The organism is Streptomyces sp. NPDC006335, from assembly GCF_040612795.1.
GTDB lineage: Bacteria > Actinomycetota > Actinomycetes > Streptomycetales > Streptomycetaceae > Streptomyces.
Window position 1 is genome coordinate 355,024 of record NZ_JBEXQX010000007.1, and the last position, 57,051, is coordinate 412,074.

The 57,051-nt window shown below is 71.6% G+C and carries 49 protein-coding genes and 1 pseudogene (2 of these 50 cut by a window edge); 25 read left to right on the forward strand and 25 right to left on the reverse strand.

Annotation, left to right across the window (positions count from 1 at the left end; all coding sequences use genetic code 11):
* Together ABZ098_RS22260 and ABZ098_RS22265 are read right to left on the reverse strand one after the other, a co-directional pair.
* Window positions 1–1,026, reverse strand: partial view of an RICIN domain-containing protein gene (locus ABZ098_RS22260; protein ID WP_356593658.1) — the 5' portion only. It extends 483 nt beyond the left edge of the window; 1,026 of the gene's 1,509 nt are visible here — the first part of the coding sequence; the start codon lies at window positions 1,024–1,026; its stop codon lies beyond the left edge, outside the window.
* Window positions 1,027–1,192: 166 nt separating this feature from the next.
* Window positions 1,193–2,095: an RNA polymerase sigma factor SigF gene (locus tag ABZ098_RS22265; RefSeq protein ID WP_356593660.1), complete on the reverse strand. Its 903-nt coding sequence runs from the start codon at window positions 2,093–2,095 to the stop codon at window positions 1,193–1,195.
* Window positions 2,096–2,345: 250 nt separating this feature from the next.
* Between ABZ098_RS22265 and ABZ098_RS22270 the strand changes: the two genes are divergently transcribed.
* The 5 genes from ABZ098_RS22270 to ABZ098_RS22290 all read left to right on the forward strand — a co-directional run bounded on the left by ABZ098_RS22270 (window position 2,346) and on the right by ABZ098_RS22290 (window position 7,054).
* Window positions 2,346–2,726, forward strand: a complete 381-nt coding sequence (locus ABZ098_RS22270; RefSeq protein ID WP_037711225.1) for an STAS domain-containing protein — start codon at window positions 2,346–2,348, stop codon at window positions 2,724–2,726.
* Between the two features lie 225 nt (window positions 2,727–2,951).
* Window positions 2,952–3,446 (forward strand): ATP-binding protein, encoded by a 495-nt coding sequence (locus tag ABZ098_RS22275; protein ID WP_356593662.1) that lies wholly within the window; start codon window positions 2,952–2,954, stop codon window positions 3,444–3,446.
* 148 nt (window positions 3,447–3,594) lie between these two features.
* Complete coding sequence (locus ABZ098_RS22280) at window positions 3,595–4,302, forward strand: LPXTG cell wall anchor domain-containing protein (protein WP_356593664.1); 708 nt, start codon at window positions 3,595–3,597, stop codon at window positions 4,300–4,302.
* A gap of 359 nt (window positions 4,303–4,661) precedes the next feature.
* The gene (locus ABZ098_RS22285) at window positions 4,662–5,753 is read left to right on the forward strand and encodes a hypothetical protein (protein ID WP_356593666.1); all 1,092 of its coding nucleotides are present in this window, start codon (window positions 4,662–4,664) and stop codon (window positions 5,751–5,753) included.
* A gap of 2 nt (window positions 5,754–5,755) precedes the next feature.
* Window positions 5,756–7,054, forward strand: a complete 1,299-nt coding sequence (locus ABZ098_RS22290; protein ID WP_356593668.1) for a hypothetical protein — start codon at window positions 5,756–5,758, stop codon at window positions 7,052–7,054.
* Between the two features lie 96 nt (window positions 7,055–7,150).
* Here ABZ098_RS22290 and ABZ098_RS22295 read toward each other — a convergent pair whose 3' ends face one another.
* Window positions 7,151–8,695, reverse strand: coding sequence for an oligopeptide:H+ symporter (locus tag ABZ098_RS22295; protein WP_356593670.1), 1,545 nt, complete (start codon window positions 8,693–8,695; stop codon window positions 7,151–7,153).
* A gap of 296 nt (window positions 8,696–8,991) precedes the next feature.
* Here ABZ098_RS22295 and ABZ098_RS22300 point away from each other — a divergent pair, with 296 nt between their 5' ends.
* Window positions 8,992–9,669 (forward strand): response regulator transcription factor, encoded by a 678-nt coding sequence (locus ABZ098_RS22300; protein ID WP_007382513.1) that lies wholly within the window; start codon window positions 8,992–8,994, stop codon window positions 9,667–9,669.
* 44 nt (window positions 9,670–9,713) lie between these two features.
* Window positions 9,714–10,988 carry an ATP-binding protein gene (locus tag ABZ098_RS22305; protein ID WP_356593672.1) on the forward strand — a complete coding sequence of 425 codons (1,275 nt, stop codon included), beginning with the start codon at window positions 9,714–9,716 and terminating at the stop codon, window positions 10,986–10,988.
* Window positions 10,989–11,440: 452 nt separating this feature from the next.
* Here ABZ098_RS22305 and ABZ098_RS22310 read toward each other — a convergent pair whose 3' ends face one another.
* Window positions 11,441–11,956 carry a GtrA family protein gene (locus tag ABZ098_RS22310; RefSeq protein ID WP_329264627.1) on the reverse strand — a complete coding sequence of 172 codons (516 nt, stop codon included), beginning with the start codon at window positions 11,954–11,956 and terminating at the stop codon, window positions 11,441–11,443.
* Window positions 11,957–12,134: 178 nt separating this feature from the next.
* Between ABZ098_RS22310 and ABZ098_RS22315 the strand changes: the two genes are divergently transcribed.
* The 4 genes from ABZ098_RS22315 (at window position 12,135) to ABZ098_RS22330 (ending at window position 16,240) form a co-directional block, all read left to right on the forward strand.
* On the forward strand, window positions 12,135–13,274 hold the full coding sequence (locus ABZ098_RS22315; RefSeq protein WP_356593674.1) for a 5-(carboxyamino)imidazole ribonucleotide synthase: 1,140 nt from the start codon (window positions 12,135–12,137) through the stop codon (window positions 13,272–13,274).
* Between the two features lie 20 nt (window positions 13,275–13,294).
* Window positions 13,295–13,792 carry a 5-(carboxyamino)imidazole ribonucleotide mutase gene (purE, locus tag ABZ098_RS22320; protein ID WP_037900329.1) on the forward strand — a complete coding sequence of 166 codons (498 nt, stop codon included), beginning with the start codon at window positions 13,295–13,297 and terminating at the stop codon, window positions 13,790–13,792.
* Window positions 13,789–14,976 carry a dipeptidase gene (locus ABZ098_RS22325; protein WP_356593676.1) on the forward strand — a complete coding sequence of 396 codons (1,188 nt, stop codon included), beginning with the start codon at window positions 13,789–13,791 and terminating at the stop codon, window positions 14,974–14,976. The genes purE and ABZ098_RS22325 overlap by 4 nt, the downstream gene beginning before the upstream one ends.
* Window positions 14,977–15,127: 151 nt before the next feature.
* Window positions 15,128–16,240 carry a dipeptidase gene (locus ABZ098_RS22330; RefSeq protein WP_356593678.1) on the forward strand — a complete coding sequence of 371 codons (1,113 nt, stop codon included), beginning with the start codon at window positions 15,128–15,130 and terminating at the stop codon, window positions 16,238–16,240.
* A gap of 31 nt (window positions 16,241–16,271) precedes the next feature.
* On the opposite strand, the gene ABZ098_RS22335 is transcribed toward ABZ098_RS22330, so the two are convergent.
* Together ABZ098_RS22335 and ABZ098_RS22340 are read right to left on the reverse strand one after the other, a co-directional pair.
* A complete protein-coding gene (locus ABZ098_RS22335) occupies window positions 16,272–16,655 on the reverse strand; it encodes a VOC family protein (protein WP_356593680.1) in 384 nt (127 codons plus the stop codon).
* Window positions 16,656–16,680: 25 nt separating this feature from the next.
* Window positions 16,681–17,040 carry a VOC family protein gene (locus ABZ098_RS22340; RefSeq protein WP_356593682.1) on the reverse strand — a complete coding sequence of 120 codons (360 nt, stop codon included), beginning with the start codon at window positions 17,038–17,040 and terminating at the stop codon, window positions 16,681–16,683.
* 117 nt (window positions 17,041–17,157) lie between these two features.
* Here ABZ098_RS22340 and ABZ098_RS22345 point away from each other — a divergent pair, with 117 nt between their 5' ends.
* Window positions 17,158–17,661, forward strand: a complete 504-nt coding sequence (locus tag ABZ098_RS22345) for a CGNR zinc finger domain-containing protein (protein ID WP_356593684.1) — start codon at window positions 17,158–17,160, stop codon at window positions 17,659–17,661.
* 33 nt (window positions 17,662–17,694) lie between these two features.
* On the opposite strand, the gene ABZ098_RS22350 is transcribed toward ABZ098_RS22345, so the two are convergent.
* From ABZ098_RS22350 to ABZ098_RS22375, 6 genes are all read right to left on the reverse strand, one after another.
* A complete protein-coding gene (locus ABZ098_RS22350) occupies window positions 17,695–18,387 on the reverse strand; it encodes a cupredoxin family copper-binding protein (protein WP_356593686.1) in 693 nt (230 codons plus the stop codon).
* Complete coding sequence (locus ABZ098_RS22355; protein ID WP_356593688.1) at window positions 18,384–18,842, reverse strand: hypothetical protein; 459 nt, start codon at window positions 18,840–18,842, stop codon at window positions 18,384–18,386. The genes ABZ098_RS22350 and ABZ098_RS22355 overlap by 4 nt, the downstream gene beginning before the upstream one ends.
* 109 nt (window positions 18,843–18,951) lie before the next feature.
* The gene (locus ABZ098_RS22360) at window positions 18,952–19,968 is read right to left on the reverse strand and encodes a cupredoxin family copper-binding protein (RefSeq protein ID WP_356593690.1); all 1,017 of its coding nucleotides are present in this window, start codon (window positions 19,966–19,968) and stop codon (window positions 18,952–18,954) included.
* A 27-nt stretch (window positions 19,969–19,995) separates the two neighbouring features.
* Window positions 19,996–21,306 carry a copper resistance protein CopC gene (locus ABZ098_RS22365; protein WP_356593692.1) on the reverse strand — a complete coding sequence of 437 codons (1,311 nt, stop codon included), beginning with the start codon at window positions 21,304–21,306 and terminating at the stop codon, window positions 19,996–19,998.
* The gene (locus tag ABZ098_RS22370; protein ID WP_356593694.1) at window positions 21,303–21,968 is read right to left on the reverse strand and encodes a hypothetical protein; all 666 of its coding nucleotides are present in this window, start codon (window positions 21,966–21,968) and stop codon (window positions 21,303–21,305) included. The genes ABZ098_RS22365 and ABZ098_RS22370 overlap by 4 nt, the downstream gene beginning before the upstream one ends.
* A gap of 723 nt (window positions 21,969–22,691) precedes the next feature.
* The gene (locus ABZ098_RS22375) at window positions 22,692–24,035 is read right to left on the reverse strand and encodes a UDP-glucose/GDP-mannose dehydrogenase family protein (RefSeq protein WP_356593696.1); all 1,344 of its coding nucleotides are present in this window, start codon (window positions 24,033–24,035) and stop codon (window positions 22,692–22,694) included.
* A 168-nt stretch (window positions 24,036–24,203) separates the two neighbouring features.
* Here ABZ098_RS22375 and ABZ098_RS22380 point away from each other — a divergent pair, with 168 nt between their 5' ends.
* The 3 genes from ABZ098_RS22380 (at window position 24,204) to ABZ098_RS22390 (ending at window position 26,804) form a co-directional block, all read left to right on the forward strand.
* Entirely contained in the window at window positions 24,204–25,370 is a 1,167-nt protein-coding gene (locus tag ABZ098_RS22380) for an acyl-CoA dehydrogenase (RefSeq protein ID WP_356593698.1), read from the forward strand.
* A 178-nt stretch (window positions 25,371–25,548) separates the two neighbouring features.
* Window positions 25,549–25,911 (forward strand): four-helix bundle copper-binding protein, encoded by a 363-nt coding sequence (locus ABZ098_RS22385; protein ID WP_356593700.1) that lies wholly within the window; start codon window positions 25,549–25,551, stop codon window positions 25,909–25,911.
* Between the two features lie 71 nt (window positions 25,912–25,982).
* Window positions 25,983–26,804 (forward strand): class I SAM-dependent methyltransferase, encoded by an 822-nt coding sequence (locus tag ABZ098_RS22390; RefSeq protein WP_356593702.1) that lies wholly within the window; start codon window positions 25,983–25,985, stop codon window positions 26,802–26,804.
* An 11-nt stretch (window positions 26,805–26,815) separates the two neighbouring features.
* On the opposite strand, the gene ABZ098_RS22395 is transcribed toward ABZ098_RS22390, so the two are convergent.
* A complete protein-coding gene (locus ABZ098_RS22395; protein WP_356593704.1) occupies window positions 26,816–28,084 on the reverse strand; it encodes an LCP family protein in 1,269 nt (422 codons plus the stop codon).
* A 117-nt stretch (window positions 28,085–28,201) separates the two neighbouring features.
* Here ABZ098_RS22395 and ABZ098_RS22400 point away from each other — a divergent pair, with 117 nt between their 5' ends.
* A complete protein-coding gene (locus ABZ098_RS22400; RefSeq protein ID WP_280851117.1) occupies window positions 28,202–28,759 on the forward strand; it encodes an acyl-CoA thioesterase in 558 nt (185 codons plus the stop codon).
* Window positions 28,760–28,872: 113 nt separating this feature from the next.
* Here the strand turns inward: ABZ098_RS22400 and ABZ098_RS22405 are convergent, their stop codons facing one another.
* Window positions 28,873–30,333: an LCP family protein gene (locus tag ABZ098_RS22405; RefSeq protein WP_356593706.1), complete on the reverse strand. Its 1,461-nt coding sequence runs from the start codon at window positions 30,331–30,333 to the stop codon at window positions 28,873–28,875.
* 132 nt (window positions 30,334–30,465) lie between these two features.
* On the opposite strand from ABZ098_RS22405, the gene ABZ098_RS22410 reads away from it, so the two are divergent.
* Window positions 30,466–31,494 (forward strand): glycosyltransferase family 2 protein, encoded by a 1,029-nt coding sequence (locus tag ABZ098_RS22410; protein ID WP_356593708.1) that lies wholly within the window; start codon window positions 30,466–30,468, stop codon window positions 31,492–31,494.
* Between the two features lie 33 nt (window positions 31,495–31,527).
* Here ABZ098_RS22410 and ABZ098_RS22415 read toward each other — a convergent pair whose 3' ends face one another.
* The 6 genes from ABZ098_RS22415 to ABZ098_RS22440 form a co-directional block, all read right to left on the reverse strand.
* Window positions 31,528–33,069: an LCP family protein gene (locus tag ABZ098_RS22415; RefSeq protein WP_356593798.1), complete on the reverse strand. Its 1,542-nt coding sequence runs from the start codon at window positions 33,067–33,069 to the stop codon at window positions 31,528–31,530.
* Window positions 33,070–33,230: 161 nt separating this feature from the next.
* Window positions 33,231–34,961, reverse strand: a complete 1,731-nt coding sequence (locus ABZ098_RS22420; protein WP_356593710.1) for an LCP family protein — start codon at window positions 34,959–34,961, stop codon at window positions 33,231–33,233.
* 140 nt (window positions 34,962–35,101) lie between these two features.
* On the reverse strand, window positions 35,102–36,742 hold the full coding sequence (locus ABZ098_RS22425) for an LCP family protein (protein WP_356593712.1): 1,641 nt from the start codon (window positions 36,740–36,742) through the stop codon (window positions 35,102–35,104).
* A gap of 100 nt (window positions 36,743–36,842) precedes the next feature.
* Complete coding sequence (locus ABZ098_RS22430) at window positions 36,843–38,588, reverse strand: LCP family protein (RefSeq protein WP_356593714.1); 1,746 nt, start codon at window positions 38,586–38,588, stop codon at window positions 36,843–36,845.
* Window positions 38,589–38,741: 153 nt separating this feature from the next.
* A complete protein-coding gene (locus ABZ098_RS22435; RefSeq protein WP_356593716.1) occupies window positions 38,742–39,923 on the reverse strand; it encodes an LCP family protein in 1,182 nt (393 codons plus the stop codon).
* 165 nt (window positions 39,924–40,088) lie between these two features.
* On the reverse strand, window positions 40,089–40,823 hold the full coding sequence (locus ABZ098_RS22440) for a TIGR03089 family protein (protein ID WP_356593718.1): 735 nt from the start codon (window positions 40,821–40,823) through the stop codon (window positions 40,089–40,091).
* Between the two features lie 129 nt (window positions 40,824–40,952).
* Between ABZ098_RS22440 and ABZ098_RS22445 the strand changes: the two genes are divergently transcribed.
* Both ABZ098_RS22445 and ABZ098_RS22450 read left to right on the forward strand, forming a co-directional pair.
* A complete protein-coding gene (locus tag ABZ098_RS22445) occupies window positions 40,953–42,374 on the forward strand; it encodes a peptidoglycan recognition protein (protein ID WP_356593720.1) in 1,422 nt (473 codons plus the stop codon).
* A 174-nt stretch (window positions 42,375–42,548) separates the two neighbouring features.
* Window positions 42,549–43,631: an NDP-sugar synthase gene (locus ABZ098_RS22450; RefSeq protein ID WP_356593722.1), complete on the forward strand. Its 1,083-nt coding sequence runs from the start codon at window positions 42,549–42,551 to the stop codon at window positions 43,629–43,631.
* Window positions 43,632–43,787: 156 nt separating this feature from the next.
* Here the strand turns inward: ABZ098_RS22450 and ABZ098_RS22455 are convergent, their stop codons facing one another.
* The 4 genes from ABZ098_RS22455 to ABZ098_RS22470 all read right to left on the reverse strand — a co-directional run bounded on the left by ABZ098_RS22455 (window position 43,788) and on the right by ABZ098_RS22470 (window position 47,703).
* Window positions 43,788–44,795 (reverse strand): DNA-3-methyladenine glycosylase 2 family protein, encoded by a 1,008-nt coding sequence (locus ABZ098_RS22455; protein ID WP_356593724.1) that lies wholly within the window; start codon window positions 44,793–44,795, stop codon window positions 43,788–43,790.
* 97 nt (window positions 44,796–44,892) lie between these two features.
* Window positions 44,893–46,203, reverse strand: a complete 1,311-nt coding sequence (locus tag ABZ098_RS22460) for a coenzyme F420-0:L-glutamate ligase (protein WP_356593726.1) — start codon at window positions 46,201–46,203, stop codon at window positions 44,893–44,895.
* On the reverse strand, window positions 46,200–47,159 hold the full coding sequence (cofD, locus tag ABZ098_RS22465; RefSeq protein ID WP_356593728.1) for a 2-phospho-L-lactate transferase: 960 nt from the start codon (window positions 47,157–47,159) through the stop codon (window positions 46,200–46,202). The genes ABZ098_RS22460 and cofD overlap by 4 nt, the downstream gene beginning before the upstream one ends.
* Before the next feature lie 34 nt (window positions 47,160–47,193).
* Complete coding sequence (locus tag ABZ098_RS22470; RefSeq protein WP_356593730.1) at window positions 47,194–47,703, reverse strand: cysteine dioxygenase family protein; 510 nt, start codon at window positions 47,701–47,703, stop codon at window positions 47,194–47,196.
* Window positions 47,704–48,418: 715 nt separating this feature from the next.
* Between ABZ098_RS22470 and ABZ098_RS22475 the strand changes: the two genes are divergently transcribed.
* The 3 genes from ABZ098_RS22475 (at window position 48,419) to ABZ098_RS22485 (ending at window position 54,015) form a co-directional block, all read left to right on the forward strand.
* Window positions 48,419–48,682: a WhiB family transcriptional regulator gene (locus tag ABZ098_RS22475; RefSeq protein WP_003990679.1), complete on the forward strand. Its 264-nt coding sequence runs from the start codon at window positions 48,419–48,421 to the stop codon at window positions 48,680–48,682.
* A 183-nt stretch (window positions 48,683–48,865) separates the two neighbouring features.
* Entirely contained in the window at window positions 48,866–52,528 is a 3,663-nt protein-coding gene (locus tag ABZ098_RS22480) for a glycosyltransferase (protein WP_356593732.1), read from the forward strand.
* Window positions 52,525–54,015 (forward strand): DUF5719 family protein, encoded by a 1,491-nt coding sequence (locus tag ABZ098_RS22485; RefSeq protein WP_356593734.1) that lies wholly within the window; start codon window positions 52,525–52,527, stop codon window positions 54,013–54,015. The genes ABZ098_RS22480 and ABZ098_RS22485 overlap by 4 nt, the downstream gene beginning before the upstream one ends.
* A 33-nt stretch (window positions 54,016–54,048) precedes the next feature.
* Here ABZ098_RS22485 and ABZ098_RS22490 read toward each other — a convergent pair whose 3' ends face one another.
* Entirely contained in the window at window positions 54,049–54,492 is a 444-nt protein-coding gene (locus tag ABZ098_RS22490) for a metallopeptidase family protein (protein ID WP_356593800.1), read from the reverse strand.
* A 356-nt stretch (window positions 54,493–54,848) separates the two neighbouring features.
* On the opposite strand from ABZ098_RS22490, the gene ABZ098_RS22495 reads away from it, so the two are divergent.
* From ABZ098_RS22495 to ABZ098_RS22505, 3 genes and pseudogenes are all read left to right on the forward strand, one after another.
* The gene (locus ABZ098_RS22495) at window positions 54,849–55,220 is read left to right on the forward strand and encodes a DUF3499 domain-containing protein (RefSeq protein WP_020120748.1); all 372 of its coding nucleotides are present in this window, start codon (window positions 54,849–54,851) and stop codon (window positions 55,218–55,220) included.
* 87 nt (window positions 55,221–55,307) lie between these two features.
* Window positions 55,308–56,113, forward strand: a pseudogene (locus ABZ098_RS22500) (L-lactate permease).
* A gap of 94 nt (window positions 56,114–56,207) precedes the next feature.
* Window positions 56,208–57,051, forward strand: the 5' portion of a protein-coding gene (locus ABZ098_RS22505) for a phosphomannomutase/phosphoglucomutase (protein WP_356593736.1). 524 nt of this gene lie beyond the right edge of the window; the window shows 844 of its 1,368 coding nt (coding positions 1–844); it begins with the start codon at window positions 56,208–56,210; the stop codon falls past the right edge of the window.

The window sequence follows — 57,051 nt, forward strand, 5'->3', positions numbered from 1 at the left end:
CGCGGAGGGGGAGGGGGAGGGCGAGACCGTCGCGGTCACCGTCACCCGCGGTGGGCCGGGCAGCGCCCCGCCCACTGAGGCCGGGGCCGAGGTCGGGGCCGACGCGCCCGTCTGAGGGGCGTCCTCCCGGGACACCAGGAGCAGCAGCAGCGGCACCACGGCCACCCCCAGCGCGGCCGAGGCGAGGACCATTCGACGCGGTCGCGGCCACGTGCCGGACGCCGTACCGGACCCCGCCCGGGGCCGTGCCTCCGGCTCGGCCGCGCTCCGCCTCGCGTAGGCCGTCCCGCCCCACGGCAGCAGTCCCTCCGCCAGTGCCGCGCGCGGAGTGTCCCGCAGGGCGCACAGTTCCTCGTGGGCGGCCGCGCAGTGCGGGCAGCGGGCCATGTGGGCGTGCAGATCGGTGCTGGCGCGGGGGCTGTCCGGTCGTACGGACTCCTCGATGAGACGGCGGAAGTCCGCGCAGTGGGGGTCGTCCGAGGCGGCGAGGCGGAAGGTCAGACACGCCCGGGCCAGGGCTTGCAGGGCCCCTTCCGTGCCGTGGACCACGTCCTCGCGGGTGAGGCCGAGGTGGCCGGCGGTGCGGGACTCCGGCTCGCCCTCGACCAGGCCGTACCAGACGAGGCCCTGGGTGCGGGCCGGCAGGGACGTGAAGGCGGCGAGCATGGGTGGCACCGGGCCGCCGGGCCCCGCCGTGTTCAGGAGCAGCAGGACGCTCGGGTCCAGGCCCGCCGCCCGGTCGTCCCCGGCCCACGCCGCCGCCGATCGGGCCGTCAGCAGCAGGAGCCGGTGACGCCACGGGACACCCGGGTCGACCCCGCGGGCCGTCTCCCGGGCGGCGAGGGTGAAGGTCTGCGCGGCCAGCTGCCGGGCCGCGGACTCACCGGCCGTGCAGAGGCGGGCATAGGCCAGCACCGCGGGCCGGTGGCGGGCGCGGAGCTCCAGCAGGGCCGTGTACGCCGTGGCGGTGTCGGCGCGCAGCAGCTCCGTGAGCCGGGCGTCGGACGCCCCGTCGGGGCGAGTCATGCGCACCCTCCTCCTGACGTACCGGCCAGTCTGTGAGGGTCCATAGTGAGGGAAGCGAACCCTTGGGGAAAGGGTTTCGCCGGGTAATCAGGAGGGGCCGGGGACGCACGGTGCCCGGTGTCCCACAGGACACCGGGCACACGCGCAGGTCAGTGGCGCCAACCCGTCACTCCTCGACGGTCAGGCCCTTCCGCAGCTGCACGAGAGTCCGCGACAGCAGCCGCGAGACGTGCATCTGGGAGATTCCGAGCTCGTCGCCGATCTCCGACTGGGTCATGCCCGCGACGAAGCGCAGCGAGAGGATCTGACGGTCCCGGGAGGGCAGTTCGGCGATCAGCGGCTTCAGGGACTCGACGTACTCGATGCCCTCGAGCCCATGGTCCTCGTAACCGATCCGGTCGGCCAGCGCGCCCTCGGAGTCGTCCTCCTCGGGCTGGGCGTCCAGCGAGGCGGCGGTGTACGCGTTGGACGCCGCCATGCCTTCGACGACCTCCTCCTTCGACAGCCCGAGGCGTTCGGCGAGCTCGGCCACGGTGGGGGCGCGGTCGAGCTTCTGGGCCAGTTCGTCGCCGGCCTTGGCCAGGTCGAGCCGGAGCTCCTGGAGGCGGCGCGGCACCCGCACCGACCAGGACGTGTCGCGGAAGAAGCGCTTGATCTCACCCACGATGGTTGGCATCGCGAAGGTGGGGAACTCCACACCCCGGCTGAGTTCGAAGCGGTCGATCGCCTTGATCAGGCCGATGGTGCCGACCTGGATGATGTCCTCCATCGGCTCACTGCGGGAGCGGAAGCGGGAGGCGGCGAACTTGACGAGGGCGAGGTTCAGTTCGACGAGCGTGTTGCGGACGTACGAATACTCGTGCGTGCCCTCCTCCAGCGACTCCAGCCGCGCGAAGAGGGTCTTGGAGAGCGCTCGCGCGTCCACAGCTCCCACCTCTTCGAAGGGCGGGATCTCCGGAAGCCCGGCGAGCACATCGCCTTCGCTGTCCTGCTCGATGGGATTCAGATGTTCCGGGGGGGATGTCGACGTCGCCTGAGGGGTATGCGAGGCGTCGAGCCGGGGTGACATGATGTCCTCCATCGTTCTCGGCATAAGGCTGCCGAAGCCAGTTCGTGCACTGCGGTGTGCGGCGCCTCCAAAGCCGGCCGTGTCGAGTACGTGTCTCTACTAGCCCTACCCGGTTTCCCGACACGACCGCAAGTGTGTTCTGTGCGGTTATGTCCGTTTGTGGGTGATTGTTCGGGTGTCGGAGGGTGTGGAGAAGGCGTAGTGTTCGAGGGCGTCATCAGCAGCCACGACGTCGGGAGAGAGAGACGGCATGGACCGCGGGACGGTCGGCAGCGCACAGTCTGGCCGGCTTCTGGTTGAGGTGCGGCAAGAGGGCTCCAGCGCCGTCGTGACTCCAGCAGGTGAGTTGGATCACCACACGGCCGATTTGTTGCGTGAGCCACTCGAGGAGTGCCTGGCCAAGGGAAAGAGCCGACTGGTCGTCGACTGCACACGGCTGGAGTTCTGTGACTCCACCGGACTGAATGTGCTGCTGGGGGCACGGCTGAAGGCCGAGGCGGCGGGGGGTGGCGTCCACCTTGCGGGCATGCTGCCCGTCGTGGCACGGGTCTTCGAGATCACGGGGGCCGACGCGGTCTTCAGCGTGCACGACACGCTGGAGGAGGCCCTGGCCGGCGAGTCCGGCGACTGAGGCGGCGGTTCGGGTGGCGGCCCCCGTGGCCCCGTTCGAGTCCCGTTCGTCTCCTCCGGCCGGTGGCCACCGGGTGTCACACCCCTCGAAGTGGACATACGTCCCGAATGGAGGGGTGTTCTACCGGTCCGCTCGGGCAGGAGACATCCGTACTGACTGTTCGGTGAGCGACCATGCAGTGACGTTGTGAATCGTGAACCGGTGAATCGGTGAGGTGAAGCGCTGATGAGCACCACCCGGCCCTACTCGCCGGGCGACCGTGACCCGGAGCCCGGCGTGGAGCCTGGCGGCGATGCCGAGGTGCCGACGGGACGGCAGGTCCGTCGGCTGAGCTTCGCGGGGGAGAGCGGGGTCGTCCCGCTCGCGCGCGACTTCACCCGGCAGGCGTTGCAGGCGTGGGGGTGGTTGCCGGCGGCGTCCGCGGACCGACGGGCCGTGACGGAGGACGTGCTCCTCGTCGTCTCCGAGCTGGTGACGAACGCGTGTCTCCACGCGGAGGGCCCCGACCAGATGCGGATCTCCAGTGACAACAAGGTGATCCGGGTCGAGGTCTCGGACCGCGGGACCGGACAGCCGGCGCCGCGCACCCCGCACCGGGCGGGGCGGCCCGGCGGGCACGGCATGTTCATCGTGCAGCGGCTCTGCCTGGACTGGGGTGTCGTCAGAGCTCCCGGAGTGGCCGGCAAGACCGTGTGGGCGGAGCTCGGCGCACCCGCCTAGCCTCCGTCCGTCCGGCGCTCCTCCCGCGTGTGTCCCGGGGTGTCCCCACAGTTCCGACACTTACCTTTCTCTTCCTTCCTCCGGTGCCCCGGCGTACCTTGACGGCCGATCTGATGTGCCGTCAGGAACGAGTAAGGGGAGCGGAACCGTGTCGTACCCGAAACGAACCGCCGCGCTCGCGTCCGTCGCGGCTCTGGCCGGCTCGGCGGTGCTCATGGCCGCCCCCGCTGCCCGCGCCGAGGTCGTGAACGTCAACTACCAGTGCAAGACGCCCATCGGTGACAAGAGCGCCGTCTCGCCCATCGACATCAAGGGCGTCCCGAGCGGCGGCGGCTACAAGATCACCATGTCCTGGCAGAAGGGCGTCTCCTCCAGCCCGGTCGACCTCGGCAAGGGTGCGATGAACCCGAGCGCCACCATCGAGCTGGGCGGCGCGGACAGCGGGACGATGAGCGTGACCGGCCCCGCCAACCAGGCGACCGTCCCCGCCAACACCCCCATCAAGATCAACGACCTGACCGGGACGTACACCCCGAAGAAGAACGGCAAGGTCACCTTCACCGCGGGCGTGCTCACCATCAAGGCGCTCGGTACGACGACCACCTGCACGCCGACCAACAGCCCCGGCGCCTCGCTGACCCTCGACGTCACCGCCGCCTCGGGCTCCTCGGGCGGCGGCACCCGCAGCGACAGCGGCAGTGACTCCGACAATGACTCCGGAGCCGCCCTCCCGCAGACCGGCCCCGAGGACTCGGCGATCGCCCTCGGCACCCTAGGCGGCACGGTGCTGCTCGCGGGCGCGGCGGGCGCGCTGTGGCTGACCCGGCGAGGCCAGGCGGCCCGCGTACGCCGCTGAGCGACCCGGTTCGCTCTCGTACGACCGCTGGAGCCGCCCATGCCGCCGTTGCCGCCCGTGCCGTCTATGACGCCCGTGCCGTCCATGCCGGCCACGATGCCCTTGCCGTCCATGACGTTCTCGCCGCCTGTGCCGTCCACCGCCCGTTTTCCACCCCCGCCGATCCATCCGGAGGCCGCCCCGCCGGCTCGTGTCGCGACGGGGGTCCGGCCCGCCCCGACGGTTCGGTGGCGGGCGGCGGGCGGTCTCGGGTACGGCGTCCAGGGGGTCGTACGGCGTCGTACGGGCGCCCGGCGTCGTACGGGCCAAGCCTGGTCCGAATCGCCGTGTACGGAAGCCGAGTTGACGGGAGCGACGACGTGAGTCCGAGCGGCAAGGTGCGATGGGCGGCGCTGGTGGCGGTGCTCGCGCTGCTGCTAGCGCCCCTGGCGGGGACGGCGGCCGCGGCGGACGGGCCGAGCGTGAGGCTGTCCAAGTCCCAGGCGGGGACCGGTGGTTCGATCACCGTGAGCGGCAGCGGCTGGCGTGCGCGGGCGCTGCTGATGATCCTGGTCTGCGGACAGGCGGTGCCCTCGCGCGGGGTGCCGGGCGGGACCAACTCCTGTGCCAACGCGGACGGCCGGGCCGTCACCACGGACGCCGAGGGGCGCTTCAGCAAGCGACTGCCCGTCGCCGAGCCGCCGGTGCCGTGCCCCTGTGTGGTGCACGTGGCCACGGTGACCGGGGCGAAGGCCGAGGCCGACGCGATCTTCCAGGTGGCCGGGCACGCCGTGGAGCCGCTGCCCGCCCGGACGGACGGCGGACGTTTGTCCGTCCTCACCGACACCCGGCTCGACGGCTCCGGAGGCCTGCTGACCTGGTTCGGGGCGCCCCCCGCCCGCACCCTCGTCCTCACCGTCGGAAACGTCGGCACCTCCGCCGTGAAGAACCCCGTCTTCCAAGTCGGCACCGCACACGGCGTGTTCGCCCCGCAGTGGGAGGAACAGCAGTGGCGCGGCACGATCGAGCCCGGCGGGAAGGCGCGGATCGAACTGCCCGTGGAGCTCACCGGCGGCGCGCACGGCGCGTACACGGTGTCCCTGAAGTACGGCGGCAAGGTGCTGGCCGAGCAGCCCTGGGGCGTGGGCCGGCCCTGGGGCGTGACCCTGTTCTGGGTCCTGGTCTGCCTGGTCGTGCCGGCCGCCCTGTTCCGCATCGGCATGGCGGTGGTGGACCGGGTACGTCCACGGCCCGCCGGAGGCGTCCGGCACCGCGGCCTGCGGCTGCCCGAACTCGCCCTGCGCCTGCCGGGGTTCAAGCCCTCCACGGCCGCGCACGCGGCCCCTCCGACGTCCACTCTGCCGTGGTTCACCCCGGACGCCGATCCGGGCGCGGCCGGTGGCCGGCTCTCCGCACCGCACGACGACAGCCCGACGAGTCCCACGACTCCCACCAGAGAGGGTTCCACGTGAGCATGCGAAGGAGAGTCACACCGGCCGGCGGGCCCGGCAGAGCGGCCGCGGCCGGGGCGGCGCTGGTGCTGGCCGGGGCGGGCGTGGTGCTGGGCCTCGCGGCCGGGCCCGCCCAGGCCGCGGAGGTGTCGTTCGCGACCCGGTGCGTGCCGCCCGCCGGCGTCGGGCTCGACCCCGTCGACGGCACCACCAAGGTCGAGATCACCGCGCCGGCCACGGCGAAGGTCGGCGACGAGATCGACGTGGTGTGGAAGTTCACCCAGGCCGCGTCGAAGAACCCCGACATCATCGATCTGCCCGCGAATTCGGTCCAGCCGACGGGCACGCTGAAGGCGGCCGGAGCGCAGAGCGCCGACATCGCGATGACGGGCCCGCGCGAGAACCCCGCCATCCCCAAGGGCGGCGCCATGGTGCTCTCCGACATGACGGGCACGCTGAAACTCACGGCGGCCGGCCGGCTCACGCTGACACCGGGCCCGTACACGGTGAACGCGATGGGCACGAACACGGTGTGCACGCCGACGGGGACGGTGCCGGAGGCGGGGACGATCGACGTGGCGCAGGGGGACGGCACGTCGACACCGACGCCGACCCCGGACCCCACGGACAGTGCCACCCCGGACCCGACCGGGACGGCGAGTTCGACGCCGAGCCCGACCAAGTCCTCGGACGGCGGCCAGACGGACTTCACCGGCAAGGCGGTCGCCATCCCCTACACCTGCCAGTCACCCCTCGGCGAGAAGAAGGCGACCTCCGAGATCCAGATCAACGCCAAGAAGGACGGCGGCAGTTACGGAATCACCGTGCAGTTCAAGAACTCGCCCATGGACAGCCCCGCCGACATCCCCGCGGACTCGGTGAAGCCCTCCATGGAGGTCACCCTGGGCGGCGCCGACACCGGCTCGGTCCATGTCGAGGGGCCCACCAACCCCACTCCCATCAAGTCCGGCGACCCGATCGCGATCCCCGACATGACGGGCACGTACAAGCCCGGGGCGACGGGGGAGTCGACGCTGTCGCCGGGTGTCCTGACGATCAAGGCCCTGGGTACGACGACCACCTGCAAGCCGGACAGGACGGAGGCCTCCCTCACCCTCACCACGGAGGAACAGGAGGGCGGCGCCTCGGGCGGCACGTCGACCTCCGGCGGTTCTTCGTCGGGCGGGTCGACCAGCGGCGGCCTGGCGGCGACGGGCGCCGACGACCACGCGGCCCTGAAGGCACTGGGCCTGGTGGCGGGAACGGCGGTGCTCTTGGGGGCGGCCGTGTTCACGTTCATGCCCGGGAGAAGGGCACGCTGACCCACTCAGGGGCGCGGGGAACCGCGCACGGCACGTGAAACGACGGGGCCGCCGGAACCCCCTGGATTCCAACGGCCCCGTCGGCCCAGACCCGCGTCAGCGCACGTCCCCCATGAGGGACTTCACCTTGCGCCGGTACATCCACACCGCGAACCCGGCGAGAACCGCCAGCGCCGCCTCCCCGAACACCGCGGCGGTGCCGCTGAGATCGACCCCGGCGATCGCCGGGTTGGACAGCAGGCTGGTGATCGAGTCGCCCGCGGTGACCGCGAGGAACCACACGCCCATCATCTGCGAGGCGTACTTCGCGGGAGCCATCTTCGTCGTCACCGACAGGCCCACCGGGGACAGGCACAGCTCACCCACGGTCTGGATGAAGTAGATGCCGACCAGCCACATCGGGCTGACCGCGGTGCCGTTGGCCGCCATCGCGATCGGAATCAGGAAGAAGAAGAACGAGACGCCGACCAGGACCAGGCCCATCGCGAACTTCACGATGGTGCTGGGCTCCTTGCCCTTGCGGTTCAGCCACACCCACAGCCAGGCGAAGACCGGGGCCAGCGCCATGATGAACAGCGGGTTCAGCGACTGGTACCAGGAGGTCGGGAAGTCGAAGCCGAGCAGCGAGTCGGCCGTCTTCTGGTCGTTGGAGCCGAACGCCTGGACCGTGGACGCGCCCTGGTCGTAGATCATCCAGAACACGGCGGCCGCGACGAAGAACCAGATGTAGCCGGACATCTTCGACTGCTCGCCGGCCGTCAGCTCCTTGTCCCGCTTGATGCGCAGCAGCACACCCGCCGGGACGACCAGGCCGATGACGGTGAGCGGGATCATCGCCCAGTTCAGGGTGAAGTGGCCGGTGAAGCCGACGACGCCGTAGAAGACGGTCGCGGCGATCACCCAGAACAGGCCCTTGCGCAGCCAGGCCGCGCGCTCCTCGGCCGCCAGCGGCTTGGGCACGAGGTTGCTCTGCGGGCTCAGGTTGCGGGTGCCGAGCAGGAAGGCGGCCAGGCCGATCGCCATGCCGACCGCGGCCATGCCGAAGCCGAGGTGCCAGTTGACCTCCTGGCCGACAGTGCCGATGGCCAGCGGGGCGAAGAAGGCACCGGCGTTGATGCCCATGTAGAAGATCGTGAAGCCGCCGTCGCGGCGCGGGTCGTCCGGGCCGTCGTAGAGGTGGCCGACCATCGTGGAGATGTTGGCCTTGAGCAGGCCGGAACCGGCCGCGACGAGCGCGAGACCGGCGAAGAACGGCGCCTGGCCGCCGGGCAGCGCCAGGGTGAGGTGGCCGGCCATGATCGTGACGGCGGCGATGGCCACCGTTTTACGGGGCCCCCAGACGCGGTCGCCGAGCCAGCCGCCGGGCATGGCGAGCAGATAGACCATCGCCGAGTAGACGGAGACGATCACGGTGGTGGTCGCCAGGTCCATCGCGAGGCCGCCGCCCATGCTGCCCTTGCCGGCGTCGGGGCCGCCGGAGAGCAGATAGACGGTGAGCAGGGCCTTCATCCCGTAGTAGGAGAACCTCTCCCACATCTCGGTCATGAAGAGTGTGGCCAGTCCGCGGGGGTGGCCGAAGAAGGCTTTGTCGGAACCGGGGGTGCCCGGAGTCACCGAGTCCTTCGTCAGGCTGGACGCCATGGTCGTTCCTTGCTGGTGGGGATTACCGCACACAAAAGAGACCTTCAGCGACTTATACGCGCCAAAGGTCCCCACGATGCGACAGGCATTGATTCACCATACGACAGGATACTGACGGAAATGAAAGGACTTGAGATGTGAATCACAGGTGGTCGAGGAACCCTACACCTGGTTTCTAAGGTCCTTACAGGATTGGCACCCCATAGTCACAGGTTCACACCAGACTCATGAAAGGTAAGAACGACTGGGTTTGGATCACACCCCAGCATCTGTCAAGAGCGGTCTACCATCAGCTCATGACCCGTGTACTGCTCGCCGAGGACGATGCGTCCATTTCGGAGCCGCTGGCCCGCGCCCTGCGCCGGGAAGGGTACGAGGTCGAGGTGCGTGAGGACGGTCCCACCGCACTCGACGCCGGAATGCAGGGCGGCATCGACCTGGTCGTCCTCGACCTGGGTCTGCCCGGCATGGACGGCCTCGAGGTGGCCCGCCGACTGCGCGCCGAGGGCCACGCCGTACCGATCCTCATCCTTACCGCCCGCGCCGACGAGGTGGACACCGTCGTCGGTCTCGACGCGGGCGCCGACGACTACGTCACCAAGCCCTTCCGGCTCGCCGAGCTGCTCGCCCGGGTCCGGGCCCTGCTGCGGCGCGGTGCGGCCGAGCCCGCGCAGCCGCCGGCCACCCACGGGGTGCGGATCGACGTCGAGTCGCACCGGGCGTGGATGGGTGACGAGGAACTCCAGCTCACCGCCAAGGAGTTCGACCTGCTGCGGGTCCTGGTGCGGGACGCGGGCCGCGTGGTGACCCGCGACCAGCTCATGCGTGAGGTATGGGACACGACGTGGTGGTCGTCGACCAAGACGCTCGACATGCACATCTCCTGGCTGCGCAAGAAGCTCGGCGACGACGCGGCCAACCCGCGGTACATCGCGACGGTACGAGGCGTGGGCTTCCGCTTCGAGAAGAGCTGAACCCCGGGTATCCGCCGGGGTATCCGCCTAGCAGGTAAGAGGACATGCGCCGTCGACTGATCCAGTCCACGCTCGCCGTAGTGCTCGTGGTGATCGCCGTCTTCGGCGTCTCCCTCGTCATCGTCGAGACCCGCACCATCAGCAACAGTGCCCAGGAGCGGGTCGACTCCGAGGCGATCCGGCTGGCCGGGATCGTGGACAGCCGGCTCTTCGCCGCGGAGGACGTCACCGCGGAGATCCTGCGCGACCAGGTCGCGCAGGAACGGTACGCCGTGATCCGGATCCCCGGTGAGGACCCGATCGAGGTCGGCGCCAAGCCCTCCGGTGAGGTCATCAGCTCCACCGAGCGGGGCGAGGAGGGCGAGACGGTCACCGTGCAGGAGCCGCGCTCCTCGGTGACCCGCGAGGTCGGCCGTACGCTCCTGATCATCGGCCTGGTGGCGCTGCTCGCGGTGATCGCCGCGGTGCTGCTGGCGATCCGCCAGGCCAACAAGCTGGCGTCGCCGCTGACCGACCTCGCCGAGACCGCGGAACGTCTCGGCTCCGGGGATCCGCGGCCACGGCACAAGCGCTACGGCGTCCCCGAGCTGGACCGGGTCGCCGACGTCCTGGACTCCTCCGCCGAGCGCATCGCCCGCATGCTGACGGCGGAACGGCGCCTGGCCGCCGACGCCTCCCACCAGCTCCGGACGCCGCTCACCGCCCTCTCCATGCGGCTGGAGGAGATCACCCTCACCGACGACCCGGACACGGTCAAGGAGGAGGCGAACGTCGCGCTGACCCAGGTGGAGCGGCTGACGGACGTGGTCGAACGGCTCCTGACGAACTCCCGGGACCCCCGCGCCGGCAACGCGGTCACCTTCGACCTCGACGAGGTCATCCAGCAGCAGCTCGCGGAGTGGCGGCCCGCGTACCGCAGTGCGGGCCGGGCGATCGTCAGCTCGGGCAAGCGGCACCTCACGGCGGTCGGCACCCCGGGCGCGGTGGCCCAGGTCCTGGCCGCGCTGATCGAGAACTCCCTCATGCACGGCGGCGGCACCGTCGCGCTGCGCACCCGCGTCACCGGCAACCAGGCCGTCATCGAGGTCACCGACGAGGGCCCCGGCGTCCCCGCCGACCTCGGCGCCCGCATCTTCGAGCGCACGATCAGCGGCCGCAACTCAACGGGCATCGGCCTCGCCGTCGCCCGGGATCTGGCGGAGGCCGACGGCGGCCGTCTGGAGATGCTCCAGGCCCAGCCCCCGGTCTTCGGCCTGTTCCTCTCCCGCACCCCGCTGAAGTCTGCGGTGCCGGACGACGACGAGCCGACGGTGCGGTGAGCTGCGCGGGCTGAACCGTGGTCGGGCGGGGTCGGGCAGGCAGATCCGGTGGTCCGTGTCGGGGCACGCGCGCCCGGGGCCTGGCGGGGGTTGCGGGTGGGTGTCTGGGGGATGCTGCGGGCCGGTGAGCTGCGCGGGCTGAACCGTGGTCGGGCGGGGTCGGGCAGGCAGATCTGGTGGTCCGGGTCGGGCACGCGCGCCCGGGGCCTGGCGGGGGCCGAGGGTTGGTGTCAGGGGGATGCTGCGGGCGCCCACCGGGTCTTCCTGCACCCCGCTGAAGTCGAGGGTGCCGGACGACGATGAGCCGACGAGCCGACGGTGCGGTGAGCTGCGCGTCTTGAGCGGGTGCGGGTGCGGGTTTCCGGGGCGCGGGGGGTGGCTGTTCGGGTGCGGGTCGGTGGGGGCGGGCGTTTTTGCGCCGTTCCCCGCGCCCCTGAGCCGCTCCCGGCGTCCTAGAGGACTCGCTGGCGCGGTCGGAGTTTCCTGGCCGCGCCCTGCTCCGCCTCCTCCAGGAAGGACTCCGCGCTCGCCACGGCCTCGCGGGCCGGGAGGGTCTTGAAGACCCAGCTGCGGTAGGACCAGAAGCGGAAGAGGGTGGCTATGCCGATGCCGACGAACTTGAAGATGTTGCTCTGGAGCGGGCTGTCCCAGCCGAAGCCGTAGGTCGCCGCGTACAGGATGCCGTTCTCGATGACCAGACCGACCACGCTGAACAGCAGGAACAGGGTCAGTTCCTTCGTACGGCCGCTCTTGTCGCGGTCGCGGTACGTGAAGTAACGGAACCCTATGTAGTTGAAGACGATCGACACGACCGTCGCGACGACGCTCGCCCGGACCACCGGAAGGTCGGTGAGATGCCGCACCACGTTGAAGACGACAAGGTTGACGAGGAGCCCCGCTCCGCCCACCGCACCGAATTTGGCGACCTCGCGAACGATCCTTCGCAGCCCTGAGGAACCATGTCCCATGGTTGTACAGTCCCCCAGTCGGGTCGGTCAGTCGAGTGATTCCGTCAACCCAGCCATGCTAACCACCCCCCTTGCCCGTTGCCTGTGGATGAACTCACACACGGGGAAACAAGCTGGTAAGAGGACCGGAAAGAGGCGCGGAATCCAGCCGCCGTGGCGCGACCGATACCCTGGGGTCGTGACGTTCCCGGTAGTCGGCATGGTCGGCGGGGGCCAGCTCGCGCGTATGACACACGAGGCAGGCATCCCGCTCGGCATCAGGTTCAAGCTCCTCAGTGACACCCCTCAGGATTCCGCGGCGCAGGTGGTGAGCGACGTCGTCATCGGCGACTATCGCGACCTCGACACGCTGCGTGAGTTCGCGAGGGGCTGCGACGTGATCACCTTCGATCACGAACACGTACCCACCGAGCACCTCAGAGCCCTGGAGGCGGACGGCATCCCCGTGCGCCCGGGCCCCGACGCGCTCGTGCACGCCCAGGACAAGGGTGTGATGCGCGCGCGGCTCGACGCGATCGGCGTCCCGTGCCCACGGCACCGGATCGTCAGCGATCCCGAGGACGTGGCCGCCTTCGCGGAAGAGGGCGACGGCTTCCCCGTCGTCCTCAAGACCGTCCGCGGCGGCTACGACGGCAAGGGCGTGTGGGTCGTGGACTCCGTCGAGGAGGCCGCCGACCCCTTCCGGGCCGGCGTCCCCGTCCTCGCCGAGGAGAAGGTGGACTACGTCCGCGAGCTCGCCGCCAACGTCGTACGGTCGCCGCACGGCCAGGCCGTCGCCTACCCGGTCGTCGAGTCCCAGCAGGTCAACGGCGTCTGCGACACCGTGATCGCGCCGGCGCCCGACCTCGACGAGTCCCTCGCCCTGCGCGCCGAGGAGATGGCCCTCAACATCGCCAAGGAACTGGACGTCGTCGGCCACCTCGCCGTCGAGCTGTTCCAGACCCGCGACGGCCGCATCCTCGTCAACGAACTCGCGATGCGCCCGCACAACTCGGGCCACTGGTCGATGGACGGCGCGATCACCAGCCAGTTCGCCAACCACGTCCGCGCGGTCCTGGACCTCCCGCTCGGCGACCCGCGCCCCCGCGCGAAGTGGACCGTCATGGTCAACGTCCTCGGCGGCGACTTCCCCGACATGTACTCCGCGTACCTGCACTGCATGGCCCGCGACCCCAAGCTGAAGATCCACATGTACGGCAAGGACGTGAAGCCCGGCCGCAAGGTCGGCCACGTCAACACCTACGGCGACGACCTGGACGACGTGCTCGAACGCGCACGCCACGCTGCCGGCTATCTCAGAGGAACGATCACAGAATGAGCCCTGTCGTTGGCATCGTCATGGGGTCGGACAGCGACTGGCCCGTCATGGAGGCCGCCGCCCAGGCCCTCGACGAGTTCGAGATCGAGTACGAGGTCGACGTCGTCTCCGCGCACCGCATGCCGCGCGAGATGATCGCGTACGGCGAGCAGGCGGCCGAGCGGGGCCTGAAGGCGATCATCGCCGGGGCCGGTGGCGCCGCCCACCTCCCGGGCATGCTCGCCTCCGTGACCCCGCTGCCGGTCATCGGCGTCCCGGTCCCGCTCAAGTACCTCGACGGCATGGACTCGTTGCTCTCCATCGTGCAGATGCCGGCCGGTGTCCCCGTCGCGACCGTCTCCGTCGGCGGCGCCCGCAACGCCGGTCTGCTCGCGGCCCGCATCCTCGCCGCGCACGACGAGGAACTCCTCGGCCGGATGCGGGAGTTCCAGCAGGAGCTGAACGACCAGGCCACCGAGAAGGGCAAGCGCCTCAGGTCCAAGGTCGAGGGCTCCAACGGCTTCGGCTTCGGCAAGTGACCGCCGTGGACCGGCTGGAGACGGCCCGGGAACTCCTGCGCGAGTTCCCGGTCGTCGACGGCCACAACGACCTCCCGTGGGCCCTGCGCGAACAGGTCCGCTACGACCTCGACGCCCGGGACATCGCCACGGACCAGTCGGCCCACCTGCACACCGACCTGGCCCGCCTGCGGGCCGGCGGGGTCGGCGCGCAGTACTGGTCGGTGTACGTCCGCTCGGACCTGCCCGACGCGGTGCCGGCGACCCTGGAACAGATCGACTGCGTACGGCAGTTGATCGCCCGGTACCCGCAGGCGCTGGCGCCCGCGCTGACCGCCGCTGACATGGAGGCGGCGCGCGGGGAAGGCCGTATCGCTTCCCTCATGGGGGCCGAGGGCGGCCACTCCATCGCCAACTCGCTCGCCACGCTACGCGCGTTGTACGCGCTCGGCGTGCGCTACATGACCCTCACCCACAACGACAACGTGGACTGGGCGGACTCGGCGACCGACGAACCCGGCGTCGGGGGGCTCTCGGCCTTCGGTCGTGCGGTGGTGCGGGAGATGAACCGCGAGGGCATGCTCGTGGACCTCTCGCACGTGGCGGCGACGACCATGCGGGACGCGCTCGACGCCACGCTCGCGCCGGTGATCTTCTCGCACTCCTCCGCGCGGGCCGTGTGCGACCACCCGCGCAACATCCCGGACGACGTCCTGGAGCGCCTGCCGGGCAACGGCGGCATGGCGATGGTGACCTTCGTCCCGAAGTTCGTCCTCCAGGCCGCCGTCGACTGGACGGCGGCGGCCGACGAGAACATGCGCGAGCACGGCTTCCACCACCTGGCGACCACCCCCGAGGCGATGCGGGTGCACCGCGCCTTCGAGGAGCGCAACCCGCGCCCGGTCGCCACGGTCTCCACGGTCGCCGACCACCTGGACCACATGCGTGAGGTGGCCGGCGTGGACCACATCGGCATCGGCGGCGACTACGACGGCACGGCGTTCACCCCCGACGGACTGAACGACGTCTCCGGCTACCCCAACCTCGTCGCCGAACTCCTCGACCGCGGCTGGTCCCGCCCCGACCTCGCCAAGCTCACCTGGCGGAACGCGGTACGGGTCCTGGGCGCGGCGGAGGACGTGGCCCGGGAGCTCCGGGCGACGCGGGGGCCGTCGAACGCGACCCTGGCCCAGCTCGACGGCTGACCCTCCGGAGCCCTTCGGCCTGGTGGCCGGGGTGGCGGGCGGTACCCGGACCGGGGTACCCCCGAACGCCCCGCCCACCAGGAAGCCCCCCGCGCTCCGTGCGACGGTGACCGTACGGCGATCAGGAAGATCACGACGTACGGAGCCCGTCATGGCAGATCTCCAGGACGAACTGCACCCCGCGGCCGAGGTGGCAGAGCTGCCCCAGCTCCTCGAGGCAGTGCCGGAGCTGCGCACCCCCGGCTCCGACCCGGACGCCCAGCTCCTGGAGCGGGCCCGTGCCCTCCTCGCCGCGCACCCCGTCGCCGACGGCTACAGCGGTCTGCCCTGGGCCCTGCGGCACCTGCCCTGGTACGACCTGGAGCTCGGCGAGAGCGCCGTGGACACGGACGTACCGAGGCTCAGGGAGGGCCACGTGGGCGCTCTGATGTGGTCGCTGCACCTGCCCGAGGGGCTCGACGGGGACCGTGCCGTCGGCGCCACGATGGAACAGCTCGACCTGGTGAAGACCGTCGTACGCAACCATCCCGAGGGGCTGCGCCTGGCCCGCACCGCCGGACAGGCCACCGACGCCCGCAACTGCGGGCGGGCCGCCGTCCTGCTCGGTCCCGCCGGTGCCGCCGCCCTCGGCGACTCGCTCGGCATCCTGCGCTCCCTGCACGCCCTGGGGCTGCGCGTCCTCACCCTGACCGGGGTGTCCTGGGCGAGCGCGGCGGGGCTCACCCGGTTCGGCGAGGAGGTGCTGCGCGAGATGAACCGGCTCGGGGTCCTCGCCGACCTCTCCGGCGCCTCCGAGGCCACCATCCGGCGGACCCTGGTGGTGTCCAAGGCGCCGGTGCTGTTCAGCCGCTCCGCCGTCCGCGCCCTGCGCCCGCACCCGGCCAACCTCCCCGACGACCTGCTCGCCGAGCTGGGCGCCGCCAAGGGGCTGTGCATGGTGCCGCTGACCGCCGAGCAGACCGGCCCCACGGTCCGGGACGTCGCCGACCACCTCGACCATGTGCGCGAGGTCGCCGGCGCCGAGTGCGTGGGCCTGTCCGGCACCTACGACGCCGGGACCGCCCACCCGCAGGAGCTCGGCGACGCCTCCTGTTACCCGCACCTCGTCGCCGAGCTGCTGCGCCGGGGCTGGGACGAGGCCGACCTCGCGCTGCTGACCTGGGGCAATGTCCAGCGGCTGCTGCGCAAGTCCGACTTCACCGCGCGGGCGGCGCAGCAGCGGCGCGAGCCGTCCACGGCGAAGATCGCCGACCTCGACGGCTGACCGGCGGATCCTCTACGGACGGCCGGCGGCGCTACAACGGGTCGATACGGCAGAGGCAGAAGGGGTGCCCCGCCGGGTCGGCGTACACCCGGAAGTCCTCCTTGTCCTCGGCGTGCAGCAGCCGCGCGCCCAGTTCCAGGACCTTGGCCTCGGCCGCGTCGATCTCCTCCCAGGTGGTCCCGCCGTCGAAGTCGAGGTGGAACTGCTGGGAGTTGCGGTCCGCCCGCGGCCACTCGGGCGGGGTGAGTCCCGGTGCGCTCTGGAAGGCCAGCCGGGGGCCGGCGGGGACGCGCAGGACCACCCAGTCCGGGTCGTCGTCCTCCGGGGTGCCGCCCACGATCGCGGCGTAGAAGCGGGCGAGCGCGCGGGGGTCGGGGCAGTCGATCACGACCGAACGGAAACGTGCGACAGTCACGAGAGGTCCTCCTGGTTCGACCGGTTCAGCAGGCGCAGAGGCAGAACGGGTGCCCCGCCGGGTCCGCGTACACACGGAAGGTGCGGGAACGGTCCTCGGCGTCCAGCGGCTTCGCCCCGAGCGCCAGCACCTCCTTCTCGGCCGCGTCCAGGTCCTGGACGGTCAGGTCGAGGTGGAACTGCTGCGAGGCGTCGGGGGCGGGCCACTTCGGCGGGACGAAACCGGGGGCGGCCTGGAAGGCCAGCGAGGGGCCGCCCGGGGTCTTGAGGTCCACCCACTCGCCCTCGCCCTCGATCGTTCCGCCGAGGACACCGGCGTAGAAACCGGCGAGCGCGCGGGGGTCCGGACAGTCCAGTACGACGACTCCGAGTTCGGCGACGGCCATGGCTTCCTCCTTGAAGCGCGGTTACCTGTAGGAGCGGGTAACCAGTAACGGTTACCGCATGCTCCCGCATCGGAGGTAACGTCGCAAGGGAATTCCCTAGCTAGGTAGCGTGCAGCCATGAGTGAGCGATCGCCCGCGCCCGGGGGGCTGGCCCTGGTCGAGTCCCTGGTCAACACGGTGGACCTGGAGTCGGGTGCCGACGCGCTGGACACGGCGGAGGGGCGGGCGCGGTTCGGGATCGCCGAGGCCGAGGTGGCGCAGGCGCGGGAGCTGCGGGAGTCGCTGCGGGTCGTGCTGCTGGCCCACGCCGGGCACCCGCCGCATCGCACGGTGACACCGCTGGGGGAGCTGCTGGCGGCGGCGCCCCTGCTCCTCACGGTCGCCGCGGCCGACGGCTCGGCGACGCTCACCCCGGCCGACGCCCGGCCCCTCCTCTCCCGCGTCGCCGCCGCCGTCGCCGAGTCGCTGGTCGCGGGCACGTGGACCCGCCTGAAGGCCTGTGAGGCCGTGGACTGCCACTGGGCGTACTACGACCGCAGCCCGGCGGGGCGGGGCCGCTGGTGCTCCATGCAGGTGTGCGGGGCGCGGGCGAAGATGCGGCGGTACCGGGCCAGAGGGTGAGCCCGGCCGCCAGGCCCTCAGCCCCTCAGGCGCTCAGGTTTCCTCCCTCTGCGCTCGGGACGCCCTCGACCCCACCAGCAGCAGGCACAGGACCGCCACCCCGGCCACCAGCCCGGCCAGGACCAGCAGGGGGTCCAGGGGGCGGGCCGTCGAGGCCGTCGTCTGGATCGCGGGCGGCTGTGGCGCCTGCGGTGCCGTCTGCGGTACGACCGCCCCGGACGCCGTGGGTGACGGGGGCGAGGACGGGGACGGGGACTGGGACGGCATGGTCATCGTCATCGACGGGGTCGAGCGGGCCGCGTGGGACGGGGTGCGGGCCGGGGCCGGCGCCTCCTGGCGCGGCGGCGCGTTGGTGTGCACGTGCTGTGCAGGCGGCGGTGCCGGTGCCGCCGCGCGGACCGTGATGCCCGCCGTCATGTCCGGATGGACCGTGCAGACGTAGCCGTAGGAACCCGCCGTGGTGAACGTGAAACTCCAGCTCTGGCCCTTGTTCAACATGGGGGAGTGGATCGAGAGCGGGCCGGAGGTGGTCTTCACGTCGTGCGGGGCGGTGTCGTAGTTGGTCCACGTCACCGTGGACCCGGCGGGCACGCTCAGGGACGCCGGCGAGAAGGCGTACCCCTTCATGGCCACGGAGTAGCCCGCCGCCGACGCCTGTCCGGACGGCAGCAGCAGCCACATGGTCAGGAGGGCGAGCGCCGACGCGGCCCGCAGCACCCTCCTCATGCGAACTCCGCCGCGACCAGCAGCCTGAGCCGCGTGGCCGGCAGCCGCCGGGGCAGCCGGAATCCGGTGGCCCGGCGCAGCAGCCGGTACGGCAGCCGGGCCGTGCCCACGACGAGCAGCCGGTCCTCCGCGCGGTCGACCACACGCATCCGCAGGAGGACGGGGAAAGCGGTCTCGCCGAGAGTGAGGTCGGCGGTGAGCTGGAAGCGGTCGCCGGGCAGGTCCTCGACCCGCTCGGAGGTGAGGACGGCCCGCAGCTCACGGTCGTCGAACTCGAAGCGGTACGTGGGGTGTCCGGTGTCCGCGGGCCTCTCCAGGGCTGCCGCGGCGAGCGGCACCCGCCGACGCCGTACCGGGAAAGGCCCGTACCAGGCGGTGAGTTCGGCGAGCGAGCGGCCGGGGGCCACGGTGAGGCGGCGGGGCGGAGGAACGGTGGGCAGGGTGACGGTTGTCATCCCGAACTCCTTGGAAAGCGGTTCCCGAAATGTGGCGGGGGTGTGGAGAATGGCGGTGGACGCCGTTCCGGCCGGCTGAGCCCCGGCCGGAACGGCGTCCACCCATGCGTCAGCAGCTGGTGGTGAGGAAGTCCGTCGTCGGCGTGAGCAGGTGCTCGGCCCAGACGGTGTGCATCTTCACGTAGGCGTCGGGGTTCAGCAGGTCGGTGACCTGCTGTCCGAGCGACTCCTCCAGGTGCGCGGAGTTGATGTGGGCCAGCAGCACGCTGAGCGTGCTGTCGAGCACCGTGCCGCCGTCGGCGACGGCCGGCTTGAGGATGCTCTCGATCCACACCGTGTGCATCTTGATGTACGAGTCGAGCGCCAGTGCGTCCTGGACCTGCTGGCCGGGCGACTCCTCCAGGTGCGCCGAGTAGAGGTGCCGGAGGATCGGCAGGAGCTCGTTGCGGACGCTGGTGCACTGCTCACCCGAACCCGAACCGGAGCCGCCCCCGCTGGTGGGCGTGGCCGTCGGAGGGGCCGTCGGCATCGGCATGCCGGTCGGTGTCGACGTGGGAGCGGCTGTCGGCGTGCCCGTGGGACCCGTCGTCGGGGTGGACGTGGGCGCCGTCGGGGTCGGCGTCGGCGCGGGCGTCGTACCGCCACCGCCGGACGCCGCCACCACCTTCACGGACGACACCATGTCCGGGTGCACCGCGCAGTAGTACTCGTACGTCCCCACCTTGGTGAAGGTGTACGACCACGAGTCGCCCTTCTGGAGCGTCCCCGAGTCGAAGGCCACCGGGGCCTTGGTCGTGGTCACCGTGTGCGGGGCGCTGTCGTGGTTGGTCCACCGCACGGTCTGGCCGACCTCGACGACGAGCTGCTTGCCGTCGCCGAACTTGTAACCCGTGATGTCGACCTGGTGGTCGGGGGTGGCCGCGGCCTTCATGTCGGCGGCGTTGGCAGCGGGCGCCTGAGCCGCGCCCGCGGCCTGCTGCGAGGCCGCCGTGGAACCCGTGGCCGCGCTCAGCAGTCCGAGACTGAGCACGGCGGCGAGGGCCGCGCCGAGGCCGGCGAACAGCAGGGAGCGGTTTCCGTGCGGCGACTTGCCTCGCCGGCCACCGGTGTCGTCTTTGCTTCTCACTACAACTCCTTCTGATGTGCGGGGAGTTCAGCGGCCGGGATCGGCCGTGACCAGCAGACTCGTCACGGCGAGCACGACGAGGACCAGCCCCGTCTCCGCCGCGACCGAGTAACCGAAGGGCCGCACGGTGGCGGCGTCGCCGCGCAGCAGCACGGCGAGATCGAGACGGGTGCGCACCCACTGGCGGCTCGCGTACGCGGCGACCAGGACGCCCCCGAGGACGGCTGTCTTGACGAGCAGCAGATGCCCGTACGAGGTGTGCAGGAGGGCGTCGTACGACCCCACGACCTGCCACGCGAGCACCAGCCCGGCGCCGACGATGCCGGTGACGCTCAGCGCCGCGAGCCGCGAGTAGCCCGGCACGACCTCCGCCAGCTCCACGGCCCGCCGGCGCGGCAGCACGGCCACCGCGAGCATGGCGAGCCCGCCGATCCACAGCGCGGCCCCGAGCAGGTGCACGAAATCGGCGACCGCGCCCCAAGTGGGCTCGCTGCCCTCGGAGTTGTGGCCCGCCATACCGGTGGTGCGCAGCAGCCCGAAGGTCACCGCGAGCGCGCCCACCCGCCAGCCGGGCGAGCGCGCGGCACCCTGGAGCAGGGCGGCGAGCACCACGGCCGCGAGCACCCACATCAGCCCGCGCGCGGCGAGCACGATGCCGGGCTCGGTGGCCAGGACGTCCGCCCAGGTCGCCGGGCGCAGGGCGTCCCGCAGGCCGCCGAGGGAGGCGTACGCCCCCTGGAGTCCCACGGCCGCCACGATCGCCAGCAGCCCGACCGTCCAGGCCAGGCCCAGCAGCGCCCGGGCCCGCGGCTCGTGGGCCCCGCCCGGCCACAGCAGCGCGACGAACGCGAGCCCGCCGACGAACAGCACCAGCGCGAGATATCCGGCCCAGCGGGCGGCGACGAGGCCCTCGCGCACCGAGGGGGACGGTGCGGGAACGGCGGACGGGGCCTCGTCACCGCCGGTCACGGTGGCGGCCGCCCCCACGGTGAAGGCGATCCGCCCGGAGGAGGCGTGTCCGTCCTCTTCGTCCACGACGGACCACACGACCGCGAACTTCCCGTCCGCGGGGCTGCCGAGGGCGACCCGCACGACGTCGCCCTTCGCCGTCCGCGACACCGGCAGCCGGTCCCCGTCCATCGTCAGCACCCGTACGTCGGCCAAGTCGACGGCCTCGTCGAAGGTGAGGGTGAGGCGGTCGGGCGCCTTCGCGAGCGTGGCGCCGTCCTTGGGGGAGGAGCTCACCAACTCGGTGTGCGCGGAGGCGGGTTCGGCGGCACCGAGGAGGGCGCAGAGGAGGGCGGCGAGGAGCAGCAGGGCCCGGTGCGTGGTCCTCATGGGGTCGCCTCCGGTCGCGGGGAGGGGGAGCCGGAGAGGGCGCCGCCGAGGAGGGCGGAGACGGGGGCGAGGCCGACGCAGGGGGAGGGGGAGGGAGTGGGTGTCGGCGAGGGGGAAGCGCCGGGCCCGGAGCCGCCGAGGAGATCGAGGACGGGCTCGGTGAGACCGGCGAGCAGCGGCTGGACGAGGGTGACCTGGCCGTCCTGGCAGCTGCTCGTGGGGGAGGGGGAAGGTGTAGGGGTGGGGGCGGACGTGGGGGTGCTCGTGGGCGGTGAGCTCTCGTGCCCGGTGTGGCCGCCGCCGTGCCCTCCGCCTCCCGTGCCGGGGCCGGACCCGGTTACGACTCCCCCGGCACCGCCGTATCCGATGCCGGCACCGGCCCCGCCGCCGTATCCGATGTCCGCACCGGCCCCGCCGCCGCCGTACGGCGGCAACACCCCGGATCCCACCGGGACTTGACCGCTCCCCGGCGCGGTCGTCATCGGCGCCGTCACCGCGGGCGCCGCGGCGGGGGGAACCGCGGCCTCGGCCGCCCCGGCGCCGGCCGGGGCGCCGATGCCCGACGCGTACCCCAGCACGATCACCACCGCCCCGACGAGCGCTCCGGCGACCAGCTCGTCGCGGTGATCCCGCGGCCACTCCCCCCTGCGGAACAAGGGCATGACTCACTCCTGACATGCTCATATCAATCCGGCCGAATGGCTCGGCGAATGACGAACAGTGGAGTGGAGCGCGGATTCCGCTCGACTACGCATCGGTTAACCGATCGTTGCCTACCTCTCCTTTGCGGGGGCGTGGTCTGTGAGAACGGTCAATTCGCCGCCGTACTCGAATGCAAATCGAACTCGTCTTGAGGATTCCAGGGAAGCCTGCATATGCCGATCACAGCCTCCGCCTGCGCCGGGTGGTCCGCGAGCCATGCGCGTAGGTGATCCCGGGCGAGCCCCCGAACTCGGGACGGTCCAGCCGCACCGCCACGACCGACGTCAGTCCCCTGCCGATCCGCTCGGGGCCGTTCCGACGCGGAGCGGGCGTCTTTTCCCCGGCCCCGCCGCCGCGCGGCCCCCGCCGGGCCGGGATTCTGCCTCCTCCACCCGGAGCGTTCCGGTGCCGGCGGCTTTCCAGTACGACGGACTTCGCCACCGGGCCCGTGAGCGATCACCGGCCGGCGTCAGCGCTGGCGGACACCCCGATCGACCCGGAGGGCATGGACGTGGACGGCGATCCGGGCTACGTCTGGGCCCAGGCCCTGCACTGGGACGTACCGCGCGCGCTCGGCCACCCGGACCAGGGGATCAGCCGCGCGCAGCGGGACCGCCACATGCGCCGCGCGCCGGTGAGCCCTTGTTCTGAAGCACCGTCACCGCTGTCGCCGCCGCCGTGGCTCAGGCGGTCGGGCGTCCCATCGCCCGGTACGTCCACCCGGCCTTCCGCCACAGCACCGGGTCCAGGGCGTTGCGGCCGTCGAGGACGACCTTCGCCGCCGCGACCTCGCCGAGGGCCGCCGGGTCCAGCTCGCGGAACTCACGCCACTCCGTGAGGTGGAGGACGACGTCCGCGCCCCGGACCGCGTCCACGGCGGTGTCGGCGTAGCCGAGGGTCGGGAACAGGCGGCGGGCGTTGTCCATGCCCTTCGGGTCGTAGACCGTGACCTGGCCGCCCTGGAGGTGGATCTGCCCGGCGACGTTCAGCGCGGGCGAGTCGCGCACGTCGTCCGAGTCGGGCTTGAAGGTGGCGCCGAGCACCGCGACCCGCTTGCCGAGGAACGGCCCGCCGCCCAGTATCTGCCGGGCCAGCTCCACCATCTGGCCGCGCTGACGCATGTTGATCGAGTCGATCTCGCGCAGGAAGGTCAGCGCCTGGTCCGCGCCCAGCTCACCGGCGCGGGCCATGAAGGCGCGGATGTCCTTCGGCAGACAGCCGCCGCCGAACCCGATCCCGGCCCGCAGGAACTTCTTGCCGATCCGGTCGTCGTACCCGATCGCCTCCGCGAGCCGCGCCACATCGCCGCCGGAGGCCTCGCACATCTCCGCCATCGCGTTGATGAACGAGATCTTCGTGGCCAGGAAGGAGTTCGCGGAGGTCTTCACCAGCTCGGCGGTCGGGAAGTCGGTCACCACGAACGGCGTGCCCTCGCCGAGCGGCGTCGCGTACACCTCGCGCAGCAGCTTCTCCGCGCGCTCGCTGCGCACGCCGACCACGATCCGGTCCGGGTGCAGGGTGTCGTCCACCGCGAAGCCCTCCCGCAGGAACTCCGGGTTCCAGGCCAGCTCGGCGTCGGCGCCCGCGGGGGAGTGGTCGGCCAGGTAGCGGGCCAGCCGGTCGGCGGAGCCCACGGGCACCGTCGACTTGCCGACGACCAGGGCGGGGCGGGTCAGGTGCGGGGCGAGGGAGGCGATCGCCGAGTCGACGTACGACATGTCGCAGGCGTACTCGCCGTGCCGCTGCGGGGTGTTCACGCAGACGAAGTGCACGTCACCGAAGGCGCCCACCTCGGCGAAGTCCATGGTGAAACGGAGCCGGCCGGTGGAGCCCTCGATCCCGGCGACATGCTTGCGCAGCAGGTCCTCCAGGCCCGGCTCGTACATCGGGACCTCGCCCCGCTGGAGCATCTCGATCTTCTCGGGCACCACGTCGAGCCCCAGCACCTCGAAACCGAGCTCGGCCATGGCCGCGGCGTGCGTGGCGCCGAGGTAGCCGGTGCCGATCACGGTGATCTTGAGGGCCATGGAGACTCCAGAAAGGGGGACGGGCCAGTGCGCGCCCGAGCATAGTCGGAGGCGCTGACGGGCATTTTTCCCGCTGTCGCCAAGCTCACGTATCACTCGCGCGGGCCGGGCCCTAAAATTTGAGTTACTTAACGGTAATTAGCACAGGCATCGCAGCGTCCTTGGAGCGTGAAGACCTTGGCCGGAACGGCTGACTTCGACCTGTACCGCCCGTCCGAGGAGCACGACATGCTCCGGGACGCCATCCGCTCGCTGGCGGAGGCGAAGATCGCGCCCCACGCCGCCGCGGTCGACGAAGAGGCCCGCTTCCCCCGGGAGGCGCTGGACGCGCTGGTCGCCAACGACCTGCACGCCGTGCACGTCCCCGAGGAGTACGGCGGCGCGGGCGCCGACGCCCTGGCCACGGTCATCGTCATCGAGGAGGTCGCACGCGCCTGCGTGAGCTCCTCCCTCATCCCCGCCGTGAACAAGCTGGGCTCGCTCCCGGTGATCCTCTCCGGCTCCGAGGACCTGAAGAAGAAGTACCTGTCGCCGCTCGCCAAGGGCGAGGCGATGTTCTCCTACGCCCTCTCCGAGCCGGACGCCGGCTCCGACGCGGCCGGCATGAAGACCAAGGCGGTCCGCGACGGCGACCACTGGATCCTCAACGGCGTGAAGCGCTGGATCACCAACGCGGGCGAGTCCGAGTACTACACGGTGATGGCCGTGACGGACCCCTCCAAGCGCTCCAAGGGCATCTCGGCGTTCGTCGTCGAGAAGTCCGACGAGGGCGTCTCCTTTGGCGCCCCCGAGAAGAAGCTCGGCATCAAGGGCTCCCCGACCCGCGAGGTCTACTTCGACAACGTCCGCATCCCCGCCGACCGCATGATCGGCGAGGAGGGCACCGGCTTCGCGACCGCGATGAAGACCCTGGACCACACCCGCATCACCATCGCCGCCCAGGCCCTCGGTGTCGCCCAGGGCGCCTTCGACTACGCCAAGGGCTACGTCCAGGAGCGCAAGCAGTTCGGCAAGGCCATCGCCGACTTCCAGGGCATCCAGTTCATGCTCGCCGACATGGCCATGAAGATCTCCGCCGCCCGCGCCCTGACCTACCAGGCCGCGGCCGCCTCGGAGCGCCTCGACAAGGACCTCACCTTCCAGGGCGCGGCGGCCAAGTGCTTCGCCTCGGACGTGGCCATGGAGGTCACCACGGACGCGGTCCAGCTCCTGGGCGGTTACGGCTACACGCGGGACTACCCGGTGGAGCGGATGATGCGCGACGCGAAGATCACCCAGATCTACGAGGGCACGAACCAGGTCCAGCGGATCGTCATGGCCCGCAACCTGCCGTAGCCGCCCCGACCGGCGACGACCGGGCCCCCGGACGTGTTCCGGGGGCTTTTGTCATGGTGCGGGTGGGGTATTTCGGGGCGGATTGTTCGCGTCCGCCCGATGGCGGTCGACGGGGGAGGGGCGTAGGACGGAAGGGCACGGGGCCCGCCCCGGGCCCCCGCGTCCCCCAGGAGGAGCCATGACCCAGGCCGAGAGCATGTCCGCGATGAGCAAGGAGATGCAGGACTGCGTGGCGGCGTGCATGGAGTGCCACAGCGTCTGCGAGGAGACCATGAGCTCCTGCATGCAGAGGGGCGGCCAGGCGCAGATGCAGATCATGCGCGCGCTCATCGACTGCGCCGAGACGACCCGCATGTGCGCGGACATGATGATGCGCCGCTCGCCCATGTCGGCGGAGATGTGCGCGCTGTGCGCCAAGGCGTGCGAGATGTGCGCGGAGGCGTGTATGTCCATGCCGGACGACCCCCAGATGATGCGGTGCGCGCAGGCGTGTCGCCGCTGTACGGAGACCTGTCGCGCCATGGCGGGCATGGCGATGTGACACCGGCCGGCTGAGTGGATCGAGGGCACCCCGCGGGTGCCCTCGATCATGTGTGGGGCAGGCTGGGCCCCATGACAGCGACGAACAGGACCGAGGCCTTCGACGCCGCCGAGCGCGCGATGTGGAAGGGCCGCACCGAGGCCTACGCCGGCAGTTTCGCGCGCCTGTGCGCCTACCCCGTGGAAGCCCTGCTGGACGCGGCCGGAGTCGGTGAGGGCACCCGCGTCCTCGACGTCGGCACCGGCACCGGTACGGCGGCCGTGGCGGCGCTGGCACGGGGCGCCCGGGTGAGTGCCGTGGACGCCGACGCCGGGATGGCGGCGGCGGCACGGGCCCGCGGGGTCGACGCACGCGTCGGTGAGCTTCCCGAACTCCCCTACCGTGACGGCGAGTTCGATGCCGTGGTCGGCAACTTCGTCCTCAACCACGTCGGCCGCCCCCGCACCGCCCTAGCCGAACTCCACCGCCTCCTGCGCCCCGGCGGCCGTGTCGCCCTCACCACCTGGAGTGCGAACCGCGGCGCCGGACAGGACCTGCTGGGCCGGGCCTGCGAGGCGGGCGGGGCCGTACCGCCGCCGTACGTCCCGCGACTGGATCCCGAGGAGGACTGGCCCCGTACGGCCGAAGGGTTCGCCCAACTCCTCGACGGGGCGGGCTTCGTGGCGTCGGAGGCGGCCGAACTCGCCTGGGACCACCGGGCCGGCGTCGAGGAGTGGTGGAGCGGTGCCGCGGGCGGCGTGGCCACCATCGGGCTGGTCGTCACCTCGCAGGACCCGGAGACGGTTGCACGGATCCGGCGGGAGTACGACCGGTTGAGCGCCGAACACACGGTGGCGGAAGGGCAGTTGGCCCTTCCGCACATCGCGCTGCTCGGCTCGGGACGGCGGGCCTAGGGCCCTGGCCCTCAGTTGCCCGAGACCGTGACCTTCTCGTCGTTCTTCAGCTCGTCGACCAGGGTCTTCACCTTGGCCTTGTCCCAGAGCAGGTTGCCGCCGGTGGAGCCGGCGATCGGCATGTTCATGGAGGTGCCGTCACCGCCGTTGACGCCCTTCATCGCCCAGAACATCTTGGCCAGGTCGTACAGGCCCATGTCCTTGTCGACGACCAGCGAGTCCAGGCCCGCGCCCATCGTCGGGTAGAGCTTGAAGGGGTTCAGGACGGTGCTCGGGGTGGCGACCTGGTTGGCGAGCGCGTTGAGGAACTTCTGCTGGTTCTTCGTGCGGTCGAGGTCGGAGCCCGCGAGGGCGTAGCGGGTGCGGACGAAGGCGAGGGCCTGGTCGCCGTTCAGGGTCTGCTTGCCCGCCTTGAAGTCGGCGCCGGACTTGGTGTCCTTCATGCCGCCCTTCGGGATGTCGATCTCGACACCGCCGACCGCGTCCACGATGTTCGCGAAACCGGCGAAGCCGATCTCGACGTAGTGGTCGATCTTCAGGCCGGTGTTGAACTCGACCGTGCGGACCAGCAGTTCGGGGCCGTCCTCGGCGTAGGCGGCGTTCAGCTTCACGTGCCGGCCCGTGCCCTTGTACGTCTTGCCGGACTCGGAGCCCACGAAGGTCGGGATCTCCACGTCCGAGTCACGCGGCAGCGAGATCAGCGTGTCGCCGTTGCTGCCGGTGTGCAGGATCATCATCGAGTCGGTGCGCTTGCCCTCGGCGGAACCGGTGTGCAGCTGCTTCTTCTGCTCGGAGGAGAGCCCGGCGCGACTGTCGGAGCCGACGATGAGGTAGTTGGTGCCGTCGCCCTGCTCCGGCCGGTCGATGACCTTGGACAGGTCGACCTCGCGGTTGAGCTTGGAGTCGGCCCAGAAGTAGGTGGAGACGGTCGTCACGACCAGCCCGGTGATCACGACGATCGCGGTCCACTTGATCCGCTTGCGCCAGTTCGGCGCGGGGCGCGGACCCCGGCCGCCGCCGCCCGGGTCGCCGGGCCCGCCGCCGCCGGGGCTGCCGTAGACCTGGCCGGTGTTGTAGCCGCTGTCGTACCCGTCGTAGTCACCGTGGCCCTGGCCGTTGACGTACGACGGCTGCTGGGGCACGCCGGCGCCGTACGGCGGCGCCTGACCGCGGCGGACCTGCCGCATCACGCGGGCGCTCTCGGGCTGTGCGCTCGCGCTGCCGCGTCCGTACCGGTCTCCGCGGTTGTCGCCGGACCATCCCTCGGGCCAATCGTTCATGGGCCCCAGTGTGCAGGTACCCGCTGTGCCCTGGACAAGGGTCGTCGGAAAATCAGGGCAGCGCTGTTGCCAAGCTGACACAAATTCCCGAATTGTCATCGGCATAGGGTGGGGGCCATGACAGACCAGGCCACCGCCGCGCACCAGGGCACCCCGGAGATCCCGGGCAAGCCCACCTCGGCGTCCCGCACCACGCTGAGCCACATCATGACCCAGGCCGACACCAACCTCCTCGGTACGGTGCACGGCGGCGTGATCATGAAGTTGGTGGACGACGCGGCGGGCGCGGTGGCCGGACGGCACAGCGGCGGGCCCGCCGTCACCGCCTCCATGGACGAGATGGCGTTCCTGGAGCCGGTCCGGGTGGGCGACCTCGTCCATGTGAAGGCCCAGGTCAACTGGACCGGCCGGACCTCGATGGAGGTCGGTGTGCGGGTCCTGGCCGAGCGCTGGAACGAGTCCACGCCCGCCACCCAGGTCGGCTCCGCCTACCTCGTCTTCGCCGCGGTCGACGCCGACGGCAAGCCCCGCCGGGTCCCCCCGGTGCTCCCGGAGACGGAACGCGACGAGCGCCGCTACCAGGAGGCCCAGATCCGCCGCACCCACCGCCTCGCCCGCCGCCGCGCGATCATGGAACTGCGCGAGAAGCGAGCAGCCGAGGGCTTCGAGGACTGATCCGTCGATCGGCTGACCCGTCGGATGGGCTGACCGTCGGAGGACCGAGCCGTCGGAGGACCGAGCCGGCACCGGCCCCCTCCGTCCCTCGGGTGACCGCGGTCACCCGCCCCCTACACGCACCCCACCTCGTCCCCCGTGACCACCCCGAACTCCCCCTGGAGTTCGTCCTCCGCCCGTACTTTCCGCACCCGGTCGAAGTCCGCGCCCGCGAGCACCTTCAGGACCGCGCCCTGGCCCCTGACCGCCCGTAGTTCGCTTCCGGGCAGGGCCGCCGCCAGGGAGCGAGCAGAGCGGTCCCAGCGGGGGTCGTAGGCGATGACCGTGCGCTTGAGGGTGCGGTCGGCCGAGTTCACCGGGGTGCCCGTCGTACGGAATCCCGTCGAGGCCAGTGCCGCGTCCACCCGCTTGCCCAGTCCGCCCGTCGCCGTGCCGTTCTCGACCTGGACGCGGATCTGCTGCGGGGACACCGGGACCAGCAGCGCCTTGTCCTTCGGCTTGTGCGCGGCCAGCGGCTGGTCCTCGCGCAGGGCCTTGAAGAGCCGCTCCGACTTCACGGGGTCCCACTTCAGCGTGGAGCCCACGCCCTTGACGGCGTATCCCATCTGCCCGATCGGCACGGTCGTGAACTCCGACGAGGAGGGGGAGAAGTTGCGCATCGCCCGGCCCAGGTCGAGCAGTTCGTCCGTGCCGAAGCCCTTGTCGGCCCGTACGGAGCCGAGGACGGCCCGGGCAACGTCGCGGAACTTCATCGGGTTCAGCAGCACGCCGGACGAGGTGGCCCGCGAGATCAGCGCGGCAAGGAAGCGCTGCTGACGCTTCATCCGGCCGAGGTCGGAGGAGCCGTCGGCGTGCCGGGAGCGGACGTACTGGAGGGCCTGCCCGCCCATCAGCCGGTGCCGGCCCGCCGCGAGGTCGAGGCCGGTGTACGCGTCCTTCAGCGGGTCGGCGTTGCAGATCTCGACCCCGCCGAGCACGTCCACCGTCTTCATGAAGCTGGCGAAGTCGACCTCCAGATAGTGGTCGATCTTCACGTGGGTCATGGCCTCCACGGTCCGGACCGTCAGCGGCGGCCCGCCCTCCGCGTACGCCGCGTTGATCTTGAGAGGGTGTCCGCGATGGCGTTCCCCCGTGGTCGCGTCGACGTGCGCCGGAGTCGTCGCGTAGGAGTCGCGCGGCAGGCTCACCACGCTGGCCCGCTCCCGGTCCTCCGAGATGTGCACGATCATGATCGTGTCGGTGCAGTGGCAGGGCGCTCCGCCCAGCCGGTACTTCTGCCGCTCCTCCTCGCTGATCCTGTCGCGGCCGTCGGTGCCGACCAGCAGCACGTTCATGCCGTGTCCGGCGCGCGGCCGGTTCTTCATGTCCTTGAAGGGGTCCACGCGCTTGATGTCCGCGTCGAGACTGGTCATCACCGCGTGCCCGATCCCGGCGGAGGCGAGCACGACGACGGACAGGGTGGTCGCCGCCCGCATGGCCCAGCGGGGTCTTCTCCGTCGCGCGGGGGGCCGGGCGGGCCGCCGCTTCGGGGGGTGAGGGTGGGCGGCGGAGGGCCGTGGGGGCGTGGCGGGCATGGGGGGACACCTCCGCGAGGAACAGCCGAACGAGGGATCTTGAGCACCGTAGGCCCATACGATCTGCGACGACCGGCACCGCCCCGGGCGGGGCGCGATGCTGTCCCCCGTTCGCGGTAACGTGAGCCCCCTATGAACGCCAAGCCCGACGTGCAGCTCCCCGCCGTGTCTGTGATCATGCCCGTCCTCAACGAGGAACGGCATCTGCGCGGAGCCGTCCAAGCGATCCTCGCGCAGGAGTACGCCGGCGAGATGGAGGTCGTGATCGCCCTCGGTCCGTCCACGGACCGCACGGACGAGATCGCCGCCGAGCTCGTCGCGGAAGACGCGCGCGTGCACACCGTCCCGAACCCCACCGGCCGCACCCCCGCCGCCCTCAACGCCGCGATCAAGGCGTCCCGCCATCCGATCGTCGTCCGCGTCGACGGGCACGGCATGCTCTCGCCGAACTACATCGCCACCGCCGTACGGCTCCTGGAGGAGACCGGCGCGCAGAACGTCGGCGGCATCATGCACGCCGAGGGCGAGAACGACTGGGAGCACGCGGTCGCCGCCGCGATGACCTCGAAGATCGGCGTCGGCAACGCGGCCTTCCACACCGGTGGCCAGGCCCAGGCCGCCGAGACCGTGTACCTCGGGGTGTTCCGGCGCGAGGCGCTGGAGCAACAGGGCGGCTACAACGAGGAGTTCATCCGCGCCCAGGACTGGGAGCTCAACTTCCGGATCCGGGAGGCGGGCGGGCTGATCTGGTTCTCGCCGGAGCTGAGGGTGTCGTACCGCCCGCGGCCGAGCGTGAAGGCCCTCGCCAAGCAGTACAAGGACTACGGCCGCTGGCGGCACGTCGTGGCCCGCTACCACGAGGGCTCCATCAACCTGCGCTACCTCGCCCCGCCGACCGCGGTGTGCGCGATCGCGGCCGGGATCGTGGTCGGTGCCGCGCTGACCCCGCTCGGCTTCGTGATCCCCGGCGGCTACCTCGCGGCGATCGTGCTGGGCTCGCTGCCCGCCGGCAAGGGCCTCCCGCTCAAGGCCCGCCTCCAGATCCCGGTGGCCCTCGCCACCATGCACATGTCGTGGGGCTACGGCTTCCTGACCAGCCCGCGCTCGCTGGCGAAGCGGGTCATCGCCTCGCGGCGGCCCGCCGTGCTGGACACGGTGTGAGAGCGGCGCCCCTCGGTCCCGAGGGGCGCCCCGTCACCAGGTGAAGCCCGGGTTGACGTGCATACAGGCCGTGTCGTCCGCGCCGTTGAGGGCTTCCGCGGTCTTCGGGGTCGAGTCGTCCTTCTTGGGCGCCTTGTACGTCGTACCCTCGCGCCAGTCGGCGCCCACGACGAGCGTGACCCCGGAGACGTCGGTCGACTTCTTCACCGAACTCATCGGGATGCCCAGGGACTTGGCGACCGCCTGGGCGTCGCCCTCCAGTTCCGCGCTCGGGTAGCGCACCAGCGTCTTCGCCTCGCTCAGTGACGCGGAACGGTCGGAGACCGCCTTCTCGAAGCCCTTCTCCGTCAGCAGTCCGGCCACCGTGCTCGCCCGCCCGCGCGCCGCGGCCAGGGTGTCGGTGCGGGTGCCGTTCTGGACCAGGACCCCGATCTCGTCCTTGGCGGCGGCCGGGTCGTCGGAGGTGTCCTCCGCCTTCGCCGTGGTCGTCTTCTTCGCGTCCTTGCCGTCCAGCGCGATGTCGTCGCGCACCAGCCGGAAGAGCTGCTCGGCGTCCTCGGTGGGCTCCACGCGCGCGCCGACGTAGCGGTTCGGCATGGTCGTCATGGTGATGCGCCCCGGATCCACCTTGCGCAGCTCGTTGCTCAGGTCGTAGAGCTCCTTCACGCTGCCGAGCCCCGAGTCGACGGTGAGGGCGCCGGTGGCCTGCTCGGCGAGCTTGCGCAGCTTGTTCGGACTGCTCAGGGTGGCGTTGGCGCGCAGCTCGCGGACCATCGAGTTCATGTACATGTGCTGGGCCTTGGCGCGGGCGAGGTCGCTGCCGTCCTCGAAGCCGTAGCGGGTGCGCAGCCACTGCAGGGCCTGCTCGCCCTTGACGGAGGTGGTGCCCTTCTCCAGCTTCAGGCCCGAGCCGTGCCCCTGGCTGTCCCGCGAGTGGATGTTGGCGTCCACGCAGACCGGCACCCCGCCGATGGCGTCGGCCATGGACACCACGCCGGCGAAGTCGACCATCACGAAGTGGTCGATGTGGATGCCGGTGAGCTCCTGCCAGGTGGCCACCGTGCAGCCCGGGCCGCCGTGGCCGAGGCTCTGGTTGGTCATCACCCGGCCCTCGCTCGCCGGGTACACCTTGCCGTCGTCCGGGTCGGTGCACTTGGGGATCTTCACCAGGGTGTCCCGCGGCATGCTGACGACCGAGAGGTTGCTGCGGTCGGCGGACAGGTGCAGCAGCATCTGCACGTCCGCGAGCGGAGTGGAGCCGAAGGTCTCCCTGGCGCCGCCGAGTTCCTGGTTCTCCTTGCTGTCCCGGGCGTCGGAGCCGATCAGCAGGATGTTCAGCGGGGTCTGGCCCGCGGCGTTCGGCGTCGGCTCGGCGACCTTGTTGTCGCCCAGGTTGAGGTCGTCCTGCTCGATGTTGGCGTTCAGGTGCCGGTAGTAGACGTAGCCGGTGCCGGCCGCCGCGAGTATGAGCACCGCGAGCGTCGCCGCCGACCATCTGAGCACCCGGTGCTTGCGCGGTGCCCTACGACTGCCGTGCCCGCCGTCCCCCTCGGTCGCCGGCACGGCTTCCTGCACGCTGTATTGCGTTGTCAACGTTCCCGTCCTCCCCACCCACCCCACCGGACCCGCGGTCATGCCTCGGGCCCGCCGCACGTCTTAGACATCCGACGGGCCCGTGAGGTTGCCCTACGAACCTGTGCGGGACCTGGGGGCCGGCTCGCGGTCCCCCGTGGGCCTCAGCTCGCGCACTGCACCTTGTCCGCCGTGGACTTGTCCACTTCCGGTGCCGCCGTGGACGCGTTGAGCTTCACGCCCGCGCCCTTGAAGTCCTTGCCCAGGGTGAGGGTCATGGCGGGCAGGCCCTGCGCGTTGGTGACACTCTTGCCGGGCTTCAGCGCCGAGCCGGACAGCCCCATGATGTCCGCGAGGCGGCGCGCCTGGTCGGCCTGGTCGGGGTCGTACTCCAGGGTCGTCCTCGCCAGCGCCGCCTCGGCGTTGCCCGCGTTGTCGGACTTGGTCACGCCCGCCTCGGTCTGGAGGTAGGCGAGCTGCTGCTGTGCGCTGCCCGCGGCCGCACCGCCGTTGAGGATGCGCACCCGGACGTCGGAGGCGGCCGACCTGGTGCCCTTGAGCCGGGCCGCGATCTCCGCCTTCTCCTTCTTCTGCTGCGCCTTGACCTCGGTGAACGAGACGTCGTTCTTGATCGCGTCGAAGATCGGGGGGGCCTTCGTCTCGTCGACGACCACCGTCGCCTTGATCGTCTCGGCGGGGTTGTCCTTGACCGGGACGGTCATGAAGCTGATGTTCTTCGTCGGCACCTTCTTCAGCTCCAGGGCGATGTCCTTGAGCGTGCCGACCTTCCCGATCGCCTCGTCCACGGTGAGCGCGTTGGTCGCGGCCTCCGCCAGTTTCAGCAGCTTGGTGGGGCTGGTGAGGGTGTCGCCGGAGGTCATCTTGCGCATCAGGGAGCCCAGGAACTGCTGCTGCACCTTGATCCGGTCCAGGTCGCCCTCGTTGCCGAAGGCGTGCCGGGTGCGCACGAAGGCGAGCGCCTTCTCGCCCTCCACCTTCGACTCCCCGGCGGGCAGGACGAGTTTCGACTTCTTGTCGTTGACGGCGTTCTCCACGCAGACCTCGACCCCGTCCACCGCCGTGGTCAGGGTCTTCACGGCGTTGAAGTCGGCCATCACGAAGTGGTGGGGCTTGATGCCGGTGGCCGCCTCCACGGTGCGCATGGTGCAGCCCGCGTCCCGGCCGCTCTCACCGAGACTCCGGTTGAAGCGGACGCCGTCCTGCCCCGCGACGACCGACGAGGAGCCGTCCTCCCGGTTGGTCTTGCAGTCCGGGATGTCGACGATCAGGTCGCGCGGGATGCTCAGCGCGGTCGCGTTCGACCGGTCCTTGGCGACGTGCAGCAGGATGGTGGTGTCGGCGTGGCCCACGCTGCCGGCGTCGCCGTAGCCCTCGTTGCCCTCACCGGTGCGCTTGTCGGTACCGATGATGAGGATGTTGAAGGCCTCGTCCTTGCTGAAGCTGCTCGCGGCCGCGTCGCCGACGTCGGTCGTGCCGACGTTGCCCTCCAGGTGCTTGAGGTAGAACCAGCCCGTCGTGGCACCGGCGACCAGGACGAGCGCCATCGTGCCGCCGGTCCACAGCAGCGCCTTCTTCGCCTTCGACTGCTGCTTGACCGGCCGCCGGCCGCGCCGGCCCGGCAGCGGTTCCTCGGGCGGGGTGCCCCGGCGCCTGCGCGGCGGCGGAACGTCCCGGCCGGGGGCCACGGGGGTGGTCGTACGACCACGCGGTGCTCCGGGCCGGCTCGGTGCCGGCGCGGATCCACGCGGACCGGGAACGGCCGACTGCGGTGCGGAAGGGGCCAGTCGCAGTTCGTATTCACCGGTGTTCGGATTGAGCACCCACTGGTCTGCGGGGTCGACGTCGTCCGCCCGCCCACGGCCTTGTGCGTCCACGGTTGTCCGAATCCTCCGTCAGGGCCACGCGGCGATCGCTGGATCGCTCACACTATCCGCCCGATCGGGCCTTGAGCGACGTGAGTTGTTCCTGTGCCGATTCTGTAAGTATGTACGTACGCCCGGACCGCTGCGTTCGACTACCAGCGGTAGATCGAATACACGTCCATGCACTGTCCGGTGTCCGAGCCGTTGATGGCGTCCGCGTTGCCCGGTACGTCACCGGCCTTGGCCTCGGACTGCTTCGGGTACGCCGTCCCGGTACGCCAGTCGGCGCCCACGACGAGGGTGACCCCGGAGACGTCGGTCGACTTCTTCACCGAACTCAGCGGGATTCCCAGGGACTTGGCGACGCGCTGCGCATCGCCCTCCAGGTCGGCGCTCGGGTAGCGCACGACGGTCCGGTCCTCGGAGAGCCCTGTCGTCGCGTCCTTGGAGGCCTGCGAGAAACCTTTTTGCACGAGCTCGGCGGCGATCGTGCCGGCGCGTCCGCCCACCGGGCCGAGCGTGGAGGTCCCCGTCGCGTTCTGCACGAGGACACCGATCTCGCCGTCCGGGGCGGAAGGGGCCTTGGTGGGCTCGGTGCGCTTCTTCCCGCCGGAGCCCTTGCCCTTCTTGTCGAGGGGCACGTCGTCGCGGAGCATCTCCCACAGCTTGTCGGCGTTCGCGCCGTCCGGCACGACGTGGTTGTCGTCCCGCGGGTCCGGGACGTTCGGCATCGTCACCGAGGTGATGCGGTCCGTCGGCACCGACTTGAGCTGCATGCCCAGGTCGTAGAGCTCCTTGACCGAGCCGATCTCCTCGGACACCTGGAGGGACTTGGTGGCCGCCTCGGCGAGGTCCATCAGCCGCGGGGTGTCGGTGAAGACGTTCTGCCCCTTCAGCGTGCGGATCATCGAGTTCAGGTACATGTGCTGGGCCCTGGCCCGCATCAGGTCGCTGCCCCAGGCGTGCCGGGTGCGCAGCCACTGCAGGGCCTGCTTGCCCTCGACCTTGTGCGTGCCCTCCGTCATCTTCAGCCCGGAGCCGCCCGGCACCGCCGCCGTCGGACGGTCCCACACGTTCTGCTTCACACAGACCGAGACACCGCCGATGGCGTCCGCCATGCGCACCACGCCCGAGAAGTCGATCGTCATCCAGTGGTCGATGTAGACGCCGGTGAGGTTCTGCCAGGTGGCGAGCGTGCAGCCGGCGCCGCCGCGGGCCAGCGAGGTGTTGATGATGTCGGTGGTCGCCGGGTACGTCTTCCCGGTGTCCGGGTCCGTGCACTTGGGGATGTCGACCCGGGTGTCGCGCGGGATGCTCACCATCGCCGCGCTCTTGCGGTCCGCGGAGAGGTGGATGAGCATCTGCACGTCGCCCAGCGGCGGGTTGCCGCGGTTGTCCCTGCTGCCGCCGAGCTTCACGTTCTCGTCGGAGTTACGGCTGTCCGAGCCGATCAGCAGGATGTTGAGCGGCGTCTGCCCGGCCGCGTTGGCCTCGGTCTTGCGCGCCTTGGAGTCACCGCTGCTGCGCTCGCCCTTGCGGATGTTGCCGTTGAGATGCTGGTAGTACAGGTATCCGGCGCCGGCCGTGCCGAGTATCAGCACGGCGAGCGTGGTCGCCCCCCATCTCAGCGCCCGGCGCCCGCGCTTGCCGCGCCGCCGCCCGTGCCGCCCGCCACCGTCGCCGCTGCCCCCGCTCACGGGCCCGCCGCCGGCACCCCCGCCGGCTTCCCGCGGACCTGGAGCGGGCCGGGAAACCGGCCGCGCCCCCTCCTCGTGCACACCGCTGTGCGCCATCCCCTGTCTCCCCACCCTCACACCGAACCGACGAGAAAAGACCTGCCGTACGACTGGTTAGACGCACGACAGGCCCCTCAGGTCACCGCGGAGCCGGCTCTCACTTGGCGCACTCGACCTTGTCGGCCGTGGACTGCTGCACCCCCTCCGGTGCCTTCGTCGCCGTGGTGAAGGACACCCCGGCGCCCTTGAAGTCCTTGCCCAGGGTCAGTGTCATCGTGGGCAGACCCTGGGAGTTGGTGACGCTCTCGCCCGGCTTCAGCGCGGAACCCGACAGGCCCATGATGGCCGCCAGCCTGCGCGCCTGGTCGGCCTGGTCGGGGGCGTACTCCAGGGTCGTCTTCGCCAGGGACGCGTTCGCGTTGCCCGCGTTCTCCGACTTCAGCACGCCCTCCTCGTTCTGGAGGTACTCCAGCTCGGCCTGCGCGCTGCCCGCCGCCGCACCGCCGTTGAGGATGCGCACCCGCACCTCGGACGCGGCGGACTTGGTGCCCTTGAGCCGGGCCGCGGCCTTTGCCGCCTCGGCGCTCTTGGCCGCGCTCGCCTTCTTCTTGACCTCGGTGAACGACACGTCGTTCTTGATCATGTCGAAGACCGTGGGAGCCGTCGCGTCGTTGAGGACGACCGTCGCCTTCACCTTCTCGGCCGGGTTGTCGACGACCGGCACGGTGGTGAACGTCAGGTTCTTCACGTTGAGCTTGCCCAGCTCCAGGCCGAGGTCCTTCAGCTTGCCGATGCTGTCGAGCTGGGAGTCGACGGTCAGCGCCTTGGTGCCCGCCTCGGCCAGCTTCAGCATCTTGGCCGGGTTGGTGAGCGTGTCGTTCGACTTGAGCTTGCGCATCAGCGCGCTCAGGAACTGCTGCTGGAGCCCGATCCGGCTCAGGTCGCCGCCGAAGCCGACCGAGTGCCGGGTGCGCACGAACGCGAGGGCCTGCTCGCCCGAGATGGTGTGCGTGCCCTTGGACAGCTTGAGCTTGGAGTCCTCGTCGTCGATGTCCTTGGCCAGGCAGACCTGGACCCCGCCGACCGCCGTGGTCAGTGTCTTGACCGCGTTGAAGTCGGCCACCATGAAGTTGTCGGCCTGGATGCCGGTGAGCTCGGTGACGGTCCGCACCGTGCAGCTGGGCGTGCGCTCGTCCTGGCCGAGGCTGGTGTTGAAGCGGACGTCGTCCGTGCCCGGGATCACCTTGGTGGTGCCGTCCGCCTGCGTGGTCGGGCAGTCCGGGATGTCGACGATCAGGTCGCGCGGGATGCTCAGCGCGGTCGCGTTCGTCCGGTCCTTGGAGACGTGCAGCAGGATCGTGGTGTCCGCGTGCCCGACGCTGTCCTTGTCGCCGTAGTTCTCGTTGCCCGCGCCGGTGCGCTTGTCGGTGCCGATCAGCAGGATGTTGATCGCCTTGTCGGACTGGAAGCCGCCGGTGCTCGCGCCGTCGTCGGAGACGGAGGTGATGTTCCCGTTGAGGTGGCGGATGTAGAGGTACCCGCCGCCCGCGGCCGCGATCAGCACGAAGGCCATCGTGCCGCCGGTCCACAGCAGCGCCTTCTTCGCCGTCGACTTCTTCTTGACGGGCCGGCGGCCGCGCCGCCCCGGCAGCGGCTCCTCGGGCGGCGCGCCCCGGCGCCTGCGCGGCGGCGGGACCTGGCGGCCGGGAGCCACGGGAGTGGCCGTACGGCCGGCGGGCGCGCCCGCCCTGCTGGGGGAGGGCGCGGATCTACGGGGGCCGGGAACACCTGACTGCGGTGCGGAAGGGGTCAGTCGCAGTTCGTATTCACCGGTGTGCGGGTTGAGTACCCACTGGTCGGCGGGGTCGATTTCGCCCGCCCGCCCACGGCCTTGTGCGTCCACGGTTGCTGAATCCTCCGTCGGCCGGATGCACCGGATCGCTCACACTAGCCGTCCGATTCGCCGACAGGTTACGGCGGTGACGCATTCCACGTCCCTACAACCGGGCAATCCGCCCATTTGCCCGGACAGTGCTTCGTCACCTTGGGAAACGCTTTACTCGCAGGTGTCCTCGGCGGCCGTGTTGCCGCGGAAGGCGGGGACTCCGCCGTCCTTCTCGGATTCTCCACGGGCTTCGTCGTCATGCGAATGTTCTGAAACCCTCGGGGCTTTCTTCGTCACCTTCACCGGTGCGTCCTTGCGCAACCGTTCGAAAAGGCGCCGGGCCTCGGGTTCGACGAGTTGATCACGATTGGCGTCATAGACGTACGACTCCCGCGGCACGGTAAGGAATTGCACACGCTCCGTGGGGATGTGCCGCAGGCCGCGCACGAGTTCGTACAGCCCGCGCAGGCTCGCCAGAGCGGGATCGGTGGTGAGCGAGGAAGTCGCCGCGTCCAGCACGGGATAGAGCTTCACCGGATTCAGCAGTACGTCATTGCTCTGCACCTTGTTGACGAGTGCCCCGAGAAAGCGCTGCTGGCGGTCCATCCGGTCGGTGTCGCTGCCGTTGCCGAGGGACTTGCGGGCGCGCACATAGCCGAGCGCCTCCTCGCCGTTCAGCGTCACCCGACCCGCCGGAAGCCGCAGCTTGGCGGCCTTGTCGTCGATCGGTTCGGCGAGGCAGACCGCCACCCCGTCGACCGCGTCCACCATGTCCTTGAACCCGTGGAAGTCGACGACCATGTGATGATCCACGCGAATGTTCGTGAGTTTCTCGACGGTCCGGATCGTGCAGGCCGAACCGCCTTTCTGGAAGGCGTAGTTGAACATCGCGAACATGGGTTCGCTGCGGGTCCCGTCCCGCCCCAGGCAGGCGGGCACGTCCACCATCAGGTCCCGCGGCAGGGACACGGCCGTCGCGGCGCGCCGCCCGGCGGCCAGGTGCAGCAGGATCGTGGTGTCCGACCGCTCGGTCCCGGAGTCCCGGCCGTACCGCCCGTTCCCGTCGCCGGAGCGCGAGTCGGACCCGATCAGCAGGATGTTCTGCGCGTCCTTGACGAGCGAGGTCGGCCGGTCCTTCTCGTACCGGGCGAGCTCCGCGGCGGCGGCGTCGTCCGCGGTGATGTTCCCGTCGAGCTTGGCGTAGAGGGCCCACCCGGTGCCGCCGGCCGCGGCGGCGACCACGGCGACGGCGAGCGCCCCGCACCCCGCCCGCCTGCGCCTGCGCCGCCGTACGAGCCCCCTCCCGCTCGCGGACGACCCGCCGGGCCCGAGGGTGCCTGCGCTGTCGGTCACGAGCGGCGCCCCCTCACGGCGTACGAGCACGAGTGCGGTCTGCTCCTACGACGATGGCGTGAACCGCGGGCGGGGGCGGCCCGGTACTGCGCCGTCCGGGTGACGGAGCCGACCCTCAGGGGCGGGAGAGCGCAGTGACCCTGCGCCCGGTACGCAGCCGTCCGGTCATCGACGGGTGACCGTGACCCGCTCGCTCTCGATCCGCTGGGCGAGGGCGTCCTCGCCCAGTTGCCCCAGGTTCCGGCACAGCACCACGGACCCCCCGTTGGCCAGCGGCCCGTACAGCCCGGCGTTCAACCCGTCCCACGTGTCGTACGGCAGTCCCGACAGCACGCGGTCCCCGGTTCCCTCGGCCCGGGCCCGCTCCACGACCTCGGCCGCGCTGAACTCCCGCCCGGCGACGACCAACGCGGGTTCGTCCGGATCCACCGGAGCGAAGGGCGCGAACCGGTCGCCCTGACCCGGTACCTCCACGGCGTAGTCGACGAACCCCTCCGGCGGCTGCGGGAACCGCCCGCCCAGCGGCCGCAGCGCCAGCGCGACCCGCTCCCCGGAGCACGCCCGGGCCGCCTCCAGCGTGTCCGGCCCGCTCACGACCACGTCGGCCGCGGCCGGGTCCCCGCCCACGTCCGCGACCACCCCCACCGACGCGCACGCCAGCAGCCACACCGCCGTCTGCCAGTGCGCGGGCAGCAGCAGCGTCACCCGGTCGCCGGGCGCGGCGGCGAGGTCGCCCTGGAGGAGGTTGGAGGTCTTGGCCACCCAATTGGCGAAGGTGGCCACGGACAATTCGACACGTTCGCCCGTGGCGTCGTCGTAGAAGGTCACCAGGGGGCGTCCGGGGTCCGCGGCGAGCGCGGAACGCAGCAGGTCGGCAGGGGTGCGATCGGTGGCGTTCACCCGCAGAAGGGTACGCGGGCGCGCGGCTCGGCACCCCCGCGCGGGGCCACCGGTTCGGCGCAACGGCAGCCGACGGTCCGTCAGTTCCCCGATGGACAGATTTATATGACTATGTCCAGGATCGGGAGCATGCGTGGACTCCTTGCTTCCTCGGTCGGCGTCACCTGCGCGGCCGCCCTGGCCCTTCCCCTCACCTCGCCCGCCGTCGCGGCGAGACCGGTGTCACCGGCGGCCGTGAGACCGGCGTCGGGCGCGGAAGCCCTCGGGGGCACCCAGTCGCTGCCCCTGGCGCCCCTCACCTCCCGCGACCGCACCCTCGCCCCGGTCGCCGAACAGGGCCTGCCCCGCCGGGACGTACGGCACTTCTCCCTCGTGGGCGTGATCTGGGACGATCCGGACACCGTGCTGCACGGCAGCGTCCAGGTCCGCACCCGTGCGGCCGGTACCGACACCTGGTCGGGCTGGCAGGACCTGGAGACCCACAACGACGACGCCGCCGACCCCGGCACCGCCGAGCGCACCTCCGGCCGCGTCCACGGCGCCACGGCACCCCTGTGGGTGGGCGACTCCGACGGCGTGGAGGTACGGGTCCGCGCCGAGGCCGACCGCAGGACCGAGGACACGGCCCGCGGCTCCCGTACGGCGACGACGACCGCCACGCTCCCGACGGGCCTGCGTCTGGAACTCGTGGACCCGGGGGAGAGCGCACCGGCGCCCACTCGGCGGGAGAGCCCGGCCGGCACACCCCACCGCGCCCTCGCACCCCGCTCCGCGCCCACCGCCGAACCCGCGGACGACCTCGCCGGGACGGACGCGGCCGCCGCCAACGACGGTCTCGTGGGCCTCGACGCCACCGAGATCCCGGCCCTGGACCGGCAGCAGACCGAGGACGAGCTGTTCGCCCTGCGCGCGGGGCAGTTGACGGACCGGCAGCGGGCGAAGCCGTACATCGGGCCGCGCCCGCGCATCGTCACCCGGCGCGGCTGGGGCGCGGACGAGAACCTGCGTGAGCGAGGCTTCGTCTACACGAAGAAGGTCAAGGCGGCCTTCGTCCACCACACGGCGTCCGGCAACGGATACCGCTGTACGCAGGCGCCCTCGCTCATTCGCGGTATCTACCGCTACCACGTCAAGAGCATGGGCTGGCGGGACATCGGCTACAACTTCCTCGTCGACAAGTGCGGAAACATCTACGAGGGCCGGGCGGGCGGGGTGGCGAAGCCGGTCCTCGGCGCCCACACCCTCGGCTTCAACTCCCAGAGCATGGGGATCGCCGTCCTCGGCAGCTACGGCTCCAAGAAGCCGCCCGCGGCCGTGACGAAGGCCGTCGCACGGCTCGCCGCGTGGAAGCTCGGTCTCCACGGCGCCAATCCGAAGGGCAAGACGTATCTGAAGTCGGGCGGTGGCAACCTCTATCCGAAGGGTAGGAAGGTACGACTGAACGTGATCTCCGGCCACCGGGACGGCTTCGCCACGGAGTGCCCCGGACGGCAGCTCTATCGCAAACTCGCGTCCACCCGCACGACAGCCGCCCGCCTCCAGGGTCGTTGACGGTCGCTGAGGGCCGAGGAGAGTACCGAGGACAGTTCGTACCACCCGTTTCACCGCCGTCGGGGGGCAGGCGCTGACGCCGCACGGCCGCCGAAGGTGCCGCACAACGGTCTGCATACACTGGCCGGTCGCAAGACAGTTCGGGCCGGTCCCGGCAGGAAGCGGAGACGACAGGTGACAGAAGCGATCCTCCTGGTCGGCGGCAAGGGCACGAGGCTGCGACCCCTCACGGTCCACACCCCGAAACCCATGGTCCGAGCGGCCGGCGTCCCCTTCCTCACCCATCAGCTCGCGCGAGCGAGAGCGGCGGGCGTCGACCACATCGTCCTCGCGACGAGCTACCTCGCGGAGGTCTTCGAACCGCACTTCGGCGACGGTTCGTCCCTGGGGCTCCACCTCGAGTACGTCACCGAGGAGGAGCCCCTCGGCACGGGCGGCGCGATCCGCAACGTGGCCGCCCGACTGCACTCCGCCCCCGACGACCCGGTCCTGATCTTCAACGGCGACATCCTGACGGGCCTGGACATCAGGGCCCTGGTGCGCACCCACGAGACCACGGGCGCCGACGTCTCCCTCCACCTCACCAAGGTGACGGACCCGCGGGCCTACGGACTGGTGCCCACCGACGACACGGGCAGGGTCCTCGCCTTCCTGGAGAAACCCCAGACCCCCGAGGAGATCGTCACCGACCAGATCAACGCGGGGGCGTACGTCTTCCGCCGCTCGGTCATCGACACGATCCCGCAGGGCCGCCCGGTCTCGGTCGAACGCGAGACCTTCCCCGACCTCCTGGCGGCCGGCGCCCACCTCCAGGGCATGGTCGACTCGACGTACTGGCTGGACCTCGGCACCCCCGCCGCCTTCGTCCGCGGCTCGGCCGACCTGGTCCTCGGCCGTGCCCCGTCCCCGGCGGTCCCCGGCCGCTGCGGCGACCGCCTGATCCTCCCCACGGCACGGGTCGCCCCCGACGCCAAGCTGACCGACGGCACGGTGGTCGGCGAGGGCGCGTACGTCGCGGAGGGCGCGCGCGTCTCCGGCTCCACGATCCTGCCGGGTGCCGTGATCGAACCGGGCGCGGTGATCACCGACTCCCTGATCGGCACCAGGGCCCGCGTGGGCGAACGCTCGGTCCTCACCGGCACGGTCATCGGCGACGGCGCGATCATCGGCGCCGACAACGAACTGCTGGACGGCATGAGGATCTGGTGCGACGCGAGGATCCCGGCGGGGGCGGTCCGTTTCTCGTCGGACCAGTAGGCGTTCAGCCCCTCCGGCGTTTGAGGAGCGGGGGTCCGGGGGCGGAGCCCCCGAAGCGGGGTCGCAGGGGCAGCCGCCCCTGGTGGGGGTCCCCCCTCTGGGGGAGGGACGGGTAGGGGCGGCGGGGGCGAAAAACCCAACGGCGCCCCTGCCCCGTCACAACCGCCCGATGTCCCCCCGAGTCATCTTCGGCGCCCGCCGGGGAGGCGTACGCCCACTCAACAGGATCAACCGAGCCGCCCGGTGCCGCTGCCCCGCATACGGCTCCAGCAGCGACAACATCGCCGCGTCGTCCGCGTCCCGGTCCCCCGCGAGCGCGAACCCCACGATCCCCGGCAGATGCAGATCCCCCACGGTCACCGCGTCCGCCGCCCCATGACTGCGCTGCACCACCTCCGCGGAGGTCCACGGCCCCACCCCCGGCACCACCTCCAACCGCGCCTGCGCGGCAGCCGGGGACATCCCCACCGCCTCCTCCAGCCGCGCGGCCACCCGCACACAGCGCAGAATCGTCGAGGCCCGCTTGTTGTCCACGCCGGCCCGGTGCCACTCCCACGAGGGAATCAACGCCCACGTCCGGGGCGACGGCATCACCCACAATCGCCCACCGGCCGCGGGCCCGGGCGCCGGCTCCCCGAACTTGCGCACCAGCAACCGCCACGCCCGGTACGCCTCGTCGGTCGTGACCTTCTGCTCCAGCACGGACGGGATCAACGACTCCAGCACCAGCCCGGTCCGGGTCAGCCGCAACCCCGGCCGCCGATGCCAGGAATGCGCGACGATCCGGTGCCGGGGCACGAACGCGGAGGGATCGTCCGCGGCCCCGAGCAACTCCGGCAACCGCGAGAGCAGCCACTCACCCCCGGGCCCCCACGCCTCGCCGCGCACCTCACCGCCGTACACGCACACCCGCAGGGTCCCGGGCCCCACGGGCGTCAGACTGGCCCGCCACACGGACCCGTCCGCAAGCGCCCGGAACGTGGGGTCCGCCGGTCCCCGCCGAAGCGCCCCGAGCACCAGCCCGAGGTCGACGGGCCACGGCGGCGTCCACCTCCGTACGAGCGGAGCCTCGACCCGCGCCGCCTCCCGCCGCGCGGCGGGCACGACGACCTCCCCGCCGCGCACTGTGGTACGCGTGGGCCGCGGAGTGAAGCGTCCTGCCACGAATGAAGTCCTGAGGTGCGAGAGAAACCGGAAGAAGCCCTACGAGACTAGGCGCAAGCCGAGGCCCGGCACCGCACCTCGACGAAACCGGCGCACCTCACCGCACCTCGATGAAGCTCCCCGCGTCCCGCCCGGGCCGGGGACGGGGTTCCTCGGCCGGATGCCCCACCGCCACGGCCCCCATCGGATCCCAGTCCTCCGGCAGCCCCAGCACCTCGCGCACCACATCGCGGCAGAACATCGTGGACGACACCCACGCCGACCCCAGCCGCTCCCCGGCCAGCGCGACGAGGAAGTTCTGCACCCCGGCCCCCGCGGCGACGACGAACATCTCCCGCTCGGCCGCGTCCCGGCGCACATCGCCGTACGTGTGCGAACCGTCCATCACCAGACAGGGCACGACGAGATACGGCGCATTGCGCAGGACATCACCCCGCCGCACCCGCTTGGCTATGGACTCCTCGGACTTCCCGTCCCGCCGCAGGTCGGCGATCCAGGCGTCCCGCATGGCGTCCAGCAGCCCGGTCCGCGCCTCCTCGGACTCCAGCAGCACGAACCGCCACGGCGTGGTGTGGTGCGGCGCCGGCGCGGTGACGGCCGCGGCCACGGCCCGCCGTACGGCTCCGGGGTCGACGGGCTCGTCCGTGAAGGCCCGGACGGTACGCCGCTGGGTGACCGCCTCCCGGACCGCCTCCGAGGTCCCGAGCCGGAACATGTCGTCGCGCGCGTGGCGCACGATGGCCCGCGCCCCCTCCCCGTGCTCCCCGGCCACGACATGCGCCAGCCCGCGCACCACCGCGACGGGCAGCCCGGCGGCCTTGCCCTTGACGAGATCACCCGCGGCGGCCAGTTCGTCGGCCGTCGCCACCACGGTCGCGCTCAGCGGATTGCCGTACGCGTCCGTCCCGCCCCGCAGATCGTCCAGCACCCGCACCCCGGCCGCCCCGATCGCGACATCGGTGAGCCCGGCGCGCCAGGGCCGCCCGAAGGTGTCGGTGACGACGACCCCGACGTCGACCCCAAGAGCGTCCCGCAGCCCGTCCCGGATCGCCCGCGCGGACGCGTCCGGGTCCTCGGGCAGCAACAGCACGGTCCCCGCAGGGGTGTTGGAGGCATCCACCCCGGCTGCGGCCATCACGAGCCCCTGCCGGTTCTCGACGATCCTGAGCGGCCCGCGCCGCGCCACGACCCGTACGGTCTCGGCGTCGATCGCGGCCTCCCGGTCGCCCGCCTCGACGACCCGTCCCTCCGCCTTGGACACGATCTTCGAGGTGACCAGGAGGACGTCCCCGTCGACCAGGCCGGGCTCGGCGGCGGCGATCATCTTGGCGAGGTCGTCCCCTCGCTGCACCTCGGGAAGGCCGGGGACGGCCCAGACCCGGTAGCCGTCGGCAGGCGTCTCGCTCAAGCTCCGCGCACCTCCTCCGCCAGCTCCAGCGCCTGACGGGCCATCCGCGCGGTCGCGTCGAGATCGGTCATCATCAGCGGTACGGCCCGGCAGCGGATGCCGGCCGACTCGATCCGCCCGACCGAATCGGCGTCCACGGTGTCGACGAGCCAGCCGTCCAGGAGCCCCGAGCCGTAGTGCTCGGCGACCGCCGCGGCCGTGGACTCGACGCCCACCGCCGCGAGGACCTTGTCGGCCATGCCGCGCACGGGCGCGTCCCCGACGATGGGGGACAGGCCCACGACCGGCACCCCGGCCTCGGCGATCGCCTCGCGGATCCCGGGCACGGCCAGGATGGTGCCGACGGACACGACGGGGTTGGACGGCGGGAAGAGCACGACGTCCGCCTCCGCGATCGCCTCCAGGACCCCCGGAGCCGGCTTGGCCTGCTCCGCGCCGACCGGCACGACCGCGTGGGCGGGCACGGAGGCCCGCAGCCGCACCCAGTACTCCTGGAAGTGCACGGCCTTGCGCTCGCCGTCGATCTCGACCGCGACATGCGTCTCGACCCGGTCGTCGGTCATCGGGATCAGCCGCACCCCCGGCTTCCACCGGTCGCACAGCGCCTCGGTCACCGCGCTCAGCGGATACCCGGCGCCGATCATCTGCGTCCGCACGATGTGGGTGGCGAAGTCCCGGTCCCCGAGCCCGAACCACTCGGGCCCGACGCCGTACGCCGCGAGCTCCTCCTTGAGGTGGAAGGTCTCGTCGGCCCGCCCCCAGCCCTGTTCCTCGTTGATGCCGCCGCCGAGCGTGTACATCACCGTGTCGAGGTCCGGGCAGACCTTCAGCCCGAAGAGGTGGATGTCGTCCCCGGTGTTGCCGATGACCGTGATGTCCGCGTCCGGCGCGGCCTGCTTCAGACCACGCAGGAAACGGGCACCGCCGATGCCGCCTGCCAGAACCACGATTCGCATGGAAGCCAGTCTTGCAGGCGGCTACGACAACGCGTCATGCGGTTACGGCGTCGACCTCGTCGTAGGCCTCGCGGGCGGTGCAGGCAGTGTGCATGGGCATCTCGGTCAGGCCCGGGTAGTAGACGTGCAGGCTCACCGCCGGCTCCAGCGCGTCGTTGACGACCTCGTGCACGTACCCCGGCGCGAACACCCGCTGGGACCCGGCGCCCAGCGCGCGCGTGCCCCGCTCGGTCCGCTCGGTCAGCGTGCCCTCCAGGACGGTGAGGACGCCGGAGGAGCGGCCGTGGTCGTGCAGCCCGCTGCCCTGACCGGGCACCCAGGACAGCAGCCACACCTCGTAGCCGGGCCCGGTGCGCAGCCGGTGGTACCAGCGGCTGGTCGCGTCGTACTGGACGAGGTGCGCCCACTGCGAGCGGTCGGCGGCGATGGTGCGGGCCAGTCCGGCGAACTCGGCGACGGTGGCCGGGTGCTCGCGGGGGGCTTGGAGGAGGTGCGGGACCTCGAGGAGGTCGCCGGCGATCTGGAGGTCGTTGTCGCTGTTCATGGGGTGCGGTGGGTCCTCGGCGAAGAGTGGGGGGCTGGCTGGGTGTCGCGTACCGTCCGCCCGGATCGCGGGAGGACAGGAATGCCCAGGTGCGGGCGGGGCACTGGCAGCCGAGTCACGGTGGACTCAGGAGCAGCCGGAGCGCGATGGGCTCAACAGCTGGAACAGCAACAACAGCTACAGCGAGCGCGGGCAGCACCGTGGGACCCGGCCGTGCGGGTCGAGGTGAGTGCCAAGTTCGCGAGCATGCCCACAAGGACAGCGGCTCACACCTTCACTGTCAACTCGACACCCTCGAAGTGGGACAAGTTTCACCTCATCCGGTCCATCTCCAAGGTGAAAGGTTTGTGCAGGCGGTGACCGGGACACATGGTGCGCACAACCGGGCGCAGGGGCCGCGCGACGTCGCTAGGACTCCGCACGACTTCCACGCGCGCGTACGGAACGAGTTCGAACTGACGGGCGTCCTTCCCCGTACAGGTCCGAAAGGCCTGGCGCGGCTCGGCGGCCCTTTCGGGTCTCGTCTGCTTGTCAAGGTTTATGCCGATTTGAACACTTTCAGCAAGGCCTTGGTTCCGCAGAGTGAATAAGGGGCCCAATAGCAGATCTCGGCTTGACTCGCCCGGAGCAGCACACTTGTAATTTCACTCGTGTCGTTCAGCCGAAATCGGTAACGGCCGTCACACGGGGACGCGAAGACAGACGAGGGGCGCACATGACCGAGCTGGTGCAGCAACTGCTGGTCGACGACGCGGACGAGGAACTCGGCTGGCAGGAGCGCGCGCTGTGCGCCCAGACCGACCCCGAGTCCTTCTTTCCCGAGAAGGGCGGCTCCACCCGCGAGGCCAAGAAGGTCTGCCTCTCCTGCGAGGTCCGCTCCGAGTGCCTCGAGTACGCCCTCGCCAACGACGAGCGCTTCGGCATCTGGGGCGGCCTGTCGGAACGCGAACGCCGCCGACTGAAGAAGGCCGCCGTCTGACCCGAGGCAGGCCTCACCGCACTTCTCGTACGCAACCGCACGGCCCGTCGCACCTGAGTTGTCCACAGGCGGCGGGACGCCGTCTTGCCCAGCCGATAGTGTGGGCGCTCGTCCGAGACGCCTCGCCGCCCCCTCAGGGCACAGGCGTCCACCGCAGTCCACCGAACCGGGGCCCGTACCTCGATGTCCGTGCACAGCCACACGGCAGCCCAAGACCACGCTGCCACCCCTGAGTTCCCGCGTCACGTGGTGACCGCGGTGCTCGTCTCCCACGACGGCGCCCGCTGGCTGCCCGACGCGCTCGCCGGGCTGCTCGGCCAGGAGCGCCCCGTGCAGTTCGCCATGGCCGCCGACACCGGCAGCGCTGACGACTCCGCCCGGCTGGTCACCGAGGCCCTCGGCGCCGACCGGGTCCTGCACCTGGCCCGGCGCACCGGCTTCGGCCAGGCCGTCGAGGAGGCGATCCGCACCGCCCCGGTCCTCACCCCGGACGAGCTGCCGTACCTGAAGCGGCCGAGCGGCTGGGACCCGGTCACGCGCACGTGGCGCGACGACGCCTACGACCTGCCGGAGTTGCCGCACGGCGAACCGGTCCAGTGGCTGTGGCTGCTGCACGACGACTGCGCCCCCGAACCCGACGCCCTCGCCGAGCTGCTGCGCGTCGTGGAGAACGAACTGGAGCTCGGCCGCGACGACGTCGCCGTCGTGGGCCCCAAGCTCCGCGGCTGGTACGACAAGCGGCAGCTCCTGGAGGTCGGCGTCTCCATCGCCAACTCCGGCCGCCGCTGGACGGGCCTGGACCGTCGCGAACAGGACCAGGGCCAGCACGACCACGTCCGGTCCGTGCTGTCGGTGTCCACCGCCGGCATGCTGATCCGCCGCGACGTCTTCGAGCGGCTCGGCGGCTTCGACCGGCACCTGCCTCTCATGCGGGACGACGTCGACCTGTGCTGGCGCGCCCAGGCCGCCGGCCACCGCGTCCTCATCGCCCCCGAAGCCGTCGTACGCCACGCCGAGGCGGCCTCCCGCGAGCGCCGCACCGTCGACTGCGCGGGCCGCACCACCGCCTCCCCGCACAAGGTCGACAAGGCCGGCGCCGCCTACACCCTGCTCGTCAACGCCCGGACCGCCGCGCTCCCCTGGGTGCTGGTGCGCCTGGTCCTGGGCACCCTGCTGCGGACCGTCGCCTATCTCGTCGGCAAGGTCCCCGGACAGGCCCTCGACGAGATCCGCGGGCTCCTCGGCACCCTGCTGCGGCCCGAGCGGATCATCGCCGGGCGGGGCAGGCGCGGCAAGCCGGCCGTCGACAAGGACGAGCTCAGACCGCTCTTCCCGCCGCCCGGCGCGACCGTGCGGGCCACCGTGGAGCAGGTCGCCGGCAACCTCTTCGGCGGCTCCGACGCCGAGGTCTCCACGGCGGGCCGCCACGGCGGCGGCATCGAGTCCGGACCCGGCGGCGACGACGCGGAGTTCCTGGAGATCGAGCAGTTCGCCCGCCTCAAGCGCATCGCTCGCAAGCCGGGCCCCGTGCTCTTCCTGGTGCTGCTGCTGGTCGCCCTGGTCGCCTGCCGCAACCTTTTGGGCGGCGGCGCGCTCGCGGGCGGCGCCCTGCTGCCCGCCCCCGCCGACGCGAGCGAGCTGTGGTCGCGCTACGCGGACGCGTGGCACGCGGTGGGCGCCGGCGGCACCCCGTCCGCGCCGCCCTACCTGGCGATCATCGCCGCGCTGTCCTCCCTGCTGTTCGGCTCGACCGGCCTCGCGCTGACCATCCTGCTCGTCTGCTCGGTGCCGCTGGCCGGCTGCACGGCCTACTTCGCCTCCCGCCCGCTCGTCGAGTCCCGCCTCCTGCGCGCGTGGGCGGCCGTCGTCTACGCCTTCCTGCCCGCCGCCACCGGTGCCCTCGCCGGCGGCCGGGTCGGCACCGCCGTCCTCGCCGTCCTGCTGCCGCTCATCGCGCGCGCGGGCGTCGCGGCCGCCGGGCTGACGAACAGCACGGGCGCGCGGGGCAGTTGGCGCGCCACCTGGGCGTTCGCCCTCCTGCTCACGATCACCACCGCCTTCACGCCGATCATCTGGCCGATCACGCTGATCATCGGCATCGGCCTGCTGGTGGTGCGCCGCACCGACATCACCGCCTACGGCCTGCGCTTCCTGGCCCAGTTCGGCACCCCCCTGCTGGTCCTCGCGCCCTGGTCGCTGACGCTGCTCCCGTTCGGCTTCTTCGAGCAGGCGGGCCTGGAGTACGGCTCCTCGGCCGCCTCCGCCCTGGACCTGCTCGGCGCGAGCCCCGGCGGCCCCGGCACCGTCGAAGGGCTGATGCTCATCGGCGTGGTGCTGGCCGCGCTGGCCGCCCTGCTGCGCACCGAGCGGCAGTTCGGCATCTGGACGGCCTGGGCGGTCGCCCTGGTCGGCCTCGTCTTCGCGGTCCTGTCCAACGAATCGACCTGGGCCGGCCCCGCCACCCTCGTCTACGGTCTCGCCCTGCTCGCCGCGGCCCTGCTCGGCGCCGACGGGGCACGCGCGCGCGTGGCGGAGCAGAGCTTCGGCTGGCGCCAGCCGGTCGCCGCGCTGATCGCCTTCGCCTCGGCCGCGGGCCCGCTGCTCGTCGCCGCCGGCTGGATGATCGGCGGCGCCGACGGACCGCTGGAGCGCCGCGACCCCGTGCAGGTGCCCGCGTTCGTCGCCGAGGAGAGCGGCACCCGCGACCAGGCCCGCACCCTCGTCCTCGACAGCGACTCAACCGCCCACGTCGGCTACATGCTGGTGCGTGGTTCCGGCGCCCGACTCGGCGACGCCGAACTCGCCGCGGCCGACGGGGAGAACGGCAGGTTGGACAAGGTCGTCGCCAACCTCGTCGCGGGCTCCGGCGCCGACCAGGCGGACCAGCTCGGCGGTTTCGCCGTGCGCTACGTCCTCGTCCACCAGGGCGCCCCTCGCCAGGTCACGCGCGTGCTGGACGCCACCCCCGGCCTGACCCGGCTCAGCCAGCAGGACGGCAGCGGACTGTGGCGGGTCGACCAGGAGGTCGCGCGCGCGACGATCGTCGCCAAGTCCGGGTCCGGCACCGCGACACCTGTCGCCGCGGGCCCCGTCGACATCCACACCACGATCCCGTCCGGCGCCGACGGCCGGATCCTGCGCCTCGCCGACACCGCCGACGAGGGCTGGACGGCCACCCTGGACGGCGAGCCGCTGACCCGCACCACCGTCGACGGCTGGGCCCAGGGCTTCGAACTGCCCTCCTCCGGCGGCAAGCTGGACGTCACCTTCGACGACCCCTTCACCCACACCCTGTGGCTGTGGATCCAGGGCTCCCTCGCCGTCGTCCTCGTGGTGATGGCCCTGCCCGGCCGCCGCCGCGACGTCGACGACGACCTCCCCGAGGAACCGGCCGTCCCCGCCCAGGCCGTGGCGGGCGAGGGCCGCCGCGCCCGCCGGCTGCGCGCCCAGGCCGAGGCCGAGGAGACCGCCGGCCCCGAGGACTTCCCCGCCCCTCCCCAGCAGGCCCCCGCCGAGGTCCCGCAGCAGCAGTCCTACGGCGACTGGGACGCCCCGAGCCACGCGAACGCCGAGTACGGCGGCTACACGGACGACCAGTACCAGCACGCCCAGCAGTACCCGGCGGGCGGCTACGACCAGCAGCCGTACCAGGCGGAGCCCTACCAGGGCGGCCAGTACGACCCGTACGCCTACGGCGGGCAGAACCAGCAGCCGTCGTACGACCAGACGTACGGCGGCCAGTACGAGCAGCAGCAGTACGACCAGGGCTACGACCCCGCGTACGACCCGGCGCGGCAGCATCCGGGTGCCCCCGGCAGTGAGCGCCCCGACGGGAGTCAGCAGTGAACCGCACCACCGTGTCCCTCATCGCCGGCACCGCGGCGCTCGCCGCCGTCACCGGGTTCGCCACGCTCAGCTCACCGCGGGCCGCCGACACCGCCAGGACGGCCGCCGAGCTGCCCGTGGAGCGCACCAGCCTGCTGTGCCCCTCGCCCAGCACCTCCGACATAGCGGAGACGTCGTACACGTCCTTCACGCCCGTCACCAAGGACGCGGGCAGCGGGGGCACGGCCGAACTCCAGGCGGCCGCCGAGGAGTCGGACGGCAAGAGCAAGAGCAAGGGGAAGGGCAAGAAGCCCGGCAAGCCGGTCCTCGAACCCCAGGAGCCCGGCAAGCCCGCCACCGGTGACACCTCCGGCGGCGACGCACCGGCTCTCGTCGGCACCGCCGAGGGGAAGTTCGCGCCCGGCTGGACCGTCCAGGAGACCACGGAGGTCGCCGCCGGCTCCGGACGCGGGCTGCAGGGCGTCAACTGCTCCGCCCCCGACACCGAGTTCTGGTTCCCGGGCGTGAGCACGGCCGCCGATCGCACCGACTACGTCCACCTGACCAACCCCGACGACTCCGCCGCCGTCGTCGACATCGAGCTCTACGGCAAGGACGGCGCCCTCGACTCCACGCTGGGGGAGGGCATCACCGTCGCGCCGCACTCCAGCGACCCGATCCTGCTGTCCACGCTCACCGAGGAGAAGCAGGAGAACCTCACCGTCCATGTGAACGTCCGCAGCGGGCGCGTGGGCGCGGCCGTGCAGGCGCTGGACGACAAGCTCGGCGGCGACTGGCTGGCCGCCTCCACGGACCCGTCCGGCAGCCTGGTGCTGCCCGGCATCCCGAAGGACGCCACCGCCGTCCGCCTGATCGCCTTCACGCCCAGCGACTCCGACGCCGACCTGAAGGTGCAGCTCGCGTCCCCGTCCGGCCTGATCACCCCCGCCGGGAACGAGACGCTGCACGTGAAGGCGGGCATGACGACCTCCGCCGACCTCGGTGACGTCACGCGCGGGGAGGCCGGTTCGCTGGTGCTGACCCCCACCGACACCTCCGTGCCGGTGGTCGCCGCGCTGCGGGTCGTCCGCGGCAAGGGCGACGACCAGGAGACGGCGTTCATCCCGGCCACGCGTCCGCTCGGCACGCGCGCGACGGTCGCCGACAACAGCGCCAAGGGCACCACGCTCTCCCTGACCGCCCCCACGCGCGCGGCCACCGTCAAGGTCACGGCCTCGGCGGGCAGCGAGGGCGGCGAGGCCGTCTCGAAGACGTTCACCCTCAAGGCGGGCACCACACAGAACGTGGCGGCCCCGACCCCGACCGGCCTCAAGGGCACGTACGCCCTCACGGTGGAGCACGTCTCGGGAGGCCCGGTCTACGGCGCCCGCACCCTGGCTGTGACGGAGGAAGGCGTCCCGGGCTTCACGATCCAGACCCTCCCGGACGACCGGGGCATGGTCGCGGTGCCGGAGGCGGACCAGGATCTGTCGGTGCTCCAGAAGTAGCCCGGGACGAGCCCGGAACGATCCGCGGGCGGTTCAGTCCTCGCCGTACCGCGGATCGACCGTCTCGGGAGTGAGCCCCAGCAGCTCGGCCACCTGCTCCACGACGATCTCGTGCACCAGCGCCGCCCGCTCGTCGCGCCCCTTGCTGCGGATCTCCACCGGACGCCGGTAGACGACCACGCGCGCGGGGCGCCCCTCACGCGCGGGAATCGTCCCGCCGAGCGGCACCGCCTCGTCGTTCCAGGACTGCCCGTCCAGCCGGGGCACCTCCAGGACCAGGAAATCGATGTCGGCGAGCTGCGGCCAGCGCCGCTCCAGGCGCTCCACGGAGTCCTGCACCAGGTCCGCGAACGCCTCGGCCCGGCTCGCGGCGAGCGGCACCTGCGGCGGGGCGATCGGGCCGCGCATGCCTCGTCCGTGGCGATCACGGCGGCGGGGCCCGGGGCCGGTGGCGCGGGGCGGTACGGGGTTGTCCATCACTGGTGAAGGGTAATCCTCGCCGCACTCCCGCGCCCGGCCCCCACGCCATACCCCGGACACGGTCCGAAACGACGTACGGCCGCTTCGTACGGCATGTCGGCGGTTGACCATTCAAGCCAAGGTTGGGCTCGATTCCGTATCTCTCCGAGACCGTCGATCCCTGGGCAATTGACGGGGTTTGTACCAGGTGGTGACCGCGCCGCGGTCCGTTCGGGTCCTCGAAAACGGGTGTCCGCGCAGGTCATGGCGGTGCGACCGGAGTGGCGTGTGGGGCGTTTCACAGCACGACACGGTGGGGTGACCTGGGGGAGAGTCGTCGCGGCCCGCTCAAGAGTGCGGTACCGTCCAACGTCGTGAGCCCTGTACGTCGCTGTTCGCGCACCGCTTGCGGCCGTCCCGCCGTCGCGACGCTGACGTACGTCTACGCCGACTCGACCGCGGTCCTCGGCCCGCTCGCCACCTACGCCGAACCCCACTGCTACGACCTGTGCGCCGAGCACTCCGAGCGCCTCACCGCCCCGCGCGGCTGGGAGGTCGTCCGGCTCCTTGACGGCTCGGCTCCGGCCCGGCCCAGTGGGGACGATCTGGAAGCGCTTGCCAACGCCGTGCGTGAGGCGGCCCGTCCGCAGGAGCGTGCCGCCGAGGCCGGCGGAGCCCGGCGGGCCGACCCGATGGAGGTCGCGCGCCGCGGCCATCTCCGGGTGCTGCGCTCTCCCGACAACTGACCTGATCTTCCAGTCGGGGACGCCCGTCCGTCGACGGTGCCTGGACGCGGACCACTCCGCCGGGCGAAGCGAGAAACCGCTTCCTGTGTGGCATCTCCCGGGCTGTCCGCCCTCGTCGGCGCTGCCTCTCGTGATCGTCCTCGTCCTGCCGGTGGCGTCCGGGTGAAGGCGGGCCTGGCGAGCCCCACAGGCCTTCTGGCGGCCGCTCCGGTCGCTCGGCTCCCTCAGGGCATGCCGCTGGGCCAGATCGTCTCCAGTGCCGCCCAGGGGGCTGTGTCGGCCTGTTCCCCAGCCTGTGGAGCTGGTGGCCGACACCACGCCGGTCGCCTCCGGCGCCATGGGCACACCGGTGGTGACACTCGCTCAGGTCACTCGGCTGCCGCTGGACGGGGTGACGTCCGTGGTGGGTCGTCAGACGCCTTTGCCGGGCCCCGTGGTGCCGCTGGTGCTGGTGTTCCCGGTCGACGGCGGACGGAGCCCGCGCGAGACCTGGCTGCCCGCGCTGGCCTGCGGAATCGCCTTCGCCGTCGTTCAGTTCGCGGCCTCCGACCACGTCTTAGCCAACCGGCCGACATCGGTGCCGCCTCGGCCCATGCGGGCGCGCCCTTGTCGCTGTGCCACGCGCGTGCGTGCCGATCGACGAGGCCCTACGACCGTCCGTGCTGACCTGCGCGCGCAGCGACGACCTCGACGAGGCAGTGAAGTCCTGCCTCAGCCGTCGGCAAGATGACCTCGCCGCAGAACCTCACCCTCGCCTGCGCGGCCGTCGGGCTCGCGGGCCGCTAGGGGACCTGCCGCCCAAGGTGCCGCCCCGGAGCCTCGGACTGCTGCTGGTGATGTGCCCGATCGTGGTCGAGCAGAGCTCACCCCGACTGGACCGGATGCTGCCCTGACCTCACACGACGGCTGAGCGTCCGCTCGGCTCCCGCACTACGCGCTGTCAGTGCCTACGGGTAGTTTGTGGTGCCCGACAGGACTTCAGAAGGGTTGGCCGTGGCTGATCTGTCACAGCTCGTGAAGGCGTACGACGTGCGCGGAGTCGTACCCGACCAGTGGGACGAGACCCTGGCCGAGCTCTTCGGCGCCGCCTTCGTCCAGGTGACCGGGGCGAGCGCCATCGTGACGGGCCACGACATGCGGCCCACGTCCCCCGCCCTGTCGCGGGCCTTCGCGCGCGGGGCGGCCGCCCTCGGCGTGGACGTCACCGAGATCGGCCTGTGCTCGACCGACCAGCTCTACTACGCCTCCGGCGCGCTGGACCTCCCGGGCGCAATGTTCACCGCCTCCCACAATCCCGCCCGGTACAACGGCATAAAGATGTGCCGCGCGGGCGCGGCCCCGGTCGGCCAGGACACCGGCCTCGCCGAGATCCGTGAACTGGTCGAGCGGTGGAGTGAGACGGGCGCCCCCAAGCCTGCGGCCTCGACGGGCACGATCACTCGGCGGGACACGCTGGAGGACTACGCGGCCCACCTGCTCTCCCTCGTCGACCTGACCGCCGTCCGCCCCCTGAAGGTCGTCGTCGACGCGGGCAACGGCATGGGCGGCCACACCGTCCCGACCGTCTTCGCAGGACTGCCCCTGGACACCGTCCCGATGTACTTCGAACTGGACGGCACCTTCCCGAACCACGAGGCCAACCCCCTCGACCCGGCCAACATCGTCGACCTCCAGCAGCGCGTCCGCGAGGAGGGGGCCGACCTCGGCATCGCCTTCGACGGCGACGCCGACCGCTGCTTCGTCGTCGACGAGCACGGCGACCCGGTCTCCCCGTCCGCCATCACCGCCCTCGTGGCCTCCAGGGAGCTCGCCAAGCACGGCGGCAAGGGCA

Coding starts and splice junctions, on each gene's coding strand:
- ABZ098_RS22275 (WP_356593662.1), top strand. CDS start 2,952: ATGAGCACCACCCGGCCCTACTCGCCGGGCGACCGTGACCCGGAGCCC.
- ABZ098_RS22395 (WP_356593704.1), bottom strand. CDS start 28,084: ATGAACGATTGGCCCGAGGGATGGTCCGGCGACAACCGCGGAGACCGG.
- ABZ098_RS22270 (WP_037711225.1), top strand. CDS start 2,346: ATGGACCGCGGGACGGTCGGCAGCGCACAGTCTGGCCGGCTTCTGGTT.
- ABZ098_RS22480 (WP_356593732.1), top strand. CDS start 48,866: ATGTCCGTGCACAGCCACACGGCAGCCCAAGACCACGCTGCCACCCCT.
- ABZ098_RS22365 (WP_356593692.1), bottom strand. CDS start 21,306: ATGAGGACCACGCACCGGGCCCTGCTGCTCCTCGCCGCCCTCCTCTGC.
- ABZ098_RS22385 (WP_356593700.1), top strand. CDS start 25,549: ATGACCCAGGCCGAGAGCATGTCCGCGATGAGCAAGGAGATGCAGGAC.
- ABZ098_RS22475 (WP_003990679.1), top strand. CDS start 48,419: ATGACCGAGCTGGTGCAGCAACTGCTGGTCGACGACGCGGACGAGGAA.
- ABZ098_RS22490 (WP_356593800.1), bottom strand. CDS start 54,492: ATGGACAACCCCGTACCGCCCCGCGCCACCGGCCCCGGGCCCCGCCGC.
- ABZ098_RS22290 (WP_356593668.1), top strand. CDS start 5,756: ATGCGAAGGAGAGTCACACCGGCCGGCGGGCCCGGCAGAGCGGCCGCG.
- ABZ098_RS22310 (WP_329264627.1), bottom strand. CDS start 11,956: ATGGGACATGGTTCCTCAGGGCTGCGAAGGATCGTTCGCGAGGTCGCC.
- ABZ098_RS22265 (WP_356593660.1), bottom strand. CDS start 2,095: ATGTCACCCCGGCTCGACGCCTCGCATACCCCTCAGGCGACGTCGACA.
- ABZ098_RS22470 (WP_356593730.1), bottom strand. CDS start 47,703: ATGAACAGCGACAACGACCTCCAGATCGCCGGCGACCTCCTCGAGGTC.
- ABZ098_RS22370 (WP_356593694.1), bottom strand. CDS start 21,968: ATGCCCTTGTTCCGCAGGGGGGAGTGGCCGCGGGATCACCGCGACGAG.
- ABZ098_RS22355 (WP_356593688.1), bottom strand. CDS start 18,842: ATGACAACCGTCACCCTGCCCACCGTTCCTCCGCCCCGCCGCCTCACC.
- ABZ098_RS22350 (WP_356593686.1), bottom strand. CDS start 18,387: ATGAGGAGGGTGCTGCGGGCCGCGTCGGCGCTCGCCCTCCTGACCATG.
- ABZ098_RS22300 (WP_007382513.1), top strand. CDS start 8,992: ATGACCCGTGTACTGCTCGCCGAGGACGATGCGTCCATTTCGGAGCCG.
- ABZ098_RS22445 (WP_356593720.1), top strand. CDS start 40,953: ATGCGTGGACTCCTTGCTTCCTCGGTCGGCGTCACCTGCGCGGCCGCC.
- purE (WP_037900329.1), top strand. CDS start 13,295: ATGGGGTCGGACAGCGACTGGCCCGTCATGGAGGCCGCCGCCCAGGCC.
- ABZ098_RS22295 (WP_356593670.1), bottom strand. CDS start 8,695: ATGGCGTCCAGCCTGACGAAGGACTCGGTGACTCCGGGCACCCCCGGT.
- ABZ098_RS22390 (WP_356593702.1), top strand. CDS start 25,983: ATGACAGCGACGAACAGGACCGAGGCCTTCGACGCCGCCGAGCGCGCG.
- ABZ098_RS22375 (WP_356593696.1), bottom strand. CDS start 24,035: ATGGCCCTCAAGATCACCGTGATCGGCACCGGCTACCTCGGCGCCACG.
- ABZ098_RS22400 (WP_280851117.1), top strand. CDS start 28,202: ATGACAGACCAGGCCACCGCCGCGCACCAGGGCACCCCGGAGATCCCG.
- ABZ098_RS22425 (WP_356593712.1), bottom strand. CDS start 36,742: ATGGCGCACAGCGGTGTGCACGAGGAGGGGGCGCGGCCGGTTTCCCGG.
- ABZ098_RS22305 (WP_356593672.1), top strand. CDS start 9,714: ATGCGCCGTCGACTGATCCAGTCCACGCTCGCCGTAGTGCTCGTGGTG.
- ABZ098_RS22330 (WP_356593678.1), top strand. CDS start 15,128: ATGGCAGATCTCCAGGACGAACTGCACCCCGCGGCCGAGGTGGCAGAG.
- ABZ098_RS22345 (WP_356593684.1), top strand. CDS start 17,158: ATGAGTGAGCGATCGCCCGCGCCCGGGGGGCTGGCCCTGGTCGAGTCC.
- ABZ098_RS22410 (WP_356593708.1), top strand. CDS start 30,466: ATGAACGCCAAGCCCGACGTGCAGCTCCCCGCCGTGTCTGTGATCATG.
- ABZ098_RS22405 (WP_356593706.1), bottom strand. CDS start 30,333: ATGCCCGCCACGCCCCCACGGCCCTCCGCCGCCCACCCTCACCCCCCG.
- cofD (WP_356593728.1), bottom strand. CDS start 47,159: ATGCGAATCGTGGTTCTGGCAGGCGGCATCGGCGGTGCCCGTTTCCTG.
- ABZ098_RS22340 (WP_356593682.1), bottom strand. CDS start 17,040: ATGGCCGTCGCCGAACTCGGAGTCGTCGTACTGGACTGTCCGGACCCC.